Annotated in this window: 56 protein-coding genes and 2 tRNA genes (2 of these 58 cut by a window edge); 29 read left to right on the forward strand and 29 right to left on the reverse strand. The window is 40.3% G+C overall.

Features of this window, described 5'->3' with window-relative positions; genetic code table 11:
- The 6 genes from CHB71_RS07380 to CHB71_RS07405 form a co-directional block, all read right to left on the reverse strand.
- Nucleotides 1-1,075, reverse strand: the 5' portion of a protein-coding gene (locus CHB71_RS07380) for an MFS transporter (RefSeq protein WP_089356250.1). The gene continues 236 nt to the left of window position 1, outside the view; 1,075 of the gene's 1,311 nt are visible here — the first part of the coding sequence; the start codon lies at nt 1,073-1,075; its stop codon lies beyond the left edge, outside the window.
- 91 nt (nt 1,076-1,166) lie between these two features.
- Nucleotides 1,167-2,117, reverse strand: coding sequence for a thioredoxin-disulfide reductase (trxB, locus tag CHB71_RS07385; protein ID WP_089356251.1), 951 nt, complete (start codon nt 2,115-2,117; stop codon nt 1,167-1,169).
- A gap of 106 nt (nt 2,118-2,223) precedes the next feature.
- Nucleotides 2,224-4,380, reverse strand: coding sequence for a polyribonucleotide nucleotidyltransferase (gene pnp / locus CHB71_RS07390; RefSeq protein ID WP_089356252.1), 2,157 nt, complete (start codon nt 4,378-4,380; stop codon nt 2,224-2,226).
- 82 nt (nt 4,381-4,462) lie between these two features.
- Nucleotides 4,463-4,729, reverse strand: coding sequence for a 30S ribosomal protein S15 (rpsO, locus tag CHB71_RS07395; protein ID WP_089356253.1), 267 nt, complete (start codon nt 4,727-4,729; stop codon nt 4,463-4,465).
- A 38-nt stretch (nt 4,730-4,767) separates the two neighbouring features.
- Nucleotides 4,768-6,453, reverse strand: a complete 1,686-nt coding sequence (locus CHB71_RS07400) for an LptF/LptG family permease (RefSeq protein WP_089356254.1) — start codon at nt 6,451-6,453, stop codon at nt 4,768-4,770.
- A gap of 48 nt (nt 6,454-6,501) precedes the next feature.
- The gene (locus CHB71_RS07405) at nt 6,502-6,888 is read right to left on the reverse strand and encodes an START-like domain-containing protein (protein WP_089356255.1); all 387 of its coding nucleotides are present in this window, start codon (nt 6,886-6,888) and stop codon (nt 6,502-6,504) included.
- Nucleotides 6,889-7,032: 144 nt separating this feature from the next.
- On the opposite strand from CHB71_RS07405, the gene CHB71_RS07410 reads away from it, so the two are divergent.
- Nucleotides 7,033-7,106 (forward strand) — tRNA-Met (locus CHB71_RS07410).
- Between the two features lie 63 nt (nt 7,107-7,169).
- Here CHB71_RS07410 and CHB71_RS07415 read toward each other — a convergent pair.
- Genes CHB71_RS07415 through CHB71_RS07430 form a run of 4 tightly spaced genes read right to left on the reverse strand, consistent with a single transcriptional unit; the run spans nt 7,170 to nt 8,827 of the window.
- On the reverse strand, nt 7,170-7,592 hold the full coding sequence (locus CHB71_RS07415) for a (4Fe-4S)-binding protein (RefSeq protein ID WP_089356256.1): 423 nt from the start codon (nt 7,590-7,592) through the stop codon (nt 7,170-7,172).
- A gap of 2 nt (nt 7,593-7,594) precedes the next feature.
- Nucleotides 7,595-7,894 (reverse strand): GNAT family N-acetyltransferase, encoded by a 300-nt coding sequence (locus CHB71_RS07420; RefSeq protein WP_179213335.1) that lies wholly within the window; start codon nt 7,892-7,894, stop codon nt 7,595-7,597.
- Complete coding sequence (locus CHB71_RS07425; protein WP_089356258.1) at nt 7,881-8,519, reverse strand: pyridoxamine 5'-phosphate oxidase family protein; 639 nt, start codon at nt 8,517-8,519, stop codon at nt 7,881-7,883. The genes CHB71_RS07420 and CHB71_RS07425 overlap by 14 nt, the downstream gene beginning before the upstream one ends.
- Before the next feature lie 5 nt (nt 8,520-8,524).
- Nucleotides 8,525-8,827 carry a hypothetical protein gene (locus CHB71_RS07430; protein ID WP_089356259.1) on the reverse strand — a complete coding sequence of 101 codons (303 nt, stop codon included), beginning with the start codon at nt 8,825-8,827 and terminating at the stop codon, nt 8,525-8,527.
- Nucleotides 8,828-9,037: 210 nt separating this feature from the next.
- Here CHB71_RS07430 and CHB71_RS07435 point away from each other — a divergent pair.
- Nucleotides 9,038-9,112, forward strand: a tRNA-Pro gene (locus CHB71_RS07435).
- A gap of 258 nt (nt 9,113-9,370) precedes the next feature.
- Here the strand turns inward: CHB71_RS07435 and CHB71_RS07440 are convergent.
- From CHB71_RS07440 to CHB71_RS07470, 7 genes are all read right to left on the reverse strand, one after another.
- The gene (locus CHB71_RS07440; protein ID WP_089356260.1) at nt 9,371-10,219 is read right to left on the reverse strand and encodes a universal stress protein; all 849 of its coding nucleotides are present in this window, start codon (nt 10,217-10,219) and stop codon (nt 9,371-9,373) included.
- Nucleotides 10,220-10,294: 75 nt separating this feature from the next.
- Complete coding sequence (gene menA, locus CHB71_RS07445; protein WP_089356261.1) at nt 10,295-11,176, reverse strand: 1,4-dihydroxy-2-naphthoate octaprenyltransferase; 882 nt, start codon at nt 11,174-11,176, stop codon at nt 10,295-10,297.
- A complete protein-coding gene (locus tag CHB71_RS19200) occupies nt 11,173-11,472 on the reverse strand; it encodes a type II toxin-antitoxin system RelE/ParE family toxin (RefSeq protein WP_089356262.1) in 300 nt (99 codons plus the stop codon). The genes menA and CHB71_RS19200 overlap by 4 nt, the downstream gene beginning before the upstream one ends.
- A 9-nt stretch (nt 11,473-11,481) precedes the next feature.
- The gene (locus CHB71_RS07455; protein ID WP_089356263.1) at nt 11,482-11,703 is read right to left on the reverse strand and encodes a hypothetical protein; all 222 of its coding nucleotides are present in this window, start codon (nt 11,701-11,703) and stop codon (nt 11,482-11,484) included.
- Nucleotides 11,704-11,721: 18 nt separating this feature from the next.
- Entirely contained in the window at nt 11,722-13,506 is a 1,785-nt protein-coding gene (gene argS / locus CHB71_RS07460) for an arginine--tRNA ligase (protein ID WP_089356264.1), read from the reverse strand.
- A gap of 11 nt (nt 13,507-13,517) precedes the next feature.
- Complete coding sequence (ctlX, locus tag CHB71_RS07465) at nt 13,518-14,453, reverse strand: citrulline utilization hydrolase CtlX (RefSeq protein ID WP_221406683.1); 936 nt, start codon at nt 14,451-14,453, stop codon at nt 13,518-13,520.
- Complete coding sequence (locus tag CHB71_RS07470; RefSeq protein WP_089356265.1) at nt 14,446-15,360, reverse strand: dimethylarginine dimethylaminohydrolase family protein; 915 nt, start codon at nt 15,358-15,360, stop codon at nt 14,446-14,448. The genes ctlX and CHB71_RS07470 overlap by 8 nt, the downstream gene beginning before the upstream one ends.
- 172 nt (nt 15,361-15,532) lie before the next feature.
- On the opposite strand from CHB71_RS07470, the gene CHB71_RS07475 reads away from it, so the two are divergent.
- Both CHB71_RS07475 and CHB71_RS07480 read left to right on the forward strand, forming a co-directional pair.
- Nucleotides 15,533-16,918 carry a type III PLP-dependent enzyme domain-containing protein gene (locus CHB71_RS07475; RefSeq protein ID WP_089356266.1) on the forward strand — a complete coding sequence of 462 codons (1,386 nt, stop codon included), beginning with the start codon at nt 15,533-15,535 and terminating at the stop codon, nt 16,916-16,918.
- 83 nt (nt 16,919-17,001) lie between these two features.
- Nucleotides 17,002-17,736: a polyprenol monophosphomannose synthase gene (locus CHB71_RS07480; protein ID WP_089356267.1), complete on the forward strand. Its 735-nt coding sequence runs from the start codon at nt 17,002-17,004 to the stop codon at nt 17,734-17,736.
- Between the two features lie 9 nt (nt 17,737-17,745).
- Here CHB71_RS07480 and CHB71_RS07485 read toward each other — a convergent pair whose 3' ends face one another.
- Nucleotides 17,746-19,020, reverse strand: coding sequence for an ABC transporter permease (locus CHB71_RS07485; RefSeq protein ID WP_245811230.1), 1,275 nt, complete (start codon nt 19,018-19,020; stop codon nt 17,746-17,748).
- A 5-nt stretch (nt 19,021-19,025) separates the two neighbouring features.
- Here CHB71_RS07485 and CHB71_RS07490 point away from each other — a divergent pair, with 5 nt between their 5' ends.
- Genes CHB71_RS07490 through CHB71_RS07505 form a run of 4 tightly spaced genes read left to right on the forward strand, consistent with a single transcriptional unit; the run spans nt 19,026 to nt 22,230 of the window.
- Nucleotides 19,026-20,174 (forward strand): exo-beta-N-acetylmuramidase NamZ family protein, encoded by a 1,149-nt coding sequence (locus CHB71_RS07490; protein ID WP_089356269.1) that lies wholly within the window; start codon nt 19,026-19,028, stop codon nt 20,172-20,174.
- 5 nt (nt 20,175-20,179) lie between these two features.
- Entirely contained in the window at nt 20,180-21,097 is a 918-nt protein-coding gene (locus tag CHB71_RS07495) for a glutaminase (protein WP_089356270.1), read from the forward strand.
- A gap of 42 nt (nt 21,098-21,139) precedes the next feature.
- On the forward strand, nt 21,140-21,505 hold the full coding sequence (locus CHB71_RS07500) for a VOC family protein (protein WP_089356271.1): 366 nt from the start codon (nt 21,140-21,142) through the stop codon (nt 21,503-21,505).
- 44 nt (nt 21,506-21,549) lie between these two features.
- Nucleotides 21,550-22,230, forward strand: coding sequence for a hypothetical protein (locus tag CHB71_RS07505; RefSeq protein ID WP_089356272.1), 681 nt, complete (start codon nt 21,550-21,552; stop codon nt 22,228-22,230).
- Here CHB71_RS07505 and CHB71_RS07510 read toward each other — a convergent pair whose 3' ends face one another.
- Nucleotides 22,231-22,611 (reverse strand): hypothetical protein, encoded by a 381-nt coding sequence (locus tag CHB71_RS07510; protein WP_144017360.1) that lies wholly within the window; start codon nt 22,609-22,611, stop codon nt 22,231-22,233.
- Nucleotides 22,612-22,613: 2 nt separating this feature from the next.
- Nucleotides 22,614-23,546: a DMT family transporter gene (locus CHB71_RS07515; RefSeq protein WP_179213336.1), complete on the reverse strand. Its 933-nt coding sequence runs from the start codon at nt 23,544-23,546 to the stop codon at nt 22,614-22,616.
- Between the two features lie 107 nt (nt 23,547-23,653).
- Between CHB71_RS07515 and CHB71_RS07520 the strand changes: the two genes are divergently transcribed.
- Nucleotides 23,654-24,559, forward strand: a complete 906-nt coding sequence (locus CHB71_RS07520) for a LysR family transcriptional regulator (protein ID WP_089356275.1) — start codon at nt 23,654-23,656, stop codon at nt 24,557-24,559.
- Here the strand turns inward: CHB71_RS07520 and CHB71_RS07525 are convergent.
- The gene (locus CHB71_RS07525) at nt 24,556-25,416 is read right to left on the reverse strand and encodes an oxidoreductase (protein WP_089356276.1); all 861 of its coding nucleotides are present in this window, start codon (nt 25,414-25,416) and stop codon (nt 24,556-24,558) included. The genes CHB71_RS07520 and CHB71_RS07525 overlap by 4 nt on opposite strands.
- A 53-nt stretch (nt 25,417-25,469) precedes the next feature.
- Nucleotides 25,470-26,306: a substrate-binding domain-containing protein gene (locus CHB71_RS07530; RefSeq protein ID WP_089356277.1), complete on the reverse strand. Its 837-nt coding sequence runs from the start codon at nt 26,304-26,306 to the stop codon at nt 25,470-25,472.
- A gap of 160 nt (nt 26,307-26,466) precedes the next feature.
- Between CHB71_RS07530 and CHB71_RS07535 the strand changes: the two genes are divergently transcribed.
- The 9 genes from CHB71_RS07535 to CHB71_RS07575 all read left to right on the forward strand — a co-directional run bounded on the left by CHB71_RS07535 (nt 26,467) and on the right by CHB71_RS07575 (nt 37,039).
- Nucleotides 26,467-27,633 (forward strand): PDZ domain-containing protein, encoded by a 1,167-nt coding sequence (locus CHB71_RS07535; RefSeq protein ID WP_089356278.1) that lies wholly within the window; start codon nt 26,467-26,469, stop codon nt 27,631-27,633.
- A gap of 25 nt (nt 27,634-27,658) precedes the next feature.
- Nucleotides 27,659-28,579, forward strand: a complete 921-nt coding sequence (fmt, locus tag CHB71_RS07540) for a methionyl-tRNA formyltransferase (protein ID WP_089356279.1) — start codon at nt 27,659-27,661, stop codon at nt 28,577-28,579.
- A 209-nt stretch (nt 28,580-28,788) separates the two neighbouring features.
- The gene (locus CHB71_RS07545; protein ID WP_089356280.1) at nt 28,789-29,289 is read left to right on the forward strand and encodes a dihydrofolate reductase; all 501 of its coding nucleotides are present in this window, start codon (nt 28,789-28,791) and stop codon (nt 29,287-29,289) included.
- Between the two features lie 12 nt (nt 29,290-29,301).
- On the forward strand, nt 29,302-29,703 hold the full coding sequence (locus CHB71_RS07550; RefSeq protein ID WP_089356281.1) for a hypothetical protein: 402 nt from the start codon (nt 29,302-29,304) through the stop codon (nt 29,701-29,703).
- Nucleotides 29,684-30,478 carry an SDR family oxidoreductase gene (locus tag CHB71_RS07555; RefSeq protein WP_089356282.1) on the forward strand — a complete coding sequence of 265 codons (795 nt, stop codon included), beginning with the start codon at nt 29,684-29,686 and terminating at the stop codon, nt 30,476-30,478. Before CHB71_RS07550 ends, CHB71_RS07555 begins: the two co-directional genes overlap by 20 nt.
- On the forward strand, nt 30,479-34,549 hold the full coding sequence (locus CHB71_RS07560; RefSeq protein WP_089356283.1) for a S8 family serine peptidase: 4,071 nt from the start codon (nt 30,479-30,481) through the stop codon (nt 34,547-34,549).
- A 120-nt stretch (nt 34,550-34,669) separates the two neighbouring features.
- Entirely contained in the window at nt 34,670-35,134 is a 465-nt protein-coding gene (locus CHB71_RS07565; RefSeq protein WP_089356284.1) for a hypothetical protein, read from the forward strand.
- Entirely contained in the window at nt 35,131-36,621 is a 1,491-nt protein-coding gene (locus CHB71_RS07570; protein WP_144017361.1) for a sensor histidine kinase, read from the forward strand. The genes CHB71_RS07565 and CHB71_RS07570 overlap by 4 nt, the downstream gene beginning before the upstream one ends.
- A gap of 1 nt (nt 36,622) precedes the next feature.
- Nucleotides 36,623-37,039, forward strand: coding sequence for a response regulator (locus tag CHB71_RS07575; RefSeq protein WP_089356286.1), 417 nt, complete (start codon nt 36,623-36,625; stop codon nt 37,037-37,039).
- Here CHB71_RS07575 and mtgA read toward each other — a convergent pair whose 3' ends face one another.
- Nucleotides 37,040-37,741, reverse strand: a complete 702-nt coding sequence (gene mtgA, locus CHB71_RS07580) for a monofunctional biosynthetic peptidoglycan transglycosylase (protein WP_245811231.1) — start codon at nt 37,739-37,741, stop codon at nt 37,040-37,042.
- 23 nt (nt 37,742-37,764) lie between these two features.
- Here mtgA and CHB71_RS07585 point away from each other — a divergent pair, with 23 nt between their 5' ends.
- On the forward strand, nt 37,765-40,494 hold the full coding sequence (locus CHB71_RS07585) for a triple tyrosine motif-containing protein (RefSeq protein ID WP_089356287.1): 2,730 nt from the start codon (nt 37,765-37,767) through the stop codon (nt 40,492-40,494).
- Here CHB71_RS07585 and CHB71_RS07590 read toward each other — a convergent pair.
- Both CHB71_RS07590 and CHB71_RS07595 read right to left on the reverse strand, forming a co-directional pair.
- Nucleotides 40,465-41,025, reverse strand: coding sequence for an EF-hand domain-containing protein (locus CHB71_RS07590; protein ID WP_179213337.1), 561 nt, complete (start codon nt 41,023-41,025; stop codon nt 40,465-40,467). The two genes, CHB71_RS07585 and CHB71_RS07590, sit on opposite strands and share 30 nt — an antisense overlap.
- A 27-nt stretch (nt 41,026-41,052) precedes the next feature.
- Nucleotides 41,053-41,739, reverse strand: a complete 687-nt coding sequence (locus CHB71_RS07595; RefSeq protein ID WP_245811232.1) for a DUF4197 domain-containing protein — start codon at nt 41,737-41,739, stop codon at nt 41,053-41,055.
- A 93-nt stretch (nt 41,740-41,832) separates the two neighbouring features.
- Here CHB71_RS07595 and CHB71_RS07600 point away from each other — a divergent pair, with 93 nt between their 5' ends.
- From CHB71_RS07600 to CHB71_RS07625, 6 genes are all read left to right on the forward strand, one after another.
- Complete coding sequence (locus CHB71_RS07600) at nt 41,833-43,077, forward strand: competence/damage-inducible protein A (protein WP_089356290.1); 1,245 nt, start codon at nt 41,833-41,835, stop codon at nt 43,075-43,077.
- Between the two features lie 51 nt (nt 43,078-43,128).
- Nucleotides 43,129-44,463, forward strand: a complete 1,335-nt coding sequence (locus CHB71_RS07605) for a dihydrolipoamide acetyltransferase family protein (RefSeq protein WP_089356291.1) — start codon at nt 43,129-43,131, stop codon at nt 44,461-44,463.
- Nucleotides 44,464-44,473: 10 nt separating this feature from the next.
- Entirely contained in the window at nt 44,474-45,352 is an 879-nt protein-coding gene (locus tag CHB71_RS07610; RefSeq protein WP_089356292.1) for a cation diffusion facilitator family transporter, read from the forward strand.
- A gap of 10 nt (nt 45,353-45,362) precedes the next feature.
- Nucleotides 45,363-46,298 carry a lipid A deacylase LpxR family protein gene (locus CHB71_RS07615; protein WP_089356293.1) on the forward strand — a complete coding sequence of 312 codons (936 nt, stop codon included), beginning with the start codon at nt 45,363-45,365 and terminating at the stop codon, nt 46,296-46,298.
- A gap of 127 nt (nt 46,299-46,425) precedes the next feature.
- Complete coding sequence (locus tag CHB71_RS07620; protein WP_179213338.1) at nt 46,426-47,772, forward strand: TlpA family protein disulfide reductase; 1,347 nt, start codon at nt 46,426-46,428, stop codon at nt 47,770-47,772.
- Between the two features lie 111 nt (nt 47,773-47,883).
- Nucleotides 47,884-49,410, forward strand: a complete 1,527-nt coding sequence (locus CHB71_RS07625; protein WP_089356295.1) for a bifunctional GNAT family N-acetyltransferase/carbon-nitrogen hydrolase family protein — start codon at nt 47,884-47,886, stop codon at nt 49,408-49,410.
- Here CHB71_RS07625 and surE read toward each other — a convergent pair whose 3' ends face one another.
- From surE to dnaG, 4 genes are read right to left on the reverse strand one after another with little or no spacing between them, the layout of a single operon-like run.
- A complete protein-coding gene (gene surE / locus CHB71_RS07630) occupies nt 49,411-50,181 on the reverse strand; it encodes a 5'/3'-nucleotidase SurE (protein WP_089356296.1) in 771 nt (256 codons plus the stop codon). It abuts the gene before it with no gap.
- A 2-nt stretch (nt 50,182-50,183) separates the two neighbouring features.
- A complete protein-coding gene (locus CHB71_RS07635; RefSeq protein WP_089356297.1) occupies nt 50,184-50,786 on the reverse strand; it encodes a hypothetical protein in 603 nt (200 codons plus the stop codon).
- Complete coding sequence (locus CHB71_RS07640; protein ID WP_089356298.1) at nt 50,783-51,982, reverse strand: bifunctional 3,4-dihydroxy-2-butanone-4-phosphate synthase/GTP cyclohydrolase II; 1,200 nt, start codon at nt 51,980-51,982, stop codon at nt 50,783-50,785. The genes CHB71_RS07635 and CHB71_RS07640 overlap by 4 nt, the downstream gene beginning before the upstream one ends.
- 2 nt (nt 51,983-51,984) lie before the next feature.
- On the reverse strand, nt 51,985-53,916 hold the full coding sequence (gene dnaG, locus CHB71_RS07645; RefSeq protein WP_089356299.1) for a DNA primase: 1,932 nt from the start codon (nt 53,914-53,916) through the stop codon (nt 51,985-51,987).
- An 83-nt stretch (nt 53,917-53,999) separates the two neighbouring features.
- Here dnaG and CHB71_RS07650 point away from each other — a divergent pair, with 83 nt between their 5' ends.
- The 4 genes from CHB71_RS07650 to CHB71_RS07665 all read left to right on the forward strand — a co-directional run.
- Nucleotides 54,000-55,310, forward strand: a complete 1,311-nt coding sequence (locus tag CHB71_RS07650) for a phosphoribosylamine--glycine ligase (protein ID WP_089356300.1) — start codon at nt 54,000-54,002, stop codon at nt 55,308-55,310.
- Between the two features lie 86 nt (nt 55,311-55,396).
- Nucleotides 55,397-56,488, forward strand: coding sequence for an Mrp/NBP35 family ATP-binding protein (locus CHB71_RS07655; RefSeq protein WP_089356301.1), 1,092 nt, complete (start codon nt 55,397-55,399; stop codon nt 56,486-56,488).
- A 4-nt stretch (nt 56,489-56,492) separates the two neighbouring features.
- Nucleotides 56,493-56,771: a NifU family protein gene (locus CHB71_RS07660; protein ID WP_089356302.1), complete on the forward strand. Its 279-nt coding sequence runs from the start codon at nt 56,493-56,495 to the stop codon at nt 56,769-56,771.
- On the forward strand, nt 56,737-57,671 hold the beginning of the coding sequence (locus CHB71_RS07665) for a T9SS-dependent choice-of-anchor J family protein (protein WP_179213339.1). 2,041 nt of this gene lie beyond the right edge of the window; the window shows 935 of its 2,976 coding nt (coding positions 1-935); its start codon is at nt 56,737-56,739; its stop codon lies off the right edge, out of view. Before CHB71_RS07660 ends, CHB71_RS07665 begins: the two co-directional genes overlap by 35 nt.

A 57,671-nucleotide genomic window follows, 5' to 3' on the forward strand; every position in this document is an offset into this window, starting at 1 on the left:
TAATAAAAAAGAAAACTGGTCCGAATGTGTATATGGACTTAAAACTTTCCGAAAAGGAGTTGAAAAGTAAAACATAAAGACAAATTATTGCTGCAAATGCAGCACTAACAATCATTACTTTTTTACTGCTACGATCTGAGAATTTTCCCCAGAAAGGGCTACTAATTGTATTTGATATTCCAGTTGCAATAACGAACAAACCTAGCCCTGATAGTTGAACGTCCAAACTATCTGTAGCATATAGGACAAAAAATGGCTGAACCAGTGGAATAGACAATAGTAAAGACCTGGTAATGAGGAAATTGTAAAAATTATTATCGGATTTTAAAAGGGAAAAGCCTTTCTTTATCTTGTCAATTGGAGATCTGCCACCCTCTGTGGCTCCTGGTTCTTCTTTAATAAACGAAAACAGAGATGCTGCAAGCACCCACAGCATACCTGCTATTAAAAACAGTACACTAAAAGCCTTAACCGAACTTTCATTTGATAGAAAATAGAACAAAATTAAACCTGCAATGATAGTCAGTAAACCACCACCTGTTGCCCTAAATGAAAGCAATCTGGCACGCTTTCCTTTTGGAATTGTTTTTCCCAGGACATCTTTAAAGGCAATGGAGCCTACTCCGCTTGACATACTGAACAACAATATCAAAGCAACAACACCAATCCCTGCAGTACCGCCTTTCAAATAATAAACGGTCAACCCTATCAATATCATCATCGTGCCTTGTGCAAGTCCTGCAATAGCCCAAAAATATTTTCTAATGGGATATGCCCTGATTTTTGCTGAGACAATGAGCTGTGGCAACAATGAACCTGTATTTTTTATGGGAACCAACAAACCGGAATAGAAAGACGGGACGCCTAAAAGTGAAAAAACATAAGGAATAATTAGCTCCGGGCTGGCGATCTGCTCAGCTAATTTTGTAGCAAACCCATTCAATCCATTCAATAAGAAATTTCCTGGTGCCTCTTTGCAAGATTCTTCTGTAATTGAGTCGCATGCTCTCTCTTCACCGGATTCTACCAGGTATTCGTAGACCTGTTCGCTTATATCTTCCTTTGATTTTGCCATTCATAAAAACAACTATGATAGTTGTTGAGTGTTTAAAAAAACAAAAAAAGCCGAACTTTCGTCCGGCTTTAAACTCGTTATTGTTTTTCGATTAGGCCTCAGCCAACTCTACTTCCTTCTCTGCCAACCACTTCTCCGCATCCAGAGCGCCCATACACCCGGTACCTGCAGCAGTCACAGCCTGCCGATATACTTTATCCATTGCATCCCCTGTGGCAAATACACCCGGAACATTCGTTTTAGATGTACCAGGTATTGCTTTGATATAGCCTTGTTCATCCATATCAATCCATCCTTTAAAGATATCTGTGTTTGGCTTGTGACCGATCGCTACAAAAAAGCCTTGTGCTTCTATTGTCTTTTCTTCACCGGTTTGTGTATTTACAACCTTTACGCCTTCTACTTCTTCACCACCTAGCACTTCTTTTGTCTCTGTATTCCAAAGGATTTCAATGTTTGGAGCATTCTTCACGCGCTGCTGCATGATCTTGGAGGCCCGCATTTCATCGCGTCTTACAAGCATATACACCTTATTAACAATCTTGGAAAGATAACTTGCCTCTTCAGCAGCAGTATCTCCTGCTCCTACTATCACCACATCCTGGCCTCTAAAGAAGAAGCCATCACAGACTGCACATGCCGAAACTCCTTTACCATTCAGTCGCTGCTCACTCTCTAATCCAAGCCATTTAGCAGAAGCACCAGTGGAGATAATCACAGCTTCCGCTTCAATCTCATCCCTTTCATCAACAGTAACTTTATGTGGCCATCCACTGAAGTCAACGGAAGTAACCATTCCACTTCTAACGTCAGTGCCAAATCTTTCAGCCTGCTTCTGAAAATCAACCATCATTTGTGGACCCATTACCCCATCAGGATAGCCTGGATAATTTTCCACGTCATTGGTAATGGTAAGTTGACCGCCAGGCTGGCCACCTTGATATAAAACCGGCTTTAGGCCTGCTCTTGCAGCATATACTGCTGCGGTGAATCCAGCTGGTCCTGAACCTATTATTAATACTTTTACTTTTTCTGTCGGCATTTTATCTTTTATATACTTTAATAAAAAAATGGTGTCCTGTTCAGAACACCATCTTAATAGCTTTTGTGCCCAATAGGCAATATTAAATTCTAAAGTGTCCTGAAGATTACTCTTCGGTCTTTTCTGCTGGCTCAGGCTTAGGAGGACGAGGTAAAAGTACCTTTCTTGAAAGCTTGAATTTACCTGTACGTTTATCGATATCAATCAACTTCACTTTTATCTCCTCTCCTTCTTCCATCACATCAGCCACGTTTTCTACACGCTCCCATTTGATCTCAGAGATATGCAGTAGACCATCTTTTCCAGGAAGGAATTCAACAAATGCTCCGAATGGCATGATTGACTTCACTTTTCCATCATACACTTCACCAACCTCTGGCTGCTGAACGATCGCTTTGATTCTGGCCAATGCATTGTTTAATGAATCGCCATCAACTGCAAAGATGCTCACTTTTCCACCTTTCTCATCCTCTTCGATGTTAACAGTCGCTCCTGATTCTTTTTGAATCTCCTGAATGATTTTTCCGCCAGGTCCGATCACCGCACCGATCAACTCTCTGTCAATTCTCAACTGCTCCATTCTTGGTGCATGAGACTTAAGCTCTTTTCTTGGCTCAGTAATTGACTTAGCCATTTCACCGAGAATGTGAAGTCTGCCTTTCTTCGCCTGAGCGAGTGCTTCTGCTAATACATCGTATGAAAGCCCGTCTACTTTGATATCCATCTGGCAAGCAGTGATACCTTCGGTAGTTCCGGTTACTTTAAAGTCCATATCACCTAGGTGATCTTCATCTCCAAGGATATCGGAAAGAATAGCATATTTACCTGATTCGCTATCAGAGATCATTCCCATTGCAATTCCTGAAACAGGTCTCTTTAAGTTGATTCCCGCGTCCATCAATGCCATGGTTCCGGCACAAACAGTAGCCATAGACGATGATCCGTTTGATTCCAGAATGTCAGAAACTACACGTAGTGTGTAAGGGTTTCCTTCATCTTCAGTAGGGATCATCGGCTTCAATGCTCGCATCGCAAGGTTACCGTGACCTACTTCCCTTCTACCCGGACCTCTGTTTGGTCTTACTTCACCTGTAGAGAAACCTGGGAAGTTGTAGTGCAAAATGAATTTATTATACCCGGAGATCATCGCTCCATCTATCATTTGCTCATCCAACTTGGTACCAAGTGTCACAGATGTCAAAGACTGTGTCTCACCTCTGGTGAAAACTGCTGAACCGTGTGCGGAAGGTAGGTAATCTACCTCTGACCAAATCGGTCTGATCTCATCCGGCTTACGCCCATCAATTCGTTCTTGTGAATCAAGTACAAAATTTCTAATAGCCTCTTTTTCAACATCATGGAAGTATTTTCCAAGAAGGAAATCATCCATTTCTTCCAGTTGCTCTTCAGAGAACTGCTCTATATATTCTTCATAAACTGCCTTGAAAGCTTCTTTTCTTTCTGACTTGTTCGGGTTTTTCTTCGCTGCTACATCATATAGCTTCTGATAAACCGCCTTGTGCATGGAAGCCTTCAATTCCTCATCTTTCGGCTCGTGATTGTACTCACGCTTCTCAGTAGCACCAGCTTCTTTAGCTAGTTCTTCCTGAATTGCGCACTGCACTTTGATTTCTTCGTGAGCCTTTTTGATGCCTTCAAGCATTTCAGACTCGTCCACTTCTTTGGACTCACCTTCCACCATCATGATGTTGTCAGCTGTACCTGCCACAATCAAGTCTAGCGAGGCAATTGCCATCTCTTCAGGTGTTGGATTTACTTTGTATTCGCCATCTACTTTGGCTACTCGCACTTCAGAGATTGGCCCTCCAAAAGGGATATCTGAAACAGAGATGGCAGCAGATGCAGCAAGTGCTGCCAGCGCATCCGGCATTACTTCCGGGTCAGCAGATATCAACTGAATAAACACTTGTGTGTCTGCGTGATAATCTGATGGAAATAATGGTCTTAACGCTCGATCAACTAATCGACAAATTAGAACTTCGTAATCTGAGAGTCTCGACTCTCTTTTCAAAAAGCCACCAGGAATTTTTCCGGCAGCCGCAAATTTTTCCTGATAATCTACAGAGAGTGGCAAGAAATCCACTCCTTCTTTGGCTTCTTTGGAAGAAACCACAGTGGCCAAGAGCTTGGCTTTTCCCATACTAACAACAACAGATCCATCCGCTTGTTTTGCAAGCTTTCCTGTTTCGATGGATACTTCCCTGCCGTCCGAAAGTTGGAAGGTTTTAGTAATTACATTCATATTAAATGGATAAAAAGGGCACGTTTTGCCCTTGGTGTTTATAATCAAAAAAGGGAATCAGAAATTTGATCCCCTTTAATATTTATTTTCTGATTTTAAGCTTCGCAATGATGCTACGATATCTTTCGATATCATTTTTGTGTAGGTAGTCCAATAATCGTCTTCTTTTACCTACCAGTCTCAAAAGACCTAATCTTGATGCATGGTCTTTCTTCTGAGTTTTAAGGTGATCTGTCAAATCATTGATTCTTGTTGTGAACAATGCGATTTGACCTTCTGCAGACCCAGTGTCTGTAGCAGACTTACCGTATTCCTTAAAAATTTCTTCCTTTTTTTCTTTTGCTAACATCCTGAAAAATTTCTTCCTCTTTTTATTGAAGCGCAAATTTACGCTTTGTTCTTATTCCTAGCAAATCTACGCCTAAGCTTTTCTATCCCAACACGATAAGCGTCGATCTCAAAAATGCGAGCATCTACCCTGGCTTGTCTTAAAAAGAATAAACCAAATGGCAAAAGAATCATATCTGCCATCCAGGAGGCAAGGTATGGATCCATCGCGCCTTCCTTAGCTTGCTTCTCACCTATGCTCATGAAGAGGTAATAAATAATGAAAAAGAAAATGGCTAAAATAGTAGGCACTCCCAAACCACCTTTTTTTATGATCGCTCCTAAAGGTGCTCCTATCAAAAACATTAAGATGCATGCCAGGGCCAGCGCATACTTTTTTTGCATCTCAATAGTGTACAGATTCACATCCTTCTTATATTGATAAAGTCTGGTTTTAGCTGAATTAATATTGACCTTCACGTTTCGAGCCTTATTTAAAGCGTCGGATATAATTGGTTTATTATTTTTCAGTCTACCTTCAAGGTAGGTGTCAAGATGAACCCATTTCAAAGTATCCACACTTCCGAACTCAAACCTATTACCAAATGCTCTATTCACGGCTCGAGGTTTTTCATCTGGTTTTCTCTTTAAAAAAACATCCTCTTTTAGTAAAAGTTCTTCTCTCACTTTCTCAATTGAATCCTGATCGACCATTTTCGTTTTTGCAGGTTTCTGTTGTTGGAAAAACCTTAATGGTATAAGAGACGCTTCGACCATATTGTCTGCTTGTTCTGTTGAAACAGAGTCTTTATCAACTTTAGATTTTTCTCTTATATGGTCTTTATTACGAAGATGATAAAGGAAGTATCGCTGAGAACCCGTTATTAAATTGGCCTTTTGCTTTATAACCATGATTTTAAATGAATCAACATCTTGAGATAGCTCACTGATGTTTTTCATTTGCCGGTTGTTTTGAAACAACTCCTCTTTTCTTCTCTTAAGATCAAATGATGACAGACTAAATACCATATCCATTCTGGCATATTCGGTGCGATAAAACCGATCTACGTTACTACCAGTTTTTTGTTCTTCTGAATAATAATGACCGTTATACATTTCTAGCTTTAAATATCGATCGTCCATGATCGTATACATGAGACTGGAATCAGCCAATATCACAGTCTTATTCCCCCTTCCTAATGAATGATCATATATAATAACATCCAATAAAGTCTTACCGTCAGGAAGTTTATCCTTTGCTTTGATGCTATAGTTGGGTATCCCATTGTAAAAAGCCCCAGCCTTGATATCAAGGGCTGGTTTGGTGTGCTTAATATCGTAAAGTAGACTGTAGGCCTTCAGATTAGCCGCTGGTATGGTGTAGTTGTTAAAAAAATAAGCTCCGATAGATAGACCAACTACAAAAAGAAAAATTGGCCTGAGTGTCCGGAGTAGGGAAATCCCGGAACTTTTGATGGCCGTTAATTCAAAATTTTCACCCAGGTTTCCAAATGTCATCAACGATGCAAGCAGAACTCCCAGTGGAAGAGCAATCTGAAGCATGTTTAACGAAAAATAGAAAAGCAACTCAGCGAAAACTGTGAATCCGAGGTTTTTACCTACAAAATCATCAAAGTATTTAAGTAGGTACTGAATGAGAAGTATGAAGTTGGCAACTGCCGTGGTTAGCACAAGGGGTCCAACAAAAGACCTCAGCATCAATACGTCCAACTTTTTTAATCTCATAGGGTTGCAAAATTAGAGAATTGGACGAAAGCAAGAAAGGTGCCACTGTTATCCTCCCACAATCTCCTTGAGGTCATGAATTAAGGTCTCCCAAAGTTCGTTGGCTTCTTCTTCATCCATATCTGAGTAGTCGGTGATGCGCACATATACAGACTGGGTTAGTTCATTCATTTCTATTTTAAACTCGAAGTAGTTATTGTCGTCATCCTCCTCATCTATGACATCAAATCGTACATGATGATTGGTTCTGTTGGAGGTGAGTTTGGCTCTACTTTCGTCTCCATCCCAGATAAAGGTGTAAACTTTATCCTCGTTGTTGATATTCACATCATCGGCAAACCACTGTGCCAACCCAGATGCCGTACTGAAATACGGGTAGAGCATCTTCTTTGATGCATTAAATTCGAACTCCCCGACATATTGATACTTTGCCATACGCTGTGAAATTTTTGATAAGGTAAAAAAAAAATCTCTTCCAACAAGCCGATGGCGGAAAAGAAATCTTTTATAGATTTGCGTTCCTTTTTGAGAGGTACATCGGAATTCTTTCCAAAAGCTAATCAAAAAAAAGTCATTAATGGCGTGGTAGCTCAGTTGGTTAGAGCGTCGGATTCATAACCCGGAGGTCAGGGGTTCAACTCCCCTCCACGCTACTCTTTCATCATTTTCATCTTTCAATGATCTCTAAGCAATCATCCTTGGATGATTAAAGATGTTTACTCGAAATCAATCTTCTTATGACTGCCGTCACAAAAGGGTTTATTTGAAGAAGCCCCACATCGACAAAATGCTGTGACTCTATGCTTTGAGGTTTCAGACCCATCATGATGCTTCACTTTGATGTTGCCATAGATCATAAGAGGGCCACCTCTAGTGATTTCTACTATTTGCTCATCTTCAATTTTTGCATCAGATGCTTGCACGTCTTTTAGTTTATACGAAAGTGCACCTGAAGGGCATCTATCGATCTGTTCCTTGATCGTTTTGTCTTCCGCTCCATTTACGTTCACCCAAGGTCTTTCATTAGGGTTGAAAACACTGGACAATCCTTTAAAACAAATTTCAGAGTGAATGCATTTCTCTGGTTTCCAAATTACGGACAGGTCTTTACTATCGTATTCTTTTACTTTCTCAGCCATAATTACAATTTAGCTCTTTCAGCTAACAAATGCTCATAGTCTGATCGGTTATCCAACAGGAAGGATCTCACGAACGGACAAAGTGGAACGATTTTACATTCGTTCTCTTCAATGATCTCGAGTGACTCCCTAACTAATTTATGGCCAACTCCTTGTCCCTCAAATTCTTTAGGTACTTCAGTATGTACCATATAAACACCTCCTCCCTTTCCTACTTTATAATCAATAAACGCAATTGCACCATCCAGGACAATTTCAAACCTGCTTTCAGGCTCATTATTTTTAGTTTTAACGCTTGCCAAATCCATCAATTAGTTTTTTTATGTAGTTCGGTAGCTCTCTTCTTCTATCCAGCTGATTATCAATTTGTGGAGCACTATATTTCCACTCCAGTGGTATAACCCCGCACCAGGGTGCGTCTTTCTCCATCTTAACATTGACATCTCCAGTTCTAACTTTGGCAGCTGCATTATTAAGTGAAAGACGAGCAATTTTAGTAATGCTTACCTCTTCATTAGTGGGCACACCTACATCTTCTATGCGACCAGGAATGTAGCGGTCAGTAAATAGGTTGAAAAATTTTAGCTTCTCGGCTGGGTCTGTGATCTCTTCCACCTTAGAAAATCCAATTACTGATCGGTAATTAAATGAATGATCAAATGCTGTGGGTGACAAAATCAGTGCATCCAGATGAGTGACAGAAAAACTTACTGTCTGTCCGATGATTCCCTGAATGAAATGGCTTTTTGCCGAAGCGTGGATATAAATGTCATCATCCACTCTGGCATAACCTGTAGGTATCTGATGAGGTACACCATCACGTACAAAAGCAATGGTACAAAAAAGACCTTCATCAATAATTTGATGTAAGGTCTTTTTGTCTTCAGTCCCCCTGCTGGGGTAGCGTGAAGGTTTAGTTTTTGCCATATTTTTTAAGTAAGCAAAATGAGCAATAATAGGATGATAATAATTGCACCCACAGAAATAGAAACCTTACTGTCTAATCCTTTTTGTTTCAATTCTCTTTTAATCTCTTTCACCTCCATTTTCAATGTCATCTTTTGTTCTTTGTCCATATCAGAAAAATCCATCTTCCAGATATGCTGAATTCTATTCTCCAACTGCTCGACTCTTTCCTGAGGGTTAGTCTTCACAGGATCAGTCTCGGCAGCAGTTGCTGAAAGTGAGCTAAGTCCCAGAATACATACGAAGGCGAAGTATTTAATCTTTTTCATAGTTTGATTATTAAATGATTGAAGTATGGATATAAAAGTAAAAGAAAATGCTTTAAACAAACATGATAAAGCTAAGATCAAAGGTGTTCTAAGGAAGTTTTCCATTTCCTTTAAAAAAATTACAATCCATGCTGAATTTTAAAATTTGAATTTCTACATTTGCGTTCCGTTTTCGGAACGGAGCTCCATTTCAGAATGGAATTTATTGTTCGGGGTGTAGCACAGTCCGGTTAGTGTACCTGCTTTGGGAGCAGGGGGTCGCAGGTTCGAATCCTGCCACCCCGACAAGATAAACCGCCTTTACTTAATGTGAAGGCGGTTTTATTTTTTACTGTTTAGTTTGACTGTTTAGTTTTTCTTAGTTTTAACACGGTTGGTTACCTTCTACCCAAACATTGATTTACCTCACAACCTTATCATCCACAAGCACAATAGATAAATCCTGACCTCTGGAATGATGTTTGGCTACAGGCTAAAAAAATTGAGCCTCTGCAAAACAGAGGCTCATGGAAAAAACGATTAGGAATTGTTTTTCCAATTTCATTAGTCATCCTTAAGGTGTGCCGTCCAAACAGGGAATTGTGAATGGTTAACCACATCCTCTGCAATACTACCAGCAAGAAAATGGCCGACTCCTTTACGCTGGTGCGTACCTAAGGCTATCATATCAGCTTTTATATCTTCTGCATACAGAATTATGCCATCTTCTTCATTCTTGTAGTTATAGATGTCAATAGTATAATTCTCTATGCTATATTTCTTAACAAAATCTTCCATCTGCTTCGTATCGTGTCTCGTGGAGGTGAAACTCGCAGGGGTATTGATTTTTACAATGTTCAATTGAGCCTCGAACTTACGCTGAAGATCCAGTAGCTGCCCTATAAATTCATCATCGGTGTGCTGGAAGTCTGACGCAAATACGATTTTTTCAATTGGCTCTATTTCGCACTTATCCTGTACTGTAATTACAGGACATGTTGCTTTTCTTACAATCTTTTCTGCATTAGACCCTACAAAGAATTCATTTAGACCTTCAGAGCCTTCAGTCCCGACTACCAGCAAGCTAACTTTTTCTTCTGTTATCTGGTCGATAATAGTTTTGAACGGATTACCAAGCTGTATTTTTGTTGCGATACGATCATCAGCATACTTGGCCTTGAAAACAACATCAGCAAGCTTATTCTGAGTTGTTTCGTACATTTTTTTTATGTACAACTGCTCCATCGGATCTATATTTTGCATACCCAATGTTTTAAAGGAGTCAGCCGTTGGATGTTCTATTACATTTAGTAGCATTATATCGCTATCTGCTTTATCAGCAATTTGGCAGGCAAAATCGAGTGCATGCTCTGATACTTTTGAAAAATCGTAAGGAACTAATATTTTCTTCATTATGATTGGATGTTTTGTACTCCAATATAATCAAAAAATGAACGGATATGTTTCAGGAAATTTAAGAAAGGGTTATCACCATTGCCCTAAGGAAAAAAGAAGAGCAAATAGTAATGTGGAAAGTGCCATCTGTTTGAGGTGTGGATCCAGTTCACTCGAAGGCTTATTTGCAACCGCTTTTATGTTTGCCAGGAGAAGAATTCCAACAATAACAAACAACAATTCATGCCAAGAGCTATAATTGATGTTCACATATGCAATGCTCAGCAGCATTCCCAGCATTAGCAATATTCGGTGGTAATTAACTGCTCTCTCTCTTCCGATCCGAACTGGGATTGAATGTTTGCCGGCTGCTTTGTCTGTTTCTATATCTCGAATGTTATTTACATTCAGCACCCCTACACTGAAAAGCCCAATAGATGCAGCTGGTAATAGTACCTGCCAATCAAAATATTGTGTTTGCAAGAAGTAGGACCCAAAAACCAAGACTATTCCAAAAAAAATAAAAACAAACAAATCTCCAAAACCAGCATATCCGTATGGGTTCTTACCAACCGTATATTTGATTGCAGCAGCTATCCCAATAATACCTATAATCATAAAAATCAGGGCATTCATCCATTCACCTGGAAAAGAAATATAAAGCAACAATGAGCCTGAGATAAATGATAATGCCGAAAACACAACGATCGCATTTCGCATTGCATTTGATGTAATCTGACCTGTATGGACCATCCGCTCCTCTCCTGTTCGTTGACTATCTACGCCTGAACTTGCATCACCATAATCGTTTGCTAGATTGGATAATATTTGAAGTAGAAAAGCGGTTAGTAATGTAAGTACGGCAACTGGCCAGTTTACTTGTGTGTAATTAGAAGCTATTGATATTCCGACCAACCAGCCTGAGAGGGCCAGAGGCAGTGTTCTTAACCGAAATGCTTTGATCCAGGGGTTCATTTTTTATGTGGTTCTCTGCTCGTATGTATAATATCAATAATTTCAACTCGACTATCTCTGACTTCATATATAATTCGATAGTTCCATTTAAAAAACCTCCTAATCGTACCTGGATTATTTTCAAAAAATTCATCCAATTGAAATCGGTTGGGGTGGATTGCAAGGCTTTCTACTGATTCGAAAATAGAATGAACAACTTTTAAAGCTGCCTGCGAGGAATCTTGAGCAATAAAGTCCTTTATTGATTGAAGCGAAGAAATAGCATTTTCCGACCAAAGAACCCTGTATTGATTCAAGACTAAATATTATATATTAAGAATGTTTTTAACCTGATCGTGAGTCTTGAATTTACCTTCACGAATTTGTTTTCTTCCCGAATCGATTATATTGTTGTACTCCTCCAGAGATAATCGATTTTCTGTTGTTCCTGTGTCATTTAAAATTTGAAAAATGGCTTCTAACCTGGAAACATCTGTTTCTTCATCAATGATTTTATGAAGGTTCAACTTTAAATCTGAAATGCTCATGTAATTAAAGTTAGCGAATTACATCCTTTCCGGTACTTCTATACCTAATAAACTCATACTTTCCTTGATGAGTTTGGCTGTTACTGAAGAAAGCGCAATTCGAAATCCCAGTTTATCTTTATTCTCTTCGTTGAAGATCGGCACCTCCTGATAAAACCCATTATACTCTTTCGCCAAGTCATAAACATACTGAGCGATGATTGCTGGTGAAAGTTCTTTTGCTGCTTCCTGTAGTGCTTTCTTATATTCAGTGATTTTATAAATCAAATCAACTTCACGTTTACTCAGATCGCCTACTTTTTCGGTATCAAAAGAAGTATCCACCTCAAGTGATTTTGCTCTTCGTAAAATAGCTGAAATTCGGGCATGGGTATACTGAACAAATGGTCCGGTATGACCCTGAAACTCGATCGACTCTTGCGGGTTAAAGAGCATTCGCTTCTTTGGATCAACTTTTAGCAAAAAGTATTTCAAAGCCCCCAGTCCAAGCATTCTATACAGCTCTTGTGCTTCTGATGGCTCCATTCCCTCGATCTTACCTAGCTCCTTCGTATGTCTCTCTGCGGTATCAAACATCTCCTGCAGTAAATCGTCCGCATCAACTACTGTTCCTTCGCGAGACTTCATTTTGCCTGTTGGAAGATCTACCATCCCATAGGATAAATGGTAGAGACCCTCAGCATAAGTTCTGCCTATTTTTTTCATAATGGCGAACAGCACCTTGAAGTGATAGTCCTGTTCATTCCCTACAACAAACACCGATTTATCAAAAGGGAAATCCTGGTGCTTCATATCACAGGTTCCCATGTCTTGCGTCATATATACCGCCGTTCCATCAGCCCGTAGGACGAGTTTCTCATCCATTCCTTCATCTGTAAGGTCAACCCATACAGAACCATTTTCTTTTTTGAAGAATACACCTTTTTTAAGACCCTCTTCTACAAGTTCCTTACCAAGCAGGTAGGTATTTGATTCCTTATACATCGTATCAAAATGGATACCCATGGTCTCGTAGGTTTTATCAAAACCTTCATAGACCCAATTGTTCATCGTCTCCCAAAGCTCAACCGTTTCCTTATCTCCATTTTCCCACTTCTGGAGCATCTCCTGAGCTTCTTTAATAGAAGGTGCTTCTTTCTTAGCTTTCTCTGGATCTAACCCTTGATGTACCAGGGTATTAATTTCTTCCTTATAAAGTTGATCAAACTTTACGTAGTACTTCCCGATCAGATGATCTCCTTTCAGACCGGAGCTTTCCGGAGTTTCCCCATTGCCCATTTTTTGATAAGCCAGCATGGACTTGCAAATGTGGACTCCCCGATCGTTAACCAGGTTTACCTTTTTTACATCATAACCATTTGCTGCCAGGATTCGTGAAGCAGAATCACCAAGAAAGTTATTTCTAAGATGGCCAAGGTGTAGTGGTTTATTTGTGTTTGGTGATGAAAACTCCACCATCACTTTCTGCCCATTGGCTGGCAACTTAATGTAGCTTTCATCAACAGCGATGGTATGTAATTCTTTAGTCCAGGACTGATCTGTCACTTCCAGATTTAAGAAGCCTTTTACTACATTAAATGCCTTGATAAAATCAAGATTCTCTTTGAGCCATTCACCAATCTGTGCACCAACCTCTTCAGGCTTGCCTTTCGCGACTTTCAGGTATGGAAACACTACGAAAGTATAGGATCCTTCAAATTCCTTTCGTGTCGGATGTAGCCCTATTTGATCACTATTTAATTGGTAATCGTAAAGGCTAGCAAAAGCCTTGGAAATCGCTTCTTGTAATTTTTGTTCCAGCATTTTGCCTGGTTCTATTTCTTTGGATTAAAAATTTCTGCCATCATGCAGCGGGCACTACCTCCACCCAATTTTTCGATGGTATTAATGTCACTATGGACCAGCTTGCCGTGCTTAGAAAGTTGTGCTTTTTGGTCGTCATTCAACGAATAGAAAGCAGCTGATGACATCACGACTAATCGTTGGTCATCTTTGCCAAGCACCTGAAGCATATTTCCAGCAAACTGCTCTTTCTGTTCCTCTGAAATCTCGATGATTTCTTTATCCGTCTCCTCTAAAGTTTCAACCAGGTTTTCACGCTCTTCCAAATCGTCGATACTATCCAGACAAACAACTGCGAATGCTTCTCCCAGACACATCATCACATTGGTATGATAGATTGGCAATCTTTTCCCTTCAACTGTTTGAAGCGCATGAAAAGTAACCGGATCAAAACCGGCTTCATCACAAAAGTCCTCGAGGACATTTGGCATGGTGCGCTCTGAAACTGCTGCATAGGCAATTTTATTCTGGCGATCCAATAGCAAGCTTCCAGTCCCTTCCAGGTAGGCACTTTTTTCTTCCCAATTGGTGAAACTGATTACCTCATCAATTTTAAAAGACTGTTTCAAACCTTCAATGATATCATTCCTTCGCTCCAACCTTCGATTTTCTGCATACATTGGATACAGTCTAATCACTCCATCCTGATGAAACGAAATCCAATTGTTGGGAAAGATTGAATCCGGAGTGGAAGGGTCTTTTGTGTCATCAAATACAGTAACATTTACTCCTTCTGCTCTTAGTTTTTCAACAAAAGCATCAAATTGCTGTAGGGCTTCCTTCTGAATATCTTCAGGTGTTACCCCCTCAGCATTTTTCTGATAGTAATTATTCACAGCCGTTTGCTCGTTCATATGAAAAGCAACCGGACGGATCATCATGATATTATTTGTAATCTGCTTAGTCATATTTTCTTCTTAATGGCATGGTAGAACATCGGAGCAATCCTTCCATTTTAGCCGTCTCCCTGTATTTTACTTCTTCAACTCTTATTCCCCATTTCCTAAACTGATCATTAAGTCGTTTAAAACTGCTGTCTGAAATCACAACTTCAGGACTGATGGAGAAGAAGTTAGAATTCATCTCATACATCTCTTCTTTGGTGATTTCGAAAACATTCTGTTCGCCAAAGAATTTCACTAAAAATTCTGCGTCTTCCTCGTTTTTAAATCCTCCGCGATAAATAACCGCTTTGTCTTTGCCAACCGGCTGAAAACAACAATCCAGGTGTAGTGCATTTTCTTTTGCATCATCATCTGATTTTTTTAGCTCAAAAGCTTTTACAGTAAAATCAGGAAATGCCTTTTTTAAATATTCAACAGCCGCCTCATTGGTTCTCGATACTTTGTATTTTTCAAAGTCATCGGCTTTTGAATAGCCAACAAAAATATGATCCCTCCAAGGCATGATGTCTCCACCTTCCATTCGTTCATGCTCATCCGGCAACAAAACGTTTTCTACTTCATCAATGACATATTGAATGCCATCTGACTCCAGTTTTCGCTCAGGTGTTACACAGGGAACTACCAGCTTGTCATCGATAACAAAGGCGATATCTCTCGCAAATATCTGGTTTAGGTTTTCAATGCTTTTTGGGCGATAAACCTTAACACCATGTTTCTCTAAAACGGTGGCAACTTCTGACATCTCATCTATTAGGTCTACCTCTTTAGGAAAAGTGCCAGCTAAAATGTGCTCTTTTGACTTTGGATCATAAGTCTTTTCAATTTCCGGGGTGTCACCCATACTATCCGCAGTTCCGAGGATTACCGCTTCGAGGGGTGCTGTTTCGTCTAAAATTTTTACGGTGATCATTCTGTTTTGAAAAATTCATGCAAAATTAATCTGAATAGTCAAGCTTATGGTAATCCAACCACAAGGATTCAAAACAGATTCCACCTTAATTCATATTTCTTAAATCCTAAAGCAATTTCTTTTTAAGAATCCTGAATTTAACGGATAATTGCATCGAATTTCCAGTGAGCCAATGAGAAAATATGCCGATCTGATTGATCAAACCTTCTACTTCCCTACGCCTGAATTTAAAGTAGAGAAAGACAACCTTCACTTTCATGGAGTAAACCTGATGGATATCATCAAGGAATATGGAACTCCACTGAAACTGAGTTATCTACCTAAGATCGAGCAAAACATAAAATATGCGTATCAGATTTTTAATGATGCCATCAAAAAACATAAATATGAAGGGTCATACACCTACGCCTATTGCACCAAAAGTTCACACTTTCGGTTTGTCGTAGAAGAGGCTTTATCAAGCAATGCCCATATAGAAACTTCATCTGCCTATGACATACCCATAGTTCGGAGTATGTTAAAGGCCGGAAAACTTACGAAGGATCATTATATTATCTGCAATGGATTTAAACGTCCATTATATCTGCAGGAAGTTTCAGCCCTACTTAATGAAGGGTATAAAAACTGCATTCCCATTCTTGATAACTTAAATGAGCTGAATCACTATAAAGAAAAAGTAGCAGGTGATTTTCAAATTGGTATCAGGATCGCAGCAGACGAAGAGCCTAATTTTGCCTTCTACACATCCAGACTTGGCATTCGATATGGGGATATACTGCCCTACTACAAAGAGCAAATCAAAGACTCGAAAGCCAAGCTTAAAATGCTCCATTTTTTCATTAATACTGGAATTAAGGACACGGCTTATTATTGGAGTGAATTAAGCCGCTTTATTTACAAATATTGTGAGTTAAAAAAAATCTGTCCTGAGCTTGACACGGTTGACATAGGTGGGGGATTTCCTATTAAGAATTCACTTCACTTTGAGTATGATTATCCATACATGGCTGAGCAAATCATTGAAAATATTCAATGGATTTGTAAGAAAAACCATGTTCCTGTCCCTAACATATTCACGGAGTTTGGCAGTTTCACGGTAGGAGAAAGTGGAGCAACCATCTACTCTGTTTTGGATCAAAAACTTCAGAACGATAAGGAGCTTTGGTACATGATGGATGGCTCGTTTATCACTCATATGCCGGATGTTTGGGGATTAAATCAAAAGTATATCATGCTTCCGGTAAATCATTGGAAGAGTCCTTACCACCGCGTAAACCTCGGTGGACTTACTTGCGATAGTCAGGATTATTACGACTCTGAAGCACATATTGGGGAAGTCTTCTTACCACAGTATGATGAAAAAGAAACCCTTTATTTCGGATTCTTTCATACAGGAGCTTATCAGGAATCTTTAGGCGGATATGGCGGCATACAACACTGTCTGATTCCGGCACCCAAACATATCATCATTGACCGGGACGAGAATGGCAAAATCACCCACGAACTTTTCGCTCAAGAGCAACGAAGCGATGCTATGATGAAAATATTAGGGTATTGATTAATAATTAAATTCACTCCTAACACAAAACCTTCCTAATCGTAAAGCTTTTAGGCTATTTTTGATATTCAGTTAAGACATCTATGCCAAAAAACTTAGTGGTCATACCGACCTATAACGAACGAGAAAATATCCGCGAGATCATTCGCACCGTGATATCCATCACACCTGCGTTCAATATTTTGGTTGTAGATGATGGTTCCCCTGATGGGACAGCATCCATTGTTAAGGAAGAAATGGAAGCTCGACCCGGTCAGGTTTTCATGATTGAAAGAGAAGGTAAATTGGGACTTGGCACTGCATATATCACCGGTTTCAAATGGGCAATTGAGAAAGGGTATGATTACATCTGCGAAATGGATGCTGATTTTTCCCATAATCCATGTGATTTAGTTAGGTTAATTGATGCTTGTGAAAAAGGTGCGGATGTTGCCATTGGCAGTAGATATATCACTGGTGTAAACGTAGTGAACTGGCCTATGGGCAGAGTGCTAATGAGTTACTTTGCCAGCTTTTATGTACGTATCATTACCGGCATGCCATTTAAGGACAGTACGGCCGGCTTCAAATGCTATCACAGAAGAGTATTTGAGAAGCTAAACCTCAACAAAATTCACTTCATCGGTTACGCCTTTCAAATAGAAATGAAGTTTAATGCCTGGAAACATGGTTTTAAGATCGTAGAAGTACCAATCATATTTACAGACAGAACCAAGGGTGTATCTAAGATGTCAAAAGGAATTTTCAAAGAAGCAGTTTTCGGCGTGCTTCAAATGAAAATCAAAAGCCTGTTTAAAAAATATGAACCGGTCAGTTAGACCATTCTCCTAATCAAAACGGATTGCCTTAACCGGACTAATCCGTGAAATAATAGCTACCGGAATAAGTAGCGTAACACCAATCAAACTCAAAACCAGAAGGTTTAATCCAATAATTGTCCAAGGATCAATCACAATTGGGACATGTGACATATAATAATTAGCCTGATCCAAAGGAATAATTTTCAGATAGTACTGCATCAACCCCAAAGACAACCCAATCAAATTGCCCCAGATAAGTCCCTGAACTATTAATCTCAATCCATTAAGAACAAACACTCGTCTGATCAAACGATTCGTAGCTCCAATGGACTTTAGGGCACCTATCATCTGCGTCCGCTCCATAATTAAGATTAGCAGGATGGAGATAATGCTGGTACCCGACACAAACAGTATAATGGTAAGAAGTATTACCACGTTTCTATCCAGCATACTTAACCATTGAAAATTCTCGCGATACTTGTCTGTAACTTTATCTACATACAAATCAATATCTACTGCGTTATGGAGGTCTGTTTCCGCTTGCTCCAGCTTATCTATATCCGATATAAAAACCTCAATTCCCCCAGCTGTAGAATCCGACCAATTGTTTATCCGACGGACAAGATCCAGATCCCCAAGGATTATTTTCTCGTCAAATTCCTCTAATCCTGTTTCGTATATACCGGTGATTTGAAGTCGTCTGAATCTCGGCGGATTTTGCACAAAATAAATAAGCACTTCATCATTGACACTCAACTCTAAATAGTTGGATACCCGCTTACTCAATGCTACCTCCGTAGAATAATCCTTCTTTGATAAATCAGGCAATCTACCTTCTACCATATGTTTGCTAAATCCAACAGAATCAAAGGATTCATCCACTCCTTTCACAATCACTCCCTGAACTTCTTCTTCAGTTTTCAACAATGCCGCTTTCATTGCGTAAGGCTGTACCCGCTCAGTTAATGGGTATGACTTTAACTTATGAATCAATGAATCTGTGATAGTGATCGACGACTCTTCGAAAGATGTTGAAAGCGTATACTTGCTGACAATCAGGTGGCCGCTAAAGCTGAATATTTTACCCTTTATCTCTTTTTTGAATCCATATAGCACCATAAAAGCCAGCATTAATACCGCCAACCCCAGCGCAATGCTAATGACCGCAATTCGGTTAATGATATTCGAAAATGAGCCGGCTGCTTCTTTCGAAATACGTTTGGATATGAGAAATGGAAGATTCATGCGTTTGCCTTGCAAAATAGGGTTTTCAATACTGTAAGAACAAGCTATCTTGGGCATTTAATATGCAAAAGCTTTTACTTATATCTGTTATCACTTTTACCAGCTGCCTAAGTCAGACACAGGAACAGGCTCCAGACATTTTACCAGGAGCTTATCAGCTTGAAAGCTACCTTCCGCTAATAAAGGATAAAAAAGTAGGCCTTACGGTTAACCATAGCTCATTGATAGGCACTAAACATCTAACGGACACCTTACAGTCACAACAAATAAATATTGTCAAGGTATTCACACCGGAACATGGATTTACAGGGACACTAAGTGATGGTGAGAAGGTAGAATATGATAGTTCTGAAGCTTCTTTTGAGTTGGTCTCCTTATATGGCAAGAACAAAAAGCCTACAGAAGCTCAGTTAGCAAATATTGAAGTCATGATCTTCGATATTCAAGATGTTGGTGCCCGGTTTTACACATACATCAGTACGATGCACTATGTGATGGAAGCATGTGCAGAAAACGATATTCAAGTCATTATACTTGACAGGCCCAACCCGAATGGAAGCTATGTTGACGGTCCGGTTTTAGACACTGCATACAGATCATTTGTCGGAATGCACCCCATCCCCATTATTCATGGAATGACCGTCGGTGAACTGGCTCAAATGATTAACAGTGAAGGTTGGCTAGCAAATGGAATCAAAGTGGACTTATCTGTAATAAAGATTAAAAACTGGTCTCATAGCCAAATCTATTCGCTTCCCGTCAACCCCTCTCCTAACCTGCCTAATGATTTGAGTATTTCCTTATATCCAAGCTTATGTTTATTTGAAGGAACCATCATGTCTGTTGGACGAGGAACAGAACATCCGTTTCAGCAAATAGGGCATCCCGAATATCCTGATACCATGCATTACTTCATCCCGACCCCAAATGAGGGGGCAAAATGGCCTCCTTATGAGGATCAAAAATGTTTTGGTCGATCATGGGTTGGTCAATCACCTCAGTACTCGTTTTCACTTCAACCTCTCATTAAAGCTTATCAGCAGATGGGCAAGGATGATTTCTTTAATGATTATTTTAAACGATTGGCTGGAACTAATTTGCTTCAAAAACAAATAGAAGAAGGACAGACTGAAGCGCAGATACGTCAATCATGGGAACCTGCACTTTTAGAATTTAAATTGAGTAGAAAAAAGTACTTGTTATACGAATAAGCTGAATGGATTATCAAGGAATATTAAATGTAATAGAAGATAAAATTCAAGGGGAAAAGCTGCAAGGCAATGTGGCCTCCTATATACCGGAGCTTGCTAAAATAAAACCTGGAAAATTAGGGATGCACCTGACAAGTGTAATAGGTGAAGAGTTCCATTTTGGCGATTCGGAAGAGCGATTTTCGATTCAAAGTATTTCAAAAGTTTTTTCACTGACACTAGCCCTGCTTAAAGAAAAGGATGAAATAATCTGGGAACGAGTGGACGTAGAACCGTCTGGCGATCCTTTCAATTCATTGGTGCAACTCGAATATGAAAATGGCATTCCGCGAAACCCATTGATCAACTCAGGAGCTTTAGTGATTTGTGACATTCTGGTCTCACATCTTGATAATCCCAAAAAAGAATACCTGGAATTTGTAAGAAGGATAGCCGGCAATGCCACAATTGACTACAATGAACGAGTCGCGGCTTCTGAAAAAGAAGAAGGATTCAACAACCGTGCGATGATCAACCTGATGAAAGGATATGGAAACATTCACAATGACGTTGAAGAAGTCCTTGATTTCTATTTCGATACATGCTCAATCAGTATGTCTTGTCGAGAACTGGCCCAAACATTTGTGATGTATGCCAATCAGGGTAAATTGTTAAAAGATCAGAAACGTGTTTTAAGTGAAGTGCATACCAAACGTATCAATGCAATTATGCAGACTTGTGGATTCTACGACGAGGCTGGAGAGTTTTCCTTCCGTGTAGGACTTCCCGGAAAAAGTGGTGTTGGAGGTGGAATTGTAGCCGTGTATCCTAATATGTACAGCGTGGCAGTATGGAGTCCAAAATTGAACGAAAAAGGAAACAGCACAGCTGGAATGCGAGCATTGGAGTTGCTGACAGAAATTACCGGGTCATCGATTTTCTAAGATCACAATTTATTATCTTCCAAATTAAAATAATTCACAACTATGCGAGCAAACTGGTTTGAACTTCCCGTCAGTGACATGGATAGAGCAAAAGCCTTCTATCAGTCTATTTTTAACATTCAGATGGCTGAAAACATGGAAATGGGCACTTCAGTCATGAGCTTCTTTCCATTCGAAACCGATCAGGATGGCGCTACCGGAACATTGATTAAGCAGGAAACATACGTTCCCTCATATGAAGGAGCGCTTGTCTATTTTTCAGTAAAGGAAATCAATGATGTCCTCCCTAAAATCGAGTCGAGTGGTGGAAAGGTTCTCAATGAAAAAATGAGCATCGGAGAACATGGGTTTGTAGCGCACTTTGAAGACTCAGAAGGTAACAGAGTGGCTTTACATCAAAGTGCCTGAACAAATTCGGCATTCAAACGCTTACAGTAAGAAAGAAATAATTCATGAACCAAGACCCTACTGAAAACATTGCTGAAATACTCCTCAACAAGTCTAGCGTGAAGCAAAAGACCTATCGGAATGTATGTAAGGCATTCAAACAGCTACATGAAGAAGCTAAATTGCTGATAGATGTCATCAGCGCTAAAACAACCGAACGTGATGAGGACATCAAACTCAGCGTTACTTCAATTAGTGATCAGGAATTTCACATTAGGATAGCTGGTGACTTGTTGGTTTTTGTACTGCATACTAACATAATCACTCTCACAGACGATTACGACTACAACAAATCTGACTATGTTAAGGAAAAACCACTGCGGAAATATCTCGGGCAGATCAATGTGTACAACTTCATGGCCGACTCATTTGAATATAATCGTTTAAATGATCCCGGCTATTTATTAGCTCGGCTGCTCATCAATGTTGAGAATCATTTTATTGTTGAAGGCGACAGACAGATTGGCTTCATGTTTGAATCTGTCTCGGGAAAACCACTCGAAGGAACAGATTTGAATGTCTTAATTAAATTAATCATCACTCAGGCTGCTGAAAACGATCTTATAGCACCTCCATTTCCTAAAATCAGAAACATTACTGTAAAGCAACAGATGGAAAAAAGTCAGTCGCTGGGTGGCGGTAATAAGATTGGATTTCAGATGAGCTACCAGAACGATACTCATTAACTATTTCTCTCGCTTTCGAAGTGCAATGGTATGCTTTACGCTAACTATTCCAGCATTATTCAGGGAGACATTCAATTCTGTTTTCATAGTAGAATTAATCAACTTTCTAAATGTGAGGTATACATTAAAGTCATCGGAGGATTGAGGTTTTATCTTTACTACATGTTCGGATTGTTCCACTCGATTGCTCCATTCACTAATTCTTGTTGTTGCCGTTGGTACTTCATGATTAGGCAATGTGTCAAATAGGAACAATCTTGTTTCCAACCATCCAGACTCATTAAAGCTTACTGAATCGACCATTCGAACCTGCCCAGCTGCCAGCACTGAGTAAGCCAGCAACAAGAGAAGCCCGAATTGTCTGATTGTGAAATACCTCATGATCATCGGAATTTGGTATAAAGCGCAGGGTCAATGTTTTTACCAAATTGAGGTACCGAAATAGTATTCGTCTTTTTTGTCAACCTTATCCCTAACAGAATCAGCATTGCTCCAAGCAATGTCCACACAGTTAAGACCTCATCCAGGATAGTAACTCCAAGCACAACTCCATAAATCGGCATCAGGTAAGTGACCAATGATGCATAACCAGCACTGGATCGCTCAATTAATTTGAAGTAGACAACAAACGCGATGGCTGTACCAAATACACCTAAGATCATAATTGAACTAATGGTTTGTGTTTGAAGTACAGCAAAGTCAAAGGATGGGTACATAAAAAATGCCAATGGAATGAGGTAAATGCTTACTGACAAGAGTTGTGCAGCTGGAGCCTGAAATGAAGGGATATTTACCAGATGCTTTCGAATGTATGCAAGCCCTATTCCATAGCTAAGTGCTGCACTTGTAATAGCTATTATGCCCCAAAAACTACCCTCAACACCCTCGATGATATTTGGAAGTACCAGTACAATCAATCCTAAAAAGCCAAGGATCACTCCTTTCAGTTTCTGGCCACTCAGTTTTTCATCTGCAATCATAAAGTGAGCAAGGACGATGGTGAATATGGGCACCAAACCATTGAGGATACTCGCCAGCGAGCTATCCACGTATTGCTCCCCCCAGTTGATCATGATGAATGGAAAAGCCTGAGCAAAAAAGCCCGCAATAAAGGTTTTCTTCCAGAAGTCAATATTTAGTGGGAGCCTGTTCTTTTGAAGCAATAAGAGCAAATTGAGTATTAAAGCGCCTGTGCCTATTCGTAATGCGGCCAGCATCACAGGAGGAACTTCTTCCACAGCAATTTTTATAAATAAGAAAGAAGGTCCCCAAAAACTAGCGAGTAAGAGCAGCAGGTGTATGTTTTTAATTTTCATCTTCGTAATTGTTTTGTGTTCCAAATTGAACGAGAATTCCATTCGAACGAACTATTAATTGGATGAATTGATTTTATTAATAGAATGAATATTATTAATATTACATTATGGAAATAAGGCATTTAAAACTGATCAGGGAAGTAGCGGAGACGAAAAGTCTCACTAAGGCAAAAGATGCCCTATTTCTCTCTCAATCCGCACTCAGTCACCAGTTGAAGGAAATTGAAAACCAGTTGGGTACACAGCTTTTCCACCGGGTTAATAAACAGCTTATATTGACTAATGCAGGCAAGATGGTTTTGGAATCGGCACAAAAAGTACTAAACGAACTGGAGCAAACGGAGCTCTCTATTAAGCGATATGTGTCCGGAACAAGCGGAACCTTACGAATAGCTACACAGTGTTATACCTGCTATCATTGGCTGCCGGCACTGATGACAGATTTTAAAAAAGAGTTTCCAAACGTTGATATCGAAATTTTTCATAACAATGATGCTCAGATGGAAGATCAGATATTAGATGGAACCATTGATTTGGCTGTGATTTACGAGCATTCTGAAAGAGCTAAGATCGCCTACCATGAATTGTTTCGGGATGAACTTTTTGCTCTTGTCCCCACAGGTCATCCATGGACTAAGAAGAAGTATGTCGAAGCAAAAGACTTTGAGGATCAGAATGTTATCATCCATTCATTACCACTTGAATCCGTCAGTCTTTTTTCACAAGTATTAACACCAGAAGGAGTAAAGCCTCGTCAGGTCATGCAGGTACAGGTAACAGAAGCGGTGGTAGAGCTAGTTAAAGCCGGCATGGGAGTGAACGTTATGGCAAAGTGGATTGTAGAACCCTATCTTAAGGATAATAGACTAGCGCTCGTACCTGTTACAAAAAGAGGGATTCATCGCACCTGGCATGCTATTACGCTTGAAGATGAAAAAAGCCCACAATACCTCCAAAATTTTGTCCATCATATGCGATGCAATATTGCGGGACTTTGCTGCTGCCCGAACTAGCTATCCATTTTAGACAGCTCCTCTTCGGTATAATCTGTTGGTTTTCCAATATGTCTGAAGGCATCAATCTCTTCTTTAAACTCCTGCAACCGAATTCCAACTCGTTTGTATGCCGGAGCTCCTAAAGGAAGATGAACGGGCGGATTTTCTAATGTAGTCACCTCATACATCGCTTTTGCTGCTCTCACCGGGTCTCCAATCTGGTTTCCGCTTCCTTCCCTGATCGTGTTCATGTTTTTTGCAGCAGTTTCATTGTACTCGTCAATGGATGATTCATTAAAAGTGGCCGATCTGCCAGCCCAGTCTGTTCTAAAAGGCCCGGGCTCAATATTGGTCACATGTATACCAATATGTTTTGTTTCTGCAGCCAGTGCCTCGCCTATTCCCTCCAATGCAAACTTGCTCCCATTATAGATACCAACACCCGGAAATCCATTGAGTCCCGCGATAGAAGTAATATTAAGAATATGTCCACTTCGCTGCTTACGCATAAATGGTAACGCCAGCTTAATCATTCGAACACACCCAAACACATTTACATCGAACTGTCTTTGTATCTCTTCTTCAGAGGTTTCTTCTATTGGTCCTAGTGAGCCATACCCTGCATTATTAACCAATACATCCAACCGCCCAAATTCTTTTTCAATGAATTGAGAGGCTTGATTAATTGTGTCCTGCTTTTGTACATCAAGGACGACTCCCTTTACAAGTTTTGGATTAATCGCTTCAAGATCTTTGACCTGCTCCTGCTTTCTTACAGTCCCAATCGCAACCTCACCCATTTCCGAAACTATTTTAACCAGTTCCCTTCCAAAGCCCGTAGAACAACCCGTAATTAACCAAACTCGCTTACTCATATTTTCAATTATTTAGCCCGATCAACAGAAGCTAACCAAAAATTGTTTCAGACTTAATTGATTATTAAGCCGTGACTTTCAATAATCTCTTTCGCCCTATCCGAATCAAGGTATTGCAAAAATGCCATTACACGTTTGTCAGGTAGCTGCTCGTAATAAATTCTCAATGATCTCTTTAGGGGATATTGACCACTATTGATAAAGTCTGGTTCCGGGGCAACATAGGCTACAGTGTCCTTTGATTTTGCACCTAAAGCAGGTAATTCCACGTTCTTTACCATTGCTGTATAATAGGAGTATCCAATGAATCCGATGCTATTCTTGTTACTTATTACTGAATCTACAATTTCACGATTTTCTCCAGCGACCACCACTGTAGGAGCCAACTCAAATATGTTATAGTGCTGAGTAAAAAACTTTTGAGTTCCAGAGTTTGAATCTCTAACTACCGGCATGATTGATCCCGATACTCCACCCAGCTCAGCCCAATCGGTTACAACTCCAGAATAAATATTAGAAATCTGATCATCAGTTAATTGCCCAATAGGATTATCTAAATGATTAATCACAACAATGCCATCATAAGCAACCACTCGTTGATCAATAGTATGATTTTCTCCAAGTATCGAATCCAGATCAAACGGAAATGAGGAGAGACCGATATCAGCCGTTTGATCTTTAATCGCCAACAATCCGGTTCTACTACCACCTCCCTCTAATTCCACTTTTATTGTATCCTGAAGTCGCTCAAAATCAGATGCTAAATTCGCAAAAGTCTCATGCATCGATTCACTTCCTTTCAGTTTTAGTGGTTGATAATCTTTCGGGTTTTGGATGGTGTCACATCCCAAAAAAAAACAGACAAGCAGCGAAAATAATAGCCGTTTCATAGTTGATTGAATTAATGAATAGCGAATCTAGAACAGGAAGTGAATGGAGATATCAAGTCTGCATTATCTATCTATTAAGTAATCTTTATTCGATATATATTGCATCCTTTTTCGCTGAAACTCCTTAACTTCAACCTGTCATTACTAATAACCATATATCATGAAGAAATTTACCTATCTGCTTTGTTTTACATTAGCCCTAACCACATTTGCTCAAGCCCCTATTACTTCCATTCCTTTTGAGTTGTTCGGTGATCACATCATCATCCAGGTGAGTGTAGACGATTCTGAGCCACTTGACTTTATATTCGATACAGGATCCGGGTATACTGTACTGGATGAAGATGTAACCAAAGAGCTTGGCCTTTCAGGGAAATCCATTGAAATGAATCAGGCAGCTTCAAACTGGCAGTTGATCAAGCACAATACGATCGCTATCAATCATTTTCTGATGGAGAAAAACATCAAGGTATACTCTACTGATTTTGACCACCTGGAAATTAGCCTTGGAATGGATATTGATGGTATCGTAGGATATGATTTGCTAAAACACCACTCCATATATGTGAATTTCGATAGTAAAACCATTAACATCTATGACTTAGGTAAAGCACCTAAGAAAGGAGATGCGATTCCATTTACATTAGATACTTCCATTCCTGTAATCAAGGGAAATGTGGTTTTGAATAATGAGGAACCACACGATGGAACATTCTATTTCATCACAGGAGCTGGAACGACCTTAGATTTTAATTCACCTTATGCAGAGCAATGGGATGTGATCCACAAAACCGGAAAGCATTACTCTTACATGACAAAAGGACTAGCCAAAGACGAAACCAAGCACTATGAAGGTCACGTGATATCCTTCTCATTCGGCAATCAGATGATCGAAGACTTACCTATCGGTATCAGTACTGCTAAGGAAGGTATTCAGGCAAGAAAAAATGTATCTGGTATCATCGGAAGCCAAATCATTCGAATGTACAATTTCACTATCGATTATGGCACAAAAATGCTTTACCTTGAAAAAGATCATACCTATGATGCAAACTTCAAGGTAAACTGTAGTGGTATTGACGTTCAATTATCAGAGGATAAAGAAAAAGTGCTTATTCATCAGGTATTTGAAGATAGTCCAGCATCAGAAGCTGGGATCAATGTCAATGATGAGTTGGTGAAAATCAATGGCAAAAGTATGATGGAGGTAAACCTAGCAGAGGTAAAGAAAATGCTGAAGCAAGAAGGTGAGACTGTTGAGCTGGTTATTAATCAGGGAGGCACAGAAAAAACCGTTTCACTAAAACTCAGATCACTTATTTATTAATAGCTAGTTTGGGTTTCTTTGCACCATGAGCGAAGAACTTCAAATTGTTTTTCTTGGAACACCCGATTTTGCAGCCGCCAGCTTACGAAAGCTGGTGGAAAATCAGGTAAATGTGGTTGCAGTAATTACTGCTCCAGATAAACCAAAAGGTCGGGGTAAAAAGCTGGGAATGTCTGCTGTAAAAGCGTATGCGCTGAAAGCAGATTTACCCATATTACAGCCTACTAATCTGAAATCGCCGGAGTTTTTAGAGGAACTTAAGTCATATAATGCCGACCTTCAAATTGTTGTAGCCTTTCGAATGCTTCCTGTGGTAGTATGGGATATGCCACGACTTGGGACTTTCAATTTGCATGCATCCCTTCTTCCACAATATAGAGGTGCTGCACCCATTAACTGGGCCATTATCAACGGAGAAAAAGAAACCGGGGTAACCACCTTCTTTTTAAAACATGAAATAGATACAGGAGAAATTATTTTTCAAGAAAAAGAAGAAATCAGTGACACGGACAATGTAGGCTCGCTCTATGAGCGACTCATGCATAAGGGTGCTGACCTGGTATTGAAAACTGTCCGAGCCATTGAAAATGAGGATTATCCTCAAACTCCCCAGGACAACAGCCCGGAACTAAAGCACGCCCCAAAAATCTTTAAGGAAGATTGTAAAATAGATTGGGAGCAGCCGATGAAAAAAATAAATGATTTCATCAGAGGCATGGCTCCATACCCTGCGGCCTGGACTACTTTGAATAGGAAAAACCTAAAAATTTTCGAGGTAGAAAAATCCTCTGCAGGTACCAATAAACCATGTGGTGAAATTTATTCGGATGGTAAAAACTACCTGCGAGTCAATACAAAAGACGGAACACTAAATATTCTTGATTTACAACTGGAGGGTAAGCGGAGGATGAAAGTGGATGAGTTTCTTAGAGGTTATCAATTCTAGTCTCAGGTGGAATGCCATTGTACCGGCCAGCTAAGCGGACCTATTAAAATTGACCAGCTGATCCAATCCCTATAATCATTCTTACGAATATGAGAGATGATAATATTTCCAATTATGGAAATGAATATAAACAGGGTTAATGCAATGAACATGGGTGTGGTTAATTTTATTCTTTATTTAATTACGAACTTCAATCTAACACCGGATTTATGATCATATCTATGATAGCAGCGATGGGAAGCAACAGAGTAATTGGAAAGGATAACGACATTCCATGGCATCTACCTGATGATTTCAAATACTTTAAAAACACCACCAAAGGACATCATGTGATCATGGGCAGAAAAAACTGGGAGTCACTCGCCTCTTCCTTTCAGCCACTACCCGGAAGACCAAATATTGTCATCACCAGACAATCAAACTATGTAGCTGAAGGTGGTTTTGTTGTCTCATCGCTAGACGAGGCATTAGACATGGCCAGAGCTAACAATGAGACGGAAGCGTTTATCATCGGAGGTGGTGAAATCTATCGTATGGGTCTTGAGCTTGCTGACAAAATTTACCTCACCGAAATCAATCACGCATTTGATGGCCAAGTAACTTTTCCAACATTTGATGATTCAAAATGGAAAGAAGTTTCCCGGGAGCATCACCCTGCTGATGGAAGACACAAACATTCATTTGATTTCGTAGTATATTCAAGAAAATAACACACCAACATCATGGACATTCAATCTCACAAACGCACACTCGGCATCCTCCATATTGTATATGGTTCATTGATAACCATTGCGTTTATATTCATAGGCAGCCTCGTCTCCATCATGTTTCCTTTTATAGCAGATGAAATTGCGAAAGATGTTGGAAACGATGCAGATGAAATCTTATTCATGGTTAGCGGCATTATTCGGACTGTTTTCATCTTATTATTAATTTTTTCAGCTGTGCCATCAATTATCGCCGGCGTAGGACTACTGCAAGGAAAAAGCTGGGCACCAGTAATTGCCTTGATCGCTGGCTGCATCTGCATTTTTAGTTTTCCGTTTGGAACAGCAGTCGGTGTATACAGTATTTACGTATTTGTAGAAAACAACAAGGCTAATAATGACCAAAATAAAGGATAGTGTAGTTTGGGTCACCGGCGCTAGCTCTGGTATTGGCGAACAATTGGCCTATCAACTAGCCGAAAAAGGGGCTAAACTCATTATTTCTGCACGCAGGAAAGAAGAACTTGATCGTGTAAAATCGAACTGTAAATCAGAAACCGTAGAAACTCTTTCTTTGGATTTGGAAGATGAGTTTTCGCTTAAGCAGCGGGCAAAAGAAGCGGGCACTATTTTCGGTGAGGTTGACATTTTAATCAATAACGGAGGAATCAGTCAAAGAGACACGATTCTTAATACAAGTTTAGAGGTTGATCGTAGATTAATGGAAGTCAATTACTTTGGCTCTATCACTTTATCAAAAACGCTGCTACCAAAGATGGTAGAGCGAAAGAAAGGGCATCATGTCATCGTTACCTCTACGGTGGGCATAATTAATACCCCATTCAGGTCTGGCTATGGAGCTTCCAAACATGCATTGCATGGATTCTATGATGCCCTTCGTGCCGAGCATCATAATGACAACATAAAGGTTACCATTGTCCTGCCAGGATATATTAAAACAAACATCTCTTATAATGCGCTTGTTGGAGACGGTAGTCAGCAGAACAAAATGGATCCGGGACAGGCGAAAGGAATGTCGCCTGAAAAGTGTGCCCGACTGATCATCAAGGCAATCGAAAACAATAAAACAGAGGTCTATATCGGTGGGGCAAAGGAAAAATTAGGCATTTACCTAAAGAGATTTTGGCCAAAGGCTGCTGCAAAGGCTGTGAGAAAGTTGAGAGTGAAATAAGTGAAGCGTACAATTTCGATATTGGTTTTAACCCTTGCCGGACTTATTGGTTTTGCGCAAAAAGCAACGCTTCTGACAACTGATGCCTTCAAAGAGCAATCACTAAACCAAAATTGGATTTATGCCAAACTAAAAGCCAAAGAACCGTCTATAACGTCTGGTATTAAGGCAACTTCCATAGATCGCCTGATTAAGATTCCCGTTCCCAAAGACAAAAATCCAATTGAATTTTGCAATGAACTTAGAGTATCTAACTCTTATGAATATGCGGATCCAATCGTCGAATATGTTCCTCTCTTCACTCCTTCTGACCCGCTTGTCAGCAATCAATATTATCTGGACGTAATCGAGGCTTATGCAGCCTGGGATATCACCAAAGGCGATGATGATATCACTATCGGGATAATTGATACCGGTTTGGATACTGATCACGAAGACCTCATTGATAATCTATGGGTCAATGTAAATGATACGATAGATGGGCTGGACAATGACAACAATGGATATGTCGATGACCATATGGGATACGATTTTGCAGATGAAGATGCTGATCCCAGTATTCAAAATGGCAACCACGGAATGATCGTAGGTGGAATTGCTGGAGCACGAGCTAATAATGGCAAAGGCATTGCCGGAGTTGGGTACAACACCAAAATTGCTGCTCTTAAGGGCTTTAGAAGCTCTAATGGAACCAGTAATGGTTTATATGATGCAATTATATATGCAGCAGAGAATGGTTTTGATGTGGTTAATCTTTCCTGGGGCCGAATGGGGCAGCCGCTCCAATCGGAACAGGACATCATAAACTATGCAGTACTGGAGCATGATATGGTCTGTGTGGCAGCTGCCGGGAATGAAGGGGGGAAAGCGACTGAAGAAAACAAATGGTATCCAGCAAGCTACGACCATGTGCTTTCAGTGGGTGCTACAGATGCCAATGACAATAAATCATCAGGTTCTACCTTCAACTATGCAGTTGATCTGGTGGCTCCTGGTGTGGGTATGTACTCTACTTTCAGTGGAAATAGCTATGGTGACGGAGGCCCGGGCACCTCTTACGCCGCTCCACTAGTAGCAGCGGCAGTTGCATTGGTGAAGGATAAGTTTCCAAACCTGTCGGCCATCCAATTAATGGAAAGGGTACGCTCTACTGCAGATGATATTTATGATGTTGGTAACAATGAAAATTATGATGGAAAACTTGGTAAAGGACGACTGAATGTCTTCAGAGCGGTAAACGAATCTAACGTAAAGTCTATAAGAGCTGATGTGGAAGGAGTAACTTCAACATTTGGTGATTTAGTTTTTTACGGGGATACATTAACTGTATCCACTAATCTGACAAACTATTTAACAGCCATTAATAACCCGCTGATCACTATCTCATCACCAGGTGAGAATTTCGTGGCTCATAAGAATACATTTCAGCCAGGTTATATTGGTTCACACGATTCAACAGAATTATCTTTTGAGATCATTCTTGATGAAGATGTGGCGCCAGAGACAGATATTGCAATACGACTGGACTACTCTGCATCAGGGTACAATGATTTTCAATTTCTGGAAATAACTACTTCACCTGACTATGCTGATTTTGGAAACAACAAACTTAGTATGACGATCAGTGGAGATGGAGATTTGGGATATAATGAATATGGGCCAAATTTTGAGGGTTCCGGTTTTCAGTATCAGTTTGACACTTTAATGACTTATACAGGACTGATGCTCGCAACTCATAGCGCTAGTGTCTCCGACAACATCATTACAAACTACACCAACCAATCAAGAAATGAGGATTTTGCCACTCAAAAAAATTACAGACTTCAGCATCATCAAGGGGCAGACCATTACGGATACTCAGAGTTTTCAGACCTTAACCACCCATTGGTTATTGAGCAGTCAAATATTACCTGGGAAGGTGAGGATTTCCTGATCATTCGATATCGTATCATAAACAATTCAGCTTCAGCTATTAACAACTTATCAGCAGGGATTTTCGCAGATTGGGAGCTCGATGATAAAACTGCAAACTATGCAGCCTATGACTCGTTAAGACAATACATTTTTACGAGAAACTCATCTAGTAATCTTTACGCCGGAGTACAGGTGTTGGGTGGCGATGTGATTGAATACAGTGCACTAGACATGGGCACATTCAATGGAAATGAGCAAGATATCAACGATCTATTTACGGATGAATCAAAGTATGATTTTCTAGTAAATCAAAATAGTACAGAAGCCGGTGGTTTAGGAGCAGGCAATGATGTTGCCACTATTAATGGTATCACAATAAACCAGCTGGATTCAGCAAGCGAATCGTATGTAAATGTGATTTATGGCGTGGCTTCAGATAAATCAAGTCTTGATTCAATCATTCAGAGAGCAAGCGACAGATTGAACGAATTCATCCTCAAACCCAGAGTTCTTGAGACCTTTTTTACCTGTGATGGATCTTCCGTCTCTATCGATCCAGCAACTGGAACTAATTACACTTTTTACGAAGATCCTTTAGGTCAAAACGTCATTTCTTCCGGTTCATCTTTGGATGTCACTAACATCACTACCGACACGCTTTTTTATGCGAGAAATATCGATGGAAGCTATCCTTCTGACATTTTCGAAATACGTCTCAATCTGTTTGCTGATATAGCAGATTTTGACATGTCAACAGATACTTTATACCTCGATCATCCAACAACTAACGTTGTACAATTTCAGGATCAAAGCATTGATGCCATTTCATGGGCATGGGACTTTGGGCAGGGTACGTCCTCAACACTTCAAAATCCATCCCTTTCATTCTCAAATGAAGGCAACTTTGAAATTTCCCTTTCAATCGAAAATGAGCAAGGCTGTGTTGATACTATTTCTAAAACACTTGTTGTATCTGAAAGGCCTTCAACGCCAGAAATTGCAGACATATCTACGTGCCCGGGTGAGAATGTAATTATTGAGGATTCCACTGCGGATAAAATTCATTTATATGCTTTTGCCGATCAGGCAACCCCGTCGCAATCGGGCACCAATGTGACCATTGAGTTCGTACAAAGTGATACCACAGTCTATGTAAGTGGAGTTTATAATTCTTTTGAAAGTGAAAAGGTCCCTGTCAAAATCGATGTTCTCGAAGTTTCGGGTAAACTTTTTCATGCTCCTGACACCACTTCAGAGACAAACCAACTAGTGCTTTCAGCGATTGATGTCGAATCAGATGCCACAGTAGAATGGGTTGTAAATGGAGATGCTGCCGGCTCAGATAAATCTTTATCCATTGCAGAAAACACCGGGATTATTAACGTTGAGCTCCAAATTACCAATAGCAATGGCTGTTCAAGGATAATAAATAGATCAATATCGATCAGTACATCCCCTGTTGCATTTCAGGAAGATTTAATTTCATGCAATAATGATTCTGTAAAACTAGCTCCTGAAAACGGTACATATTTTGGATTTTATGAAGATCCTGACCTGACTCAGCTAATCAAAAAAGGAAAGCAATTAGTTACCAATGCATATGAGAAAGTGTATGTTGTTGGGCTGGATGATGGGCTTCCCGGCTTGCCAATTGAAGTAAATATCCGCAACGAATCAACGAATTTACAAATCGAGCATTCGGTTACTAAAGTACAAACTAAGAATAAGGTATCCTTTTCCGCTAATGCCGAAAGTATGCTTAATTCTTATGAATGGTTTTTAGATGGAGAGCTTTTTGAAACTACCGCAATGCCTACGATCTTTCTTGACAATGAGGTTTACGAGGTTGTATTACATGCTACAACCGCTTCGGGTTGTATGGCAATTGATACCACAGAGCTTGACTTTATTCCTCCTTTATCTTTACAACAAGAGAATTTTCGAATCTTCCCAAATCCAACAACAAGGTTTTTAATTGTGGAAGCTCATTTTCCGGTTCAGTTGGAATTATTTCAATTGGACGGTAAACGGATTAAACTCTTAAAGAGTAAAAGCAATAAAACCATTGTGGATTTACTTAAAGAACCAAAAGGAATGTACATTCTGCGCATTCATGGTCCCGATCAAACAATTACCTATCCCATTGTGTTGAATTGATCACAATTTCTTTCAAATGCTGTTGATAGACTTCTAAAAATTGCATATCAGCCATTTTATCCTAAATATGACTTAATTTCATACTGTCATCTCCACACTGTTCTACTTAAACCAACGAATATGGAAGAGCTTATACATTTCTTAACCAACCTTTTTAGTACAGAAGACTGGCCACCACGCTGGGTATGCGGCAAATGGTCAGAATTTCATGGATGGCTATATATTGGAAGTGATATCATCATTTGGCTTGCTTATTTCATCATTCCGGTAATCATCATTTGGTTTATTCAGAAAAGACCAGATATTCCTTTTGTACCCGTATTTTGGCTGTTTGGTGCATTCATTATTCTATGTGGATCTACCCACCTAATAGATGCAGTTATTTTCTGGTGGCCGGCTTATCGCATAAGTGCCTTATTAAAATTATTGACAGCTGTAGTCAGCATGGCTACTGTGTTTGCCCTTATTAGGGATTTACCAAAGGTATTGGATCTTAAATCAGATGTGTCTAAACAATTGGAGATAAAAGATGCTTTGATAGCTGAGCTTCAGGAGGAAATTATTGGTCTGAAAAATAAAAATTGAAGAAAGAAGACAATATAAATAACCGGATGATCACCGCGATCATCCTTATGTTCATGGGATTGTTTTTGCTAGGCATTATCTTCCTGGCTGATTTTCATGCACCCAGAACAGTTGCGTTAGGTTCAATCTATTGCATCGTTATTCTATACACCTGGTTAATTCCAATTAAGAATATCAGCATCTTCACCGCTCTTCTCTGTACATTATTGATAATCATCGATTTGACTTATTCGCCGGCAGATGCAAATGCTGATAAGCTGTATGGAATAAATGTATTCATTTCCGTAATTGTTGTCTGGACCTGTGCTTCGTTGGTAGCTATTGCGAAAAGAAGCTTTGAAAGCATGGATCATTTGAATGACCACCTGGAGGAAAAAGTAAGAGAGCGAACCATCGAAGTACGACTCAACGAAACGCGGTTGAGACAAATGACAGAAGTTATTCAGGACTATGCAATCATTTTACTTAGCAAAGAAGGTAAAATAGAAAACTGGAATCAAGGAGCTCAAAGAATTTTAGGATTTGAAAAAGAAGAAGTCCATAACAAGAACTATCAATTGCTTTTTTCGAAAGAAGATAATGGAGATGTTGCACGCGAATTGCTTCACAAAGCATCAAAGAACGGGTTATCCAAAGATGAAAGTTGGCTGCTGCGAAAATCGGGTGAACAGTTTTTCGCGGAGATTACAATTACTGCCATTAAGAATGATCTTGATGAGCCTATGGGTTACAGTCTAATAACACGAGACCTGACTGAAAGAAAACGAGCCGAAATTCAACGAAATGAATACAATAAGCAGCTCGAACAAAAAAACAAAGAGTTGGAGCAGTTTGCATATATCACCAGTCATGATCTACAGGAGCCCTTGCTTACCGTTGAAAGTTTTGTAAACATGCTGGAGGAAGATTATGAAGATAAACTTGATGATCATGGTAAGAAAACCATAGGCTTCATTTCCAAAGCCACCAAAAGAATGCGAGTACTCATAGCGGATTTATTGCACTATTCGCGTATTGGAAGCAGTAAAAACAAAGAATCCATAAATGTAGATAAGCTTATTGACGATCTACTCAAGGACTTTACTTCCACAATCAATCAGACAAAAGCCAGCATTCAGTTTAATGGTCTTCCTACAATAATTGGATATAAAATGGAGGTGGCTCAGCTTTTTCAAAATCTGATTTCAAACGCAATTAAGTATCAAAAAAAGGGAGTATCGCCTGAAGTTATCATTCGCGGAGAAGAGCATTCAGATCATTGGAAGTTTGAAGTTAAGGACAATGGGATTGGGATTGAACAGGATTATCAGGAACGGATATTTTTAATTTTTCAGCGCTTATTTGCAAGAGGTGAGTATGAGGGAACCGGCATTGGATTAGCACATTGTAAAAAAATAATCGAACTTCATAGAGGGACAATTTGGGTGGAATCGACCCCAGGGATTGGGAGTACTTTTCACTTTACCATAAACAAAAATCTATCATAAGATGAAAGAAAAACTTGATCGAATACTTTTAGTTGATGATGATGACTCCACCAACTTTTTGCATAAAACCATTCTGGGAAGGTTAGATTGTGCGAATCATATTGACGTGTGTCAAAATGGAAAAGAGGCAATTGAGTTTTTGTCTGCTAAAGTAGATGGTGAATACCCTCAACCGAACGTCATCTTTCTGGATATTAACATGCCAATTATGAATGGATGGGAATTTTTAGAGGCATACGAAAAGCTCATTCCTGAACAAAAGGGTGATTTGATAATTGCGATGGTTACAACCTCCACAAATCCTGCGGACAGACAAAAGGCACAAGATTTTAATTTTGTAAGCACTTTTATGAATAAGCCCATGCGTAAAGACAATATCAGAGAATTGCTTAAGGCTCATTTTCCAAACCTCTTCTAGTCATTCAACCATTTTCTTTACAAACTCTCGATCATACGTCATTTTATAGCCCCAGTACCACATCTGTTTCTCTATCCAATCAACTCTTCCCTGTACATAAGTACTGGGTTTTACCGCTGAATATCGCTTTGGACTGGGGAGAATCGCTGCAAGTCGTGCTGACTGAGTGACACTTATTCCAGCTGCGGATCTTCCAAAGTATGCTTGACAGGCAGCTTCAGCACCAAAAATGCCGTCTCCAAACTCTGCCACATTTAGATAAACCTCCATGATACGTTCCTTGCTCCAAACCATTTCTATCAGTAATGAGAAATACAATTCAGCAGCTTTTCTTACCCAGGTACGATCAGGCCATAGAAATACATTTTTAGCTACTTGTTGAGTAATCGTACTAGCACCTTTCACCTTACCTCCTCTCCTATTTGCTTCCTCAGCCTTCCTGATAGATCGGAAATCTAACCCATCATGAAGTAGAAAGTATTGATCCTCCGCACACATTACAGCAAGTTGTAGTCTGCCTGAAATCTGATCCAAAGATCTCCATTCGTATTTTATTTCTTTATCTCGTCCTTCAATAACCATCAGTTTTGTGACAGGAATTGGGATGAAAGAATAAACCACCACCCAAATCAAAGTGAGGATATTAAAAAGCAGGATAAACCCAGCTATATATTTGATAATATGATATGTGATATTTTTCAATATACATCCATTAAATTCGAGACATGAGACACTTATTGCTGGTTGTTTTTTGTCTTAGTTTATCCCAAATCTATGCTCAGAAAGGTGACTTTTTACTAACTCATCATTTTCCCAGACATTCTAATATAGATAATTCAAACTTTGAAATCACTAATGATAACTATGGCCGCCTCTGCATAGCCAATAGATCCGGGGTTTTAAAGTATGATGGTGAAGCGTGGGATTTTTACCAAACTCCTTCCGCCGCATTGTCACTTACAGTTGACTCAACGGATGTAGTATATGTGGGCTGCATTGGAACTATTGGAATGATCGATTTTCACGAAAGGAGGATTGGCTATAAACCAATATTACCTGCTGACTCTCTTGACGATCTGTTTCTTGAGACTCATTATTTTAAAGGCAGGGTTTACTTTATGGGCAGTAAAAACCTAGTCATTTATGACATTGCTTCTGAGCGTGCAAGTATCCATAAAGGTGAATTCCTGAACATCTATGAATTAGACGCGGAGATGTTCGTAAACACAGCCGATGGAGAGACGTTCGTTATTCATGATTCACTCACATCCATTTCGCCGCTTCAAACAATATCCTATTCGTCTAAAAGAAAAGGAAACCCGGATCTGGCGGTAGGTTTTGACAATGAGCTTTACGAATATCAGAACTTTGAGTTTTCAAGCCTGCCTCAAAACAAACATATTAAAGAGTTAGGGTTTGAAATAAAAGAAATCCAGTGGGTTAATGATTCGCTATTTGTTTGTTCCACTTTTGAAAATGGCCTATTGATTTTTAATAAAAATGATGAAGAATATTTAGTTGTTACCGATTATCAATCAGGACTCCCTGATAATGAAGTTTACACTATTCATACAGACAATTCGGATGGCATATGGGTAGCCACTCAATTTGGGATTACGCACATCGCTCCGCTTTTTCCTGCTCATAGCTACTCACACTTCCAGGGCCTCAATGGCAACCTAACCAGCGTATCAAACTACGATGATGACCTGTGGGTCACTACAAGTCTGGGACTTTTCTACTTTGATCGAGATACTATATTTGAAAATAAGGTATACTACGAGGTTCAACGAAAAAACCAACGGACTTCATCGCGAACGTCACAGGCCTCTTCTCAGAAGCAGGAATCTGATGATGAAAAACCATTGCTAAAAAGGCTTTTCGGCAAAAAGAAACTTGCCTCCGGGAATGATGATCAAAAACAGAAAAAAGGGCTATTCGGATCCATTGCAAATATTTTTGATAATGACTCCAATGTTGAAAAAGTGAAAGGAAAGCTGGATAAAAATGCTAAATACGTAAGAAAAGTAAGGCAAATTCCAGTAGATGTTAATTACACATTTAAGCAGGTAAATGGCGCAAATGGCAAGTTCCTTTCAGTGCTGCCATATAAGGATAAGCTATTAGGCGTTAGCACATCTGGTATTTATGAAGTGACTAAAAAAGGTGCGGAAATAATCATTCCAGAGAGTATCCGATGGTTCATGGTCAATAGTAAGGATCAGCTTGTTATCAGTACATCAAATCTTCAGTTAAAGGTTTACAAACTCAATGGAGATGTTTGGATTGAACAGATAAGTCAATCTATGGACGATATAATTGTAAGCATGCGTGAAGGAGACGATGGCAAAGTGTGGATGGCTGGGTCTTCAGCCATTTATAAGACCTCCACAACAGATTCAACATTTACGATCGAAGAGGAGCTCCCGTTAAATAATATTTTCCTTGATGAAGTAAACATTCTCAACAAGAATGACACGCTGTACTTCATAAATTCTCAGGGATATTATTACTATGATAGCGATGCTAATCAGGTAGTTGAAAACACTAAGCTTGAAGATCAAATTGGACCAGCAGTTCATCACCTTTACGATCCTGTGGAAAGAGGTGTTTGGGTATTCAATGGCAAGGTATGGCATCACCTCAAGGAAGATGGAAGCATTGAAAAACTGGAATATCTTGGTTTATTTCCAGACCTACGCGCTATTTCAATAGATCAGGGTACGGATAAGTTGTGGCTTATTACGCAGAACAATGAGCTCCTCAAATATGATCCAACAAAACAAGGAGGGCTTGAAACGTTTAACTTTTTCTTGAAAAAAGTATCCAATGAAAAGGGAGAAATTGATCAGTCTAAGAAATTCACCCTTGCTTATGATGAAAATTTCTTAAGTATTGAATTGTCAAAGCCAGATTTTCTCGGTCTACTCAATCCTGAATTTCAATATAAGTTGGAAGGTCTCCACGAAGACTGGTCAGAGTGGACCAGAAGTAAGTCAATAGATTTCAGTTTCCTCCCCGAAGGAAGCTATAACCTGAGGGTAAGGTCTCGTGATGCATTTGGTAGAGTCGAAGAAGGTGAAGTCTTATCCTTCACTGTAAAACCTCCCTACTGGCAGACCCCATGGTTTTATGCTATCCAAATCATATTTTTTGGTGGGCTGGTATTCTTTTCTACCCGCCTAAATCAAGACAGCTCCAAAAATAGACTGTTAAGGGGTGGGCTCACACTTCTTACGCTGGTTTTAATTATTGAATTTCTACAAAGTGCTATTGGGTCCCTGTTTAGCTTTAAGAGTACGCCAGTAGTTGATTTCTTGTTGGATGCCTCGATCGCATTTATGATCTTCCCGCTGGAAAGACTTCTGCGCGAATTGATGACAAAAGGCAAGGTGAAAATGAAAATCAAAAAGAAAGATATTTCCTTAATCAGAAAGGACAGCCCTACCAAATAGCCAGTTGCCTGCTGCATCTGGATCATCGCTTCGAAAGAATTCTTTTACTGCACGTATTAGCTCTCCCCTGCTGATTAGATCATCATGATTTCGATCTAATTTTCTAAATGATTTTGCTGCAAAGCGAACTTCTATGCGATAGCCTACAAGCAAATCAATGTATTCATCCAGATTAATATATCCATCATTGTCTGCGTCAAAATTGTCGAAAATCTCTCCTACGAATTCATCTACGTACTGGGTGAAAATCTCTTCATCGCCATTTACAATTACCTCTTCCGCAAAATGAATCCAGTGATCCCAGTTGGCCTTTCCGTCATTATTATTGACAAACAAGTTGAAGTGATTCCAGCCATCTTCAAACCTCTTCTGAATCTCCTCATACTTTTCCTCTCCCTCCCTGATCCTCCAGAGGATGCAGAGGTTTTCTGCTATTCCAATAAAATCTTCTTTCTCAATGATTCCATTCCGATCAAAGTCCAGCACGTAGAAAAATCGTTCTAGCTTAGTGATTTGCAGTTCAGAGAGCATAACGGCCATAGTTTCTTGCGAAAATAATTAATCCTGTTCTTTAAATACTTTTTTCAACAAATCTGAGGTTCTGGCAGATGGATTTGCACGGATTTTCTTTTCCTCAGAGGCAATCATAAAAAACAGTCCCTCCATAGCCTTTTCTGTGGCATAGCTCTCAAGGTCTGGATTCACATCCTCTACCATTGGTATTTTATTGTAACGGGTGATGATCTCTGAATAATACTTTGTGGCGTTTGTCTGACCCAGTGCACGCTTTACTATTGGAGAGAACTTGTCTCTCAGCTCATCACTCGTGGTTCGCATGAGGTAATTGGTCGCAGCTTCTTTATCCGTCCCCTTTAGAATATCCCAGGCATCATCGATTGTCATCTGCTTAATAGCACTCACAAAAACAGGCTTAGCTTCCTTTGCGGCTTCTTCGGCTCCTCTGTTTAGTGTTTTCACAAACCGGTCCACTTCATTACCTAATCCCACGTCACGAAGGGTGTTTTCTACCTTTTGTATATCCGGTGGAAAAGGGATCTTTATTTGAGGGTTTTTAAAATAGCCATCTACCTTACCCACTTTCTGCGTACCCGTTGTTACCCCTTTAACTAACGCTTCTTTTAGTCCGCTAGCAACCTGTTCAGCCGTTAGCTCCTCCTCTAGTCCAATTGCATCCGAAATTGATTGAATTTGCTGCGCCGTGCATCCAAATAGCAACAACGTCATTAATAAAACTTTCACTCGTGAGTTCATTGTCTAAATCGTATTTTTGCGCCTCATAAAAGTAGTGAATTATTGTTCACCGTCAATTAAGATCAGATGCCTGCTAAAGCCATACTTATATCAATAGGAGATGAAATTCTATACGGTCAGACATTGGATACCAATGCCCATTGGATAAGTGGCGAGCTTGATAGCCTGGGTATTCGTGTAACCAAAAGAATAACCATTGGTGACACACGTGAAGAAATACTATCCAACCTCGAAGAAGCAGAAAACGATGCGGATATTATTTTAATAACTGGTGGACTGGGGCCTACCAGTGATGATCTAACCAAACCCTGCCTCGTGGAATATTTTGACACTCATCTGGTTCGAAATGAGGAAATGCTGAATAACGTGAAAAGGTTATTCGCGAAAATCGGTCGGGAAATATCGGAAGTAAATGAGCGCCAATCTGACCTTCCTGCCAATTGCACACCCATTTTAAACATGATGGGTACTGCACCCGGAATGTGGTTTGAGCGAAACGGTAAAGTGATCGTTTCCATGCCCGGTGTACCCTACGAAATGAAGAGAATAATGAAAGACACAGTGCTACCCAAATTAGCATCTCTTTTCATCCAGGACGCCATTTATCACCGAATGATCCGTACCATCGGCATTGGTGAATCCATGCTCGCTGAAACAATTAAGGATTGGGAAAAAGCTTTGCCTCCTCACATTAAGCTGGCATACTTACCAACGATGGGCAGTGTAAAGCTTCGACTTACTACCTCAGGGGAGAGTGAAGCAACCAAAAAAGAAGTTCAAGAGCAAATAGATAAAGTTCTTCCACTTATTGAGAAGTATGTATATGGATTTGATGACGAAGAAATCGAAGAAGCAATCGGACGATTATTGAGTGATAGAAATTACAAACTAGCCATTGCAGAAAGCTGCACAGGTGGGTTTTTATCACACAAAATCACCTCCGTTCCGGGAAGTTCGCAGTGGTTTAATGGTGCTTTCGTCCCTTATTCCAATGAGCTAAAAAATGAAAAACTGAAGGTAGATGGCGAAATCATTCGTAATCATGGAGCTGTCAGTGAGCCGGTTGTTTTAGCTTTGGCAAAGAATGTGAGGGAGGAATTTAAAGCAGATGTTGGCGTTTCGATAAGTGGGATAGCAGGTCCCGGAGGTGGAACCGAAGAAAAACCCGTTGGAACGGTCTGGATAGGCTATTCTGACAAAAAGAAAACTGTTGCTAAGAAGTTTCAGTTTGTAAGAGACAGAAGCATCAATATTGCTTATAGTGCGGTAGCCGCGCTAAACATGATTAGAATAAACTTAGATAAGGATTGACAAAATTATTATCTTTGGGAACGAAATAAACAACCTAAAACAGAATATAATATGGCAACTGTAGAAATGGTAATGCCTAAAATGGGCGAAAGTGTGATGGAAGGAACCGTGCTTGCATGGTTGAAAAATGTAGGCGAAACCATCGAAGAAGACGAATCGATCCTGGAAGTCGCTACAGACAAAGTTGATACCGAAATCCCGGCAACCCATGCTGGCGTATTGAAAGAGGTGTTAGCCCAGGAAGGAGACGTAATTGAGGTAGGCAAGCCCATTGCTATCATAGAAACAGAAGGTGACTCAAATGGTGCCGCCCCAGCGCCATCAGAAACACCAAAAGAAGAAGCTGCTCCCGTAGAGCAGGCAGAAGCCATGGTGGAAACTGCAATGACCACTGCATCTTCTGGCTCTAGCAATGGAACTGCAGTGCCCCGCACTTCTGATTCAGGCAAATTCTTCTCTCCGCTTGTGCGTAGCATTGCTAAAGCAGAAGGAATATCAGTTGCCGAACTTGAGTCCATCAATGGAACCGGAAAAGAAGGAAGAGTCACCAAGAATGACATTCTGAGCTATGTAGAAACTAGAAAATCCGGTGGTGCACCCGCTACAGCCCCTACTCCTACTGCAGCACCTGCAATGCCATCCGCATCTCACCAGCCTATGCCAGTTGCCGTAGATGGAGGCGATGAGATCATCGAGATGGACAGAATGCGCAAGATGATCGCCGAACGAATGGTGGCATCTAAGCACATCTCACCTCATGTAACCTCATTCGTGGAAGCTGATGTAACAAAGGTTGTTGGCTGGAGAAATAAGGTGAAGAACGAATTCTTAAGCAGGGAAGGTGAGAAACTAACCTTCACCCCTATCCTGATCGAGGCGATCGTGCGTGCGATCAAAGACTTCCCTATGATCAATGTGCAGGTAGATGGAAACAACATTGTGAAGAAGAAAGCGATCAATATTGGAATGGCTACTGCACTTCCAACTGGAAACCTGATCGTACCTGTGATTCATAATGCAGATCAACTGAGCCTTGTAGGCATTACTAAAAAAGTAAACGACCTGGCAAAAAGAGCACGTGAAAACAAACTGAAGCCTGATGAACTACAAGGTGGTACGTACACCGTTTCGAATGTAGGGTCATTTGGAAATGTAATGGGTACTCCAATCATCATGCAGCCGCAGGTAGCTATTATGGCGCTTGGAGCCATTCAGAAAAAACCTTCTGTAGTGGAAACACCTGAAGGAGATATGATAGGCATCAGAAGCAAGATGTTCCTCTCACATAGCTACGATCACAGAGTTGTAGATGGTGCACTTGGAGGTATGTTCGTGCGAAAAGTAGCTGACTATCTGGAAGAATACGACCTAAACAGAGGTATATAACTTATTGACTGTGGGGCACTCGCACCACCATCACGATCATTCAGAAGGCAACATCAAAGTTGCCTTCTTTCTTAATCTCGGTTTTGCCATTATCGAGCTGATAGGCGGGCTATGGACCAATAGTGTTGCCATACTTTCAGACGCCCTTCACGATCTTGGCGACAGCCTTACATTAGGTGTTTCCTGGTATTTCGCCAAAGTGGCTAAGAAGGATAGGAACCAAAAGTATTCGTACGGATATAAGCGCTTCTCAGTCCTTGGAGCACTTATCAATTCCATCGTTTTAGTAACAGGCTCTGCATTTATCATCATTGAAGCTATTCCGCGACTTTTTGATCCGATACAGCCAAATACACAAGGCATGATCTATCTGGCAATCGGTGGGGTTATTGTTAATGGAGCAGCAGCGTTTAAACTCAGCAAAGGAAGCAGTCTGAATGAAAAAGCTGTGTACATGCACCTTCTTGAAGATGTTCTAGGCTGGATTGCTGTACTAATTGGTGCTATTGTGATGCACTTTTGGGATTTACCAATTATCGATCCCTCCCTATCCGTTCTTATTGCTATTTTCATCCTTTACAATGTTTTTAAAAACTTGAGAGAGAGCTTCCGAATCATCTTACAAGGCACTCCGTCGGACATCAATGTAAAGAAAATACATGCGACCATTAAGGATATCCCTAAAGTGCTTGATGTGCATGACTGCCATACCTGGTCATTGGATGGAGAGTATCATATTTTATCCATCCACATTGTCATTGCTGACGATCTTCCATTATCTCAATTAGAGACCATCAAAACAGAAACCAAGAAGCGTGTATCCAATCTGGGTATAAGCCACACGACCATTGAGTTTGAAACGAAGGAAGAAGATTGTGATCCGTGTTAATTTCGCATCAATGAAATTCGTATCGATCATATTACTCCTCCTGCTCAGCCTATCGGGATTTAGCCAAAAAAAATACCTCACACGAGAGCTCCAGGTTGAAAATGATAACGATGCATATACACTCAATCTCACCCGGGATCAATACTACAGCAACGGGGTTGCCCTGCGGTATAGAATGCTTACAGATTCTACCGAATGGAAGCCGGGAATTAAAAAAGTAATACGTGCATATGAGCTGAATCATCGAATCTACAGTCCCCGACACCTTTTCTGGAAAGATTCTGCTGATATGGATCGACCATACGCCGGACAAATCACGCTGGCAGCATCTAATGAATACTACACCGATCGAAACGCTTATATTAAGCTTAAGCTTGAACTCGGCTGGATGGGGCCGGCATTGAGAATGGGAGACCTTCAATATGAATGGCATAAAGCTTTTGGTATGCAATTACCCTTAGGCTGGCAATATGAAATCAACAATGCCCCTGTTATTAACGGCTATGGTACTTATGCAAAAAGATTGGTGGACACCAATGGAATAGATTTGATTTCGGAATCAAACATTGCGCTGGGAACCTCATTTACCCATGCCAGACAAGAACTAATGGTTCGCTTTGGAGACCTACTTCCCATTCATCGTTCTACTCAATACAACGGCATTTTGGGTAGAGAAGATAAGGGGCCTGACACTCATGAATTTTACATTTTCTTGAGTCCCGGAATTGAATATGCTGCCTACAATGCCACCATCGAGGGCAATTGGATTGGTAAAGAGTCCATATATACAGAGACCCGCGAACCATGGATATTTCAGATGCGAGGCGGACTGATGATGAGTTTCACCAAGTTCGACATTGCCTTCCTCTATTACCGTCGCACGAAAGAAACTACTGAGGCCACTTATCACAAGTATGTAGGAATCCGGATGAATCAACGGTTTTGAGGTTAAATTGACAGAGTTTGAAAACTCATTTGTTTTAACATCAATAAGTCATTCGATGACTATTAGTTTTGTTCATGGCTCATCTCCACACGCTTGATGTGTCATGAATTCTTTAAATAATAATCCATTGAACAAACTTGTCTTCTTATTTCTTCCACTCCTTTTTACTTGCTGCTATGAAAAAATCAACCATGTAGAGGTTGTTCAAAATGATACCCAAATTGATAGTTTATTTATCTCGGAAATAATAACAGAAAGAAAATTTCAATCCATTTCAACCTTAGATGCAGCACCCCTGAAGGTTGACTCAACAATCATTGCCACCATTAAGACCAGTGACGGAAAGGGCACTTATCTGACCATTATTCGTCCGAACAGAGACCTGAAAATTACCATCAATAAGGATTCGAGCTTAACAACAAACCATATTGCTGACTCGCTACTGAATTACTTGTGGCATAGTCAAAATGCGTTTCTAGGTAAGCATAGCTCTTACATATTTACTTCAAATGATACAGACTCGCTTCTTTCCACTTACAGCACCTTTGGCAAGCAAAGAGCATCTACAATAGAGCAATTCTCTGAAGTATTAACTGATGAGAATAAGACGTTTTTGCATTATCACAACACTGCAAGATTAAATTCCTTCCTTTTGTATTATGGTAAATTCATTAAAAGCATTCCATACAATGATGATTACTATGGTTTTATTGATGAGATAGAAAACAATAACCGCTTGGCTAAAACATTCCCCACAAACCTTTTAAGCAAGCACGAAATAAACTACCTGAACCAAAATGACACAATTGTCAACATCATCTCATTCCTTGCTTATATAGATGACCAAACGAAAAGTAAAGATTTATCGGATTACCTAAAGGCAACCTACTTGAGAGAGATCATTGAAGACCCATCGGAATGGAAATTTCACCAGCCTTTATTAAGATCTGATGAGTTAAAAATGGTGCTTAAGCGAGAAAAAAACAACCCCTATTATAATCTGATTGAAAGCACAACGGATAGCTATTTTTCCTCTCAGGAAGGTGAAAAAGCGTATGATTTTACCGCGACACGACCAGACGGTACCCAATTAAAGTTATCTGACCTCAGAGGAAAGTTGGTATTTATTGATAACTGGGCTAGTTGGTGCGGACCTTGTATCAAGCATAGGCCAATTGTGCTAGAGATGGCTGAACGGTTTCAGGATGACCCAAAGATTGAAGTTTTAATGATCTCTGTAGATGCTTCAAAGAAAGACTGGGAAGACTATTTAACTAAGAAAGATCAAATCAATAATAACAATGACCTGATAATCGAAAATGGAATGAATGAACCCTATGGAGAGCGATTCAATATTAAATCCATCCCCAAGTACATGTTGATTGATCAGGATGGAGTAATCATTAACGCTGACTTACCAAACCCATCAGATAAACTCATTGAGCTAATAAATGCAGAGTTGGAAAAGATTTGAGTTAAATTTCTTCCCCGATCTCAATGATACCCTTGCTAACCATTCAAAAAAATGTTTTGCAAGACATAAATCATAGCTAATTGATACCCGTTCCCACCCTACATTTGCATCATGCAAGACATTGATATTGAAAACATTGAGCTAACCTATCTGGGCCTGGAAGATTACCAGGAACTAAAAAAGGCGATGATCGAATCTTACCAGAAAGTGGAAGACAACTACTGGGAAAAACACGAGATCGAAAAGCTCATTAACCTTTTTCCTGAAGGGCAAGTGGTGATCAAAATCAATGGACAATTGGCTGGGTGTGCGCTCTCCCTCATTGTAAAAAGTCGACTTGCACAACAACGACACACCTACAAGAAGATTACCGGCAACTACACCTTTAACACACATGACCCTGAAGCTGATATGCTTTATGGAGTAGATCTCTTCATCAAGCCGGAATTCAGAGGTTTACGACTAGGTAGAAGATTGTATGATTACAGAAAGGAGCTTTGTGAACGGATGAACCTTCGAGGGATCGCTTTTGGTGGTCGTATTCCCAACTACCACACCTATGCAGATGATTTGACACCCAGAGAATACATCGATAAAGTCAAGAAAAAGGAAATTGATGATCCCGTATTGAACTTCCAAATCAATAATGACTTTCATGTTTCCAAAATCCTGAAAGGCTACCTGGAAGGCGATCAGGAATCTAAGGAATATGCAGTCCTTCTGGAGTGGGACAATATCTACTACGAGGAAGAAACAGAGCAAGCGAGCTCGATCAAACGAGTGGTTAGGCTTGGCCTTATCCAGTGGCAGATGCGGCCTTATAAAGATCTGGATGAACTCATGCAACAAGTTGAATACTTTGTGGATGCTGTTTCTGATTATCGCTCAGATTTTGCCCTTTTTCCGGAGTTTTTTAATGCCCCGCTCATGGCGGAAAACAATCACCTCTCAGAGTCTGATGCCATCAGGGAATTGGCATCACATACAGAGGAAATTGTGAATCGTTTCTCAAAGCTTGCTATCTCCTACAACATCAACATCATTACCGGGAGCATGCCGGAGATGAAAAATGACCGACTTTACAATGTGGGTTATCTGTGCCGGAGAGATGGTACTGTAGAGCGATTCGAAAAAATACATGTTACCCCGGATGAGTCTAAAATCTGGGGTATGGAAGGTGGAAATGAACTGCAAACCTTTGAAACGGATTGCGGAAAAGTAGGAGTGCTGATCTGCTATGATGTGGAGTTTCCAGAGTTGAGCAGACTCCTGGCTGATCAGGAAATGGATATATTGTTCGTTCCATTCCTTACCGACACACAAAATGGATATTCCAGAGTACGAAACTGCGCACAGGCTCGAGCTATTGAAAACGAGTGCTATGTTGCATTGGCTGGAAGCGTGGGCAACCTTCCTAATGTGCACAACATGGATATTCAATTTGCACAGTCTGTCGTATTTACACCATGTGACTTTGCCTTCCCTACGAATGGCATCAAAGCGGAGGCCACTCCTAACACAGAGATGATTTTGATTGCTGATGTGGATGTAGACGACCTCAGAGAGCTACACCAATTTGGAAGTGTGAATAACCTGAAAGACCGAAGGAAAGATGTTTATGAACTGAAGAAAAGGTGATTAAATATCCCATGCCTCATTGAGGTGCGGGATGGCATGATGGGCGGTCATATCAAATTGACATGGTACGATTGATACATAATTATTCGCTAACGCCCATTCATCATTATCCTCTCCTTTGTCATGATTCACAAAATTACCTACCATCCAGAAGTACTTTCTTCCGTAAGGATCCTTGCGTTCATCAAAGTCCTCTTCCCAATTGGCATTGGCCTGACGACACATTTTAATTCCCTTGATAGGCTCTTTCTGCTTAACGGGGAAGTTCACATTCAAGGCAATGCCTTTGGGAAGGCCATTCTTCAACGCCTCTGTAACTACTTTCTCAATATAATTATCAACATGATCCATATCGGCAGACGGATCAAAGTCGCACAGCGAGAATCCTATCGAAGGTACGCCCTCTATCGCTCCCTCTATCGCGGCACTCATTGTTCCTGAGTAGAGGACGCTTATGGAGCTGTTGCTTCCATGATTGACACCAGAAACAATCAAATCAATCTTTTTTCCTTTCAGCACATAGTGCTTAGCTAGCTTTATACAGTCAGCAGGAGTGCCGCTACATTCGTAAGCCTCAATATCTCCGAACAGATCATTTTTTGTCAGCCTCAATGTATCTCCAACAGTGATTGCATGCCCCATCCCGGATTGAGGACTATCAGGCGCTACTACCACCACCTCTCCAAGGTTTTTTACCACGTTCACAAGCTTGCGAATTCCTCGTGAGGTGATACCATCATCATTACATACCAGAATAAGTGGTTTTGCCATAGTTAGATTGAATTATAGAATGCTGTAATTCGGATGAGATCAGCCATTTCATCCGTATCCAGCCTGTTGTCTTTTATAAATTTCTTAACGTGAGATTGCTTCTTAACCATAAAGTCAAGTAAGTCTCTTTTCTTCCCAGTGAAGAAAGTGATCTTGCCTTTATCGTCCATGAAGTAGTAGGAATATTTAATGATGGTCTGAGTCCTGCTACCCCCTCCCCAGTAGGCTGAAGAGGAGTTTACAACCTGACTCACTAGATGCTCCCTTGCCATAAGCGAGAGCTTACCTTCATATACCAACTCAAAAAATACAGGAATTTTATAGTCAATATTAACCGTATAAGGAATCGAATAAAACTGCCTGTAGTTATTTAAAATCTTATCAAATATTTCAAAATAAAACACCTTATGACTGGAAAATGACATGGTCTTTCCTCTGTATATGACAGAGAGAAGATTTGCATCTAAATCATATTTCAGGTCACCTTTTATCGTGTCCTTATCGGTCGTGACAAGGAATCCTTCATGAAATACCTCAGAAGAAAATTGCTGTGCTGAGAGCGTAAGTGCCGCTGAAAGAAAAAGTAAAGAAAAACGTATTCTCATTTTAAAATCTCGTGTCCCAGTTTATCTCTTTTTGTTTCAAGATACTTTTGGTTATGAGCATTGGGAGCTATTTCTATGGCTATATTCTCTACAATTTCCAGGCCATACCCCATCAAACCAACCCGTTTCTTCGGGTTGTTTGTTATCAGTCTCAGTTTAGTGACATTCAATTTTCTCAATATCTGAGCACCAACACCATAATCCCGCTGGTCGGATTTAAATCCAAGCTCCAAATTAGCTTCAACCGTATCTTTCCCTTCTTCCTGCAATTTATATGCCTTGAGCTTGTTCATCAAACCTATGCCTCTTCCTTCCTGATTCATATAAAGCACTACGCCCTTTCCTTCTTTTTCTACCATTTGCATGGCGCCATGAAGTTGACCTCCACAATCACATCGGCAAGAGCCAAATATATCACCGGTGACACATGAACTATGCACGCGCACCATTACCGGTTCATCTTTTTTCCAAGTGCCTTTGATCAGTGCCAAATGCTCTTCGCCAGTATTCTTTTGTTTGAAAGCTTTTAATTGAAAATCGCCCCAACTGGTAGGCATGCTCACTTCAATTTCCTCCTCAACCATCGACTCCTTATTCATCCGGTATTCGATCAGGTCTGCTATAGAAACGAGCTTCAAACCAAACTTATCTGCAATCTTGCGACAATCAGGTAAGCGAGCCATCGTACCGTCATCTTTCAATATCTCAACCAAAACACCACCCGGAGTAAGTCCAGCAAGCCGAGAAAAGTCAACGGCTGCTTCAGTATGACCAGCTCTTCTCAACACCCCGCCCTGCTTAGCTTTTAGCGGGAAAATGTGACCAGGACGACCCAAATCTTCTGGTTTGGTCTCCGGATTGACTAATGCTTTGATGGTTTTTGCCCGATCAGAGGTAGAAATACCAGTAGATGTTCCATGACCGATGAGATCAACTGAAACGGTAAATGGTGTCTCGAAAGTGGCCGTATTCTTTCCTACCATCAAGTCAAGGTCCAGTTCTTTGCACCGATCCTCCAGCAAGGAAGCGCAAATCAGCCCTCTACCCTCTTTTGACATGAAGTTGATGATGTCCGGCGTTACTTTATCTGCTGCACAAATAAAGTCCCCTTCATTCTCTCTATCTTCATCATCTACCACGATGATCACTTCCCCATTCTTAATGGCCTCAATGGCCTCTTCTATTTTATCTAGCATTGCTATCCTACTAATACGTTCCCTAATATTTTGGCTATTTCCACCGATACCATCTTCAACTCATTTATGTCATCCAAAAGTTCATCCACTTCTGCTTCACTTGTGGCATGCTTTAATTTATCTGTTTCTTCCTGTATCAATTGTTGAACGATTCGAAACTTTAGCCGAAGCACATTGGTGTAAGTTACATCCCTAAGAAACTCTGTTTCTCTGGGCACATGAATTTGATATTTTTCACTCCAGTTCTCGCTGATCTCATATTTATCGGCACTTAAGTCAATGACTGTTTTTCTTACTTTCTCATCTTCGTGATGTAGCAAGAATTCCCCATCTATCACTTCACCCTCATTCAATTTTTCCCTGAAAACCTCAATGATTTTCCGGTAGGTCTCATTGGTAAACTGGATTTCATCTGCTTCGTTCAGAAAGTAGTCAATTAAATTCTGATCCTGCATTTCACGGGTCTGGATCTTATTTTTTCCGTAGTTGACCAGCACCCTGATACTCTCACGCTCCTGGTATTCGATAATCTTGGCGATATCAAGCTGATCAATAATCTCTTCCTGCTCCATTGGGAATGGTGGAGCTTCTATCTCAGGCTGGGACGACTGGTCTGAACGCTGTTTTTTCCGGTTCTCAATGAGAATTTTGTTTTGCTCTGCAACCAAAACCGACTCAGCGATTCCCAGCAAATCACTACAATCTTTTATATAGACGGTTCGCTTAACAGGATCATTGATCTTGGTAATACTTGAGACAATATCCTTGATTACACCGGCTTTTTTTACCGGATCATTTCCAGTCTCATCAAGAAGCACTTTGGTTTTGAAGCGAATAATATCCTGTGCCTCTTCACCTACATATTCCCTGAACCCAGAAGCTCCGAGTTGCTTCGCATAACTGTCAGGATCTTCCCCTTCAGGAAGTGCCACGGCCTTCACGTTCAGGTCTCCTTCCAAAAGAAGGTCAATACCCCGCATGGATGCTTTGATGCCGGCCTGGTCACCATCAAATATGACGGTTACATTTTCCGTATATCGTCGAATCAGCTTTACTTGATCCTCTGTCAAAGCTGTACCGGAAGACGCAACCACATTTTCTACTCCTGCCTGATGCATGGAAATTACATCGGTGTAGCCTTCTACCAGATAACAATTATCCTCTTTTCGAATAGCGTTTTTCCCCTGATACATACCATAAAGCACCTTGCTCTTATGGTAAAGCTCTGTCTCAGGGCTATTGATGTATTTCGCTGACTTGTCAGTACTGGAAAGTTTTCTTCCTCCAAAAGCGATTGTTTTCCCTGAAACATTATGAATCGGAAACATGACTCTGCTACGGAAGCGATCGTAGTTTTTACCGTCTTTATCAATGACAAGCCCTGCCTCAGAAAGTATTTCCTTATTATATCCTTTCTGAGTTGCCTCATTAAGCAACCCATCCCACAACTCTCGTGAATAACCTAATTCAAATTTCTTGATTGTCTCCTCTGTAAAGCCACGCTCTTTGAAGTACGAAAGACCAATGGATTTACCTTCATCCGTATTGTGAAGTACTTTCTGGAAATACTCATTTGCAAAATTGAGGACAATGTACAGGCTCTCTCGTTTGTTCTGAGCTTGTTGAGCTTCATCTGATTGCTCTTCTTCTTTTATCTCAATACCGTATTTTCCGGCCAGATACTTCAACGCCTCCACATAGCTAAGACCATCCACTTCCATCACAAAGGAGATTGCATCTCCACCTTTCCCTGAGCTAAAATCTTTAAAAATACCCTTAGAGGGCACTACATAAAAAGATGGAGTCTTTTCATTCGTAAATGGGCTATGTGCTTTGTAACTTGAGCCTGATCTTTTTAGGGTAACAAAATCCCCAACCACCTCGACAATGTCGATCCGGTTCTTTATTTCTTCGATGGTAGAGGGGTGAATCATAATGTTTTTCGGACTGCAAAATTACCTGATAAAAAGGATACTGAATCATCAGTAATACATCATACATTTGAACAAAAAAATCAATGCCTAAACAAACTGCAAATCCAAAGAATATCCTATTTGTTTCAATCTCCGGATTGATCAGTGACATAGCATGGCAATGCATAAAAGAAGGACATGAAGTCAAATACTTTATAGAGGAAGAAAGTGAAAAAGAAATTGGTGATGGATTTGTACCGAAGGTCGATGACTGGGAAGCTGAAATAGATTGGTCAGATTTGATCGTTTTCGATGATGTCCTCGGACAAGGCGAAAAAGCTCAGCAATTACGAGCAGATGGTAAGTATGTCGTTGGTGGAACTCCTTATACAGATAAATTAGAAGATGATCGCTCCTTTGGTCAGGCAGAGCTCAAAAAACATAAGGTCAACATCCTGAACTACCACGAGTTTGATTCATTTGATGCCGGCATTGCACACATTAAGGCCAATCCGGGCAAGTACGTTTTAAAGCCTAGTGGTGAAGCCCAAAACATCAAAAGATTACTATTCGTCGGGATGGAAGAAGATGGAAGTGATGTTTTGAGGATTCTTAGTGCGTACAAAAACGCCTGGAGTGAAGAAGTAAAAATCTACCAGCTGCAGAAAAAAGTAGATACTGGTGTTGAGATAGGTGTAGGAGGCTTCTTTAACGGAAAGGAGTTTATATACCCTATCAATATCAATTTTGAACATAAGAAATTATTTCCCGGTGAATTGGGTGTGGCGACTGGAGAAATGGGTACAAGTATGTTTTGGAGTGGACCAAACAAAATATTTAACTCCACCCTTAAAAAGATGGAATCAACACTGGCAAAAGAAGGCTATGTCGGATATATCGACATTAATTGCATTGTCAATAGCAATGGCATCTATCCATTGGAATTTACCTCACGATTTGGATACCCCACCATCTCAATACAGGCAGATGGAATGAACAATGGCATTGGGGATTTCTTCTATCAGCTTGCTAAAGGTGAAAAACCAAATCTGAAAGTGAAAAGTGGTTTTCAGGTTGGTGCACGTGTTGTAGTTCCACCATTTCCATACAAAGACCCTAAGACCTTTGAAGCCTTCTCCAAAAATGCAGCTATCGTCTTCAAAAAACCAATGACAGAAGGTGTGCACATAGAAGATGTGAAGATGGTAAATAATGAATGGCTAATAACAGGAGGCAGTGGAGTAGCGCTGATTGTAACAGGATTGGGACTTACCATGAAGCAGGCTCAGCAGCAGCTTTATACACGTATTAAAAATATTATGATTCCAAATATGTATTACCGAACTGATATTGGTAATCGTTGGTTTGAAGATAGTGACAAGCTGCATGCATGGGGATACCTCAGAGAAAGTTAACATGCAGACTAAAATCCATCCTGTATAAGAATACCAGGATGACAATTTGAGTAATTGACAGATAGACTTTATAACTTGCGGGCCGAATGGAATTGACGAAGGAAAATCTACTAAAAGCACTAAGTGAGGTCATAGATCCGGATCTGAAAAAAGACCTGGTTTCACTCGGAATGATCCAAAATATTCACATTGACGGTGATAAAGCAGCATTTGATGTGGTGCTCACCACGCCGGCCTGCCCTCTTAAAGAAGTGATTAAAAAGGATTGTGAAGAAAAGATTCAGAAACATTTAGGTGAGGTGAAAACCATCATCAACATGACCTCAAATGTTACAACCAAAAGAGATGAAGGTCCGGTTTTGCCGGGTGTGAAAAACATTATCGCTGTTTCATCCGGAAAAGGTGGCGTTGGCAAGTCTACCATTGCAGCAAACCTGGCAGTGGCATTGGCCAGAAGTGGTGCCGATGTTGGCTTAATTGATGCTGATATTTATGGTCCTTCGATCCCTACCATGTTCAACTGTGAGTTTGAACAACCGGGAATTGTGCAGGAAGATGGTAAAAATAAAATTGTACCGATACAGCAGTACGGAGTGAAATTAATCTCAATTGGCCTCCTGACTAATAGCGAAGATGCTGTCGTTTGGAGAGGCCCAATGGCCAGTTCAGCCCTGAGACAGTTTATTTCTGATGCGAAATGGGGAGAGTTAGATTATTTGGTGATCGATTTACCGCCGGGAACCAGCGACATCCACCTTACATTGGTTCAGGCAGTTCCAGTTACCGGAGCTGTGGTAGTTACCACACCGCAGAAAGTAGCATTAGCAGATGCTCAGAAGGGAATTTCTATGTTTAAGCAACCACAAATCAATGTACCGATTTTGGGCTTAGTCGAAAACATGTCTTGGTTTACTCCGGAAGAGCTTCCTGATAATAAATATTATATCTTTGGAGAAGGAGGCGGCCAAAAGCTGGCAGAAAAGAATGAGGTTGAACTCTTAGGTCAAATCCCTATTGTTCAGACAATTAGAGAAAGTGGCGACAGTGGCTATCCTGCAGCAATGAAGGATGGAGAATTATCAGACGCATTTATGCGTCTTGCGGAGAATGTAGCGAGGCAAGTGGCAATCAGAAATGCTTCACAGGCTGAGACTAAAAAAGTAGAAGTGACCGTTTAGCAATATGTCAGAGTTAGTAGAAAGAGTAGAAAAAGCACTAAATAATATAAGGCCATACCTGGAAGCTGATGGTGGCGATGTGAAGGTGCTGGAAGTGGATAAAGATATGAATGTAGTGCTGGAACTAATGGGAAACTGTGGTTCTTGCCCCATGTCTACAATGACATTGAAGGCCGGTGTTGAAGAAGCCATTAAGCGAGAGGTCCCAGAAATAAAAAGCGTGCATGCTGTCAACATTACCTCGCCGGATGATCCAAACGCTAAGCTTCCATTTGCAAATTGAAAGACCCATGCGAGGTGGGTGGTTCTTATGTATCCTTTTAGCTGCATTTCATCTCAATGCACAAGACAGATGTGGTACAACAGCCCCAACAACAGGTGAATTTGAAAACTGGATAAGCACAAAAATCGCCGAACGACAGAATCAAGCCCACAGACCTCAAGCTCCGCTTTATCAAATACCCGTTGTAGTACATGTATTTCACAAGGGTGAGCCAGTAGGAACGGGTGTAAACCTTTCAGAGGAGCGCATTAAAGCTCAAATTGACTCCCTAACGGCGGACTTTCGGCGCACCAATGCGGATGCCATGAATACGCCTCCTGACTTTCTTCCTGTAGCTGCGGACGTAGAAGTGGAATTTGTTTTGGCAAAGCAAGATCCTGCTGGTAAACCGACCAATGGAATCGTGAGAATCCACGGCTCAAGGGATGTTTACCGGGCTAACTCTCATCGTCCGTTGCTACGCTCTGAAAGTTTTTGGCCGGCTTCAAATTACTTGAATATTTATGTACTTGACCTTCAGGTATTTATAGGCTATGCTTCTTTCCCCCTGATTGCACTGGATGGAATCACGAATGACACAGAGGACTACATATTTGATGGAGTGCTAATCGACTTTGAATACTTTGGAGTAAATCCATCTGCACCTGCTTTTGAAAGCTACGGAAGAACACTCACCCATGAAGTAGGTCACTACCTGGGATTGAGACATATATGGGGTGATGGTGGTTGTTCTATTGATGATTTTGTTGATGACACCCCATTGGCAGACACTGACAATGGCGACTACACTTCACCATGCACATTTCCAAATCCTAATGACAATGAAGTCTGCGTTTCAGGCGAGCCTGAGATGTTTCAAAACTACATGGACTACACGGATGATGTTTGTATGAACTTATT

Origin of the sequence: Ekhidna lutea, assembly GCF_900188325.1 — a bacterium.
GTDB lineage: Bacteria > Bacteroidota > Bacteroidia > Cytophagales > Cyclobacteriaceae > Ekhidna > Ekhidna lutea.

Excerpts from the sequence above, each read along its gene's own strand:
- CHB71_RS07615 (WP_089356293.1), top strand. The coding sequence starts at position 45,363 with ATGAAATTCGTATCGATCATATTACTCCTCCTGCTCAGCCTATCGGGA.
- CHB71_RS07565 (WP_089356284.1), top strand. The coding sequence starts at position 34,670 with ATGGAAGAGCTTATACATTTCTTAACCAACCTTTTTAGTACAGAAGAC.
- CHB71_RS07590 (WP_179213337.1), bottom strand. The coding sequence starts at position 41,025 with ATGCTCTCTGAACTGCAAATCACTAAGCTAGAACGATTTTTCTACGTG.
- rpsO (WP_089356253.1), bottom strand. The coding sequence starts at position 4,729 with ATGTTAGCAAAAGAAAAAAAGGAAGAAATTTTTAAGGAATACGGTAAG.
- CHB71_RS07595 (WP_245811232.1), bottom strand. The coding sequence starts at position 41,739 with ATGACGTTGTTGCTATTTGGATGCACGGCGCAGCAAATTCAATCAATT.
- CHB71_RS07650 (WP_089356300.1), top strand. The coding sequence starts at position 54,000 with ATGCCTAAACAAACTGCAAATCCAAAGAATATCCTATTTGTTTCAATC.
- CHB71_RS07525 (WP_089356276.1), bottom strand. The coding sequence starts at position 25,416 with ATGAGTAAGCGAGTTTGGTTAATTACGGGTTGTTCTACGGGCTTTGGA.
- fmt (WP_089356279.1), top strand. The coding sequence starts at position 27,659 with ATGAGCGAAGAACTTCAAATTGTTTTTCTTGGAACACCCGATTTTGCA.
- CHB71_RS07545 (WP_089356280.1), top strand. The coding sequence starts at position 28,789 with ATGATCATATCTATGATAGCAGCGATGGGAAGCAACAGAGTAATTGGA.
- pnp (WP_089356252.1), bottom strand. The coding sequence starts at position 4,380 with ATGAATGTAATTACTAAAACCTTCCAACTTTCGGACGGCAGGGAAGTA.
- CHB71_RS07405 (WP_089356255.1), bottom strand. The coding sequence starts at position 6,888 with ATGGCAAAGTATCAATATGTCGGGGAGTTCGAATTTAATGCATCAAAG.
- CHB71_RS07500 (WP_089356271.1), top strand. The coding sequence starts at position 21,140 with ATGCGAGCAAACTGGTTTGAACTTCCCGTCAGTGACATGGATAGAGCA.
- CHB71_RS07575 (WP_089356286.1), top strand. The coding sequence starts at position 36,623 with ATGAAAGAAAAACTTGATCGAATACTTTTAGTTGATGATGATGACTCC.
- ctlX (WP_221406683.1), bottom strand. The coding sequence starts at position 14,453 with ATGACTAAGCAGATTACAAATAATATCATGATGATCCGTCCGGTTGCT.
- CHB71_RS07485 (WP_245811230.1), bottom strand. The coding sequence starts at position 19,020 with ATGCCCAAGATAGCTTGTTCTTACAGTATTGAAAACCCTATTTTGCAA.
- CHB71_RS07660 (WP_089356302.1), top strand. The coding sequence starts at position 56,493 with ATGTCAGAGTTAGTAGAAAGAGTAGAAAAAGCACTAAATAATATAAGG.
- CHB71_RS07510 (WP_144017360.1), bottom strand. The coding sequence starts at position 22,611 with ATGAGGTATTTCACAATCAGACAATTCGGGCTTCTCTTGTTGCTGGCT.
- dnaG (WP_089356299.1), bottom strand. The coding sequence starts at position 53,916 with ATGATTCACCCCTCTACCATCGAAGAAATAAAGAACCGGATCGACATT.
- CHB71_RS07555 (WP_089356282.1), top strand. The coding sequence starts at position 29,684 with ATGACCAAAATAAAGGATAGTGTAGTTTGGGTCACCGGCGCTAGCTCT.
- CHB71_RS07635 (WP_089356297.1), bottom strand. The coding sequence starts at position 50,786 with ATGAGAATACGTTTTTCTTTACTTTTTCTTTCAGCGGCACTTACGCTC.
- CHB71_RS07495 (WP_089356270.1), top strand. The coding sequence starts at position 20,180 with ATGGATTATCAAGGAATATTAAATGTAATAGAAGATAAAATTCAAGGG.
- CHB71_RS07430 (WP_089356259.1), bottom strand. The coding sequence starts at position 8,827 with ATGAAAAAGATTAAATACTTCGCCTTCGTATGTATTCTGGGACTTAGC.
- CHB71_RS07440 (WP_089356260.1), bottom strand. The coding sequence starts at position 10,219 with ATGAAGAAAATATTAGTTCCTTACGATTTTTCAAAAGTATCAGAGCAT.
- CHB71_RS07425 (WP_089356258.1), bottom strand. The coding sequence starts at position 8,519 with ATGGCAAAAACTAAACCTTCACGCTACCCCAGCAGGGGGACTGAAGAC.
- CHB71_RS07585 (WP_089356287.1), top strand. The coding sequence starts at position 37,765 with ATGAGACACTTATTGCTGGTTGTTTTTTGTCTTAGTTTATCCCAAATC.
- CHB71_RS07475 (WP_089356266.1), top strand. The coding sequence starts at position 15,533 with ATGAGAAAATATGCCGATCTGATTGATCAAACCTTCTACTTCCCTACG.
- surE (WP_089356296.1), bottom strand. The coding sequence starts at position 50,181 with ATGGCAAAACCACTTATTCTGGTATGTAATGATGATGGTATCACCTCA.
- CHB71_RS07605 (WP_089356291.1), top strand. The coding sequence starts at position 43,129 with ATGGCAACTGTAGAAATGGTAATGCCTAAAATGGGCGAAAGTGTGATG.
- CHB71_RS07490 (WP_089356269.1), top strand. The coding sequence starts at position 19,026 with ATGCAAAAGCTTTTACTTATATCTGTTATCACTTTTACCAGCTGCCTA.
- CHB71_RS07470 (WP_089356265.1), bottom strand. The coding sequence starts at position 15,360 with ATGATCACCGTAAAAATTTTAGACGAAACAGCACCCCTCGAAGCGGTA.
- CHB71_RS07535 (WP_089356278.1), top strand. The coding sequence starts at position 26,467 with ATGAAGAAATTTACCTATCTGCTTTGTTTTACATTAGCCCTAACCACA.
- CHB71_RS07415 (WP_089356256.1), bottom strand. The coding sequence starts at position 7,592 with ATGGCTGAGAAAGTAAAAGAATACGATAGTAAAGACCTGTCCGTAATT.
- CHB71_RS07455 (WP_089356263.1), bottom strand. The coding sequence starts at position 11,703 with ATGAGCATTTCAGATTTAAAGTTGAACCTTCATAAAATCATTGATGAA.
- CHB71_RS07480 (WP_089356267.1), top strand. The coding sequence starts at position 17,002 with ATGCCAAAAAACTTAGTGGTCATACCGACCTATAACGAACGAGAAAAT.
- CHB71_RS07600 (WP_089356290.1), top strand. The coding sequence starts at position 41,833 with ATGCCTGCTAAAGCCATACTTATATCAATAGGAGATGAAATTCTATAC.
- menA (WP_089356261.1), bottom strand. The coding sequence starts at position 11,176 with ATGAACCCCTGGATCAAAGCATTTCGGTTAAGAACACTGCCTCTGGCC.
- trxB (WP_089356251.1), bottom strand. The coding sequence starts at position 2,117 with ATGCCGACAGAAAAAGTAAAAGTATTAATAATAGGTTCAGGACCAGCT.
- CHB71_RS07520 (WP_089356275.1), top strand. The coding sequence starts at position 23,654 with ATGGAAATAAGGCATTTAAAACTGATCAGGGAAGTAGCGGAGACGAAA.
- CHB71_RS07400 (WP_089356254.1), bottom strand. The coding sequence starts at position 6,453 with ATGAGATTAAAAAAGTTGGACGTATTGATGCTGAGGTCTTTTGTTGGA.
- CHB71_RS07515 (WP_179213336.1), bottom strand. The coding sequence starts at position 23,546 with ATGAAAATTAAAAACATACACCTGCTGCTCTTACTCGCTAGTTTTTGG.
- CHB71_RS07530 (WP_089356277.1), bottom strand. The coding sequence starts at position 26,306 with ATGAAACGGCTATTATTTTCGCTGCTTGTCTGTTTTTTTTTGGGATGT.
- argS (WP_089356264.1), bottom strand. The coding sequence starts at position 13,506 with ATGCTGGAACAAAAATTACAAGAAGCGATTTCCAAGGCTTTTGCTAGC.
- CHB71_RS07550 (WP_089356281.1), top strand. The coding sequence starts at position 29,302 with ATGGACATTCAATCTCACAAACGCACACTCGGCATCCTCCATATTGTA.
- CHB71_RS07655 (WP_089356301.1), top strand. The coding sequence starts at position 55,397 with ATGGAATTGACGAAGGAAAATCTACTAAAAGCACTAAGTGAGGTCATA.
- CHB71_RS07625 (WP_089356295.1), top strand. The coding sequence starts at position 47,884 with ATGCAAGACATTGATATTGAAAACATTGAGCTAACCTATCTGGGCCTG.
- CHB71_RS07640 (WP_089356298.1), bottom strand. The coding sequence starts at position 51,982 with ATGCTAGATAAAATAGAAGAGGCCATTGAGGCCATTAAGAATGGGGAA.
- CHB71_RS07505 (WP_089356272.1), top strand. The coding sequence starts at position 21,550 with ATGAACCAAGACCCTACTGAAAACATTGCTGAAATACTCCTCAACAAG.